A 40,753-nucleotide genomic window follows, 5' to 3' on the forward strand; every position below is an offset into this window, starting at 1 on the left:
GTTGTTCATGATGAAGATCTTGATCGGCGCATCGTGCTGGATCGCCGCCGACATTTCCTGGATGCACATCTGGATCGAGGCATCGCCGGCAATGTCGATGACGAGGCTGTCGGGATGGGCGATCTGCACACCAAGTGCGGCCGGCAGGCCGTAGCCCATCGTGCCGAGCCCGCCCGAGGTCATCCAGCGGTTCGGCTGCTCGAAACCGAAAAACTGTGCCGCCCACATCTGGTGCTGGCCGACCTCGGTGGTGATGTAGGTATCGCGGTCCTTGGTGTGGGCGAAGAGCCGCTCCAGCGCATATTGCGGCATGATGACGTCATTGCTCTTCGTATAGGCGAAGGAGTTGCGTGCCCGCCAGCGGGCGATATCGGTCCACCAGTCGTCCAGTCGGCTCTTTTCCGGCTTCTTCGGCAGCGCCCGCCACAGCCGGACCATGTCTTCGAGGACATGGCCGACATCGCCGCGGATGCCGATATCGACGCGGACATTCTTGTTGATCGAGGATGGATCGATATCGATATGGATCTTCTTCGAGTTCGGCGAAAAGGCATTGAGACGGCCGGTGATGCGGTCGTCAAAACGGGCGCCGATGCAGACCATGACGTCGCAGTCATGCATCGCCATGTTGGCCTCGTAGGAGCCGTGCATGCCGAGCATCTTCAGCCAGTTCTTGCCGGAAGCCGGATAGGCACCGAGGCCCATCAGCGTCGAGGTGATCGGGAAATCGGTGAGCTCGACCAGCTCACGCAGCAGCTTGGAAGCCTCGGGGCCGGAATTGACGACGCCGCCGCCGGAATAGATGACTGGACGGCGCGCATTCGCCATCAGCTCGATCGCCGCATGGATCTGGTTGAGGTCGCCCTGGATCTTCGGCTGGTAGCTCTTCTGGATCGTGTAGTCGGCGGGCGGCGTGTAGGTACCGGTCGCAAACTGCACGTCCTTCGGAATATCGACGACGACAGGTCCCGGACGGCCGGACTGGGCGATGCGGAAGGCCTCGTGAATGACGGCGGCGAGCTCGTTGACGTCCTTGACCAGCCAGTTGTGCTTGGTGCAGGGCCGGGTGATGCCGACCGTGTCACATTCCTGGAAAGCGTCGGAGCCAATCAGCGAGGTTGGAACCTGGCCGGTCAGGCAGACGAGCGGGATCGAATCCATCAGCGCATCCTGCAGCGGTGTGACGGCATTGGTGGCGCCCGGACCCGAGGTCACCAGCATGACGCCGACCTTGCCGGTGGAGCGGGCGTAACCTTCGGCCGCATGGCCTGCCCCCTGCTCGTGGCGGACGAGGATGTGCTTGACATCCTCCTGCTGGAAGATCTCGTCATAGATCGGCAGGACCGCGCCGCCGGGATAGCCGAAGATATGTTCGACGCCGTTGTCCTTCAGCGCCTTGAGAACGATCTCCGCTCCCGTCATCCGATTGCCTGCCGCCTGATTGTCCGTGCTCATCTGTCTGTTCCGTTTGATGCTGGGATTGCGTTTGTGGCCGGAAGCCCGAATTTCGGGCATAAAAAAAGGCCCCGGAGGAGCCTGTCATCTAGCGCATGGGTGGCTATCGCCGGATGGTTACACCATCCTGCCCATGCGCTTTCCCACCACGATAAGAGCCGTTGCGATTTTCATGGTCGGAAGTGATAGACAGAAAATTTCGCAGCGTCAACGCATGCCGCAATAAAAAACTCCCGGCTCCCCGCATCCCTAAAATCCATGGCCGGAAGGATTTGTTAAAGGAAGGGCTTTATTCTCGCTTCCCATTGCAGGAGTAGGCCCTTTGCTTAACAACGACTTGCACGCGCCTGGTAAGGCGGGTGAACAGGATCGCCGCGATGGCCATACACCGGGGAACCGCTTTCTCGGCCGCGTCGTTGCATGCAGCGGTTCGCGGGCGACCATCGCCGCCGTCGCCGAACAGGGCGGCACCGATCTGACGGAACTGTGGTCCGTGGGCCGGTTGATTTCGATCAGCGTCGGCCGCAACCGCGTCGTCGCCCTCGTCTATCAGATGAACACCGGCAGCCATGCCTGGGGCGAAGGCGAAGACAATACGTTCAGGATCGAGACGGAACTGCTCGGCGAAGTCCGTGTCGACGAGGACGGGCGCGAGGAATTCTCGACCGGCATCTCGCGTTATCCCTATCTCGGCGCCATCGCCCACCGCATCCGATCCGCCGACCTGATGCGCATCTACGACGCCGGCGAGGGTACGACCGCCGTTATCGGCAAGCTGACGCAGGACGAAAGCATCGATGCGGCGATCCACATCCCCTCAATGCTCTCCAAGCATTTCGCCGTCGTCGGTTCCACCGGCGTCGGCAAGTCGACGGCCGTGTCGCTGCTCCTGCACAAGGCGATCTCGGCGGATCCGAAGCTGCGCGTGCTGATCCTCGATCCGCATAATGAATTCGCTGCCGCCTTTCCCGAGCACGCCGTCACCATCGATACCGATACGCTCGACCTGCCCTTCTGGTTGATGCGGCTGGAGGAATTTGCCGAGGTCGTGTTTCGCGGCCGCCCGCCGGTGCCCGAAGAGCTCGACATGTTGCGCGACATCCTGCCGGAGGCCAAACGCGCCTTCCGCGGCAGCGACAACTCGCTGGTGCGCCGCACGACCGAAAAGAGTTCGATCACTGCCGATACGCCGGTCCCCTACCGTATGGCCGATTTGCTGGCGTTGATCGACGAGCGCATCGGCCGCCTGGAAGGCCGCTCGGAAAAGCCCTTCCTGCGGTCGCTGAAGATGCGCCTCATCGCTGCGATCAACGATCCGCGCTATCACTTCATGTTCTCCAACAACACGATCAGCGACACGATCACCGAAACCATCGCGCAGATCTTCCGCATCCCCGGCGAGAACCGGCCGATCTGCACCTTCCAGCTTGCCGGCATCCCCTCAGAAGTCGTCAATTCGGTCGCCTCCGTGCTCTGCCGCATGGCCTTCGAGGTGGCGCTGTGGAGCGAGGGCGCCATCCACATGCTCGTCGTCTGCGAGGAAGCGCACCGCTACATCCCCTCCGATCCGAGCCTCGGCTTCGTGCCGACGCGCCAGGCGATCGCCCGCATCGCCAAGGAAGGCCGCAAATACGGCGTCTCGCTCGGCATCATCACCCAGCGGCCGGGCGAACTCGACCAGACGATCCTGTCGCAGTGTTCGACGCTCTTTGCCATGCGCCTCGCCAACGACCGAGACCAGGAAATCATCCGCTCGGCCATTCCGAATTCGTCGATCTCGACGACGAGCTTTATCTCCTCGATCGGCAACGGCGAGGCGATCGCTTTCGGCGAAGCGATCAGCGTGCCGATGCGCATGCGCTTTTCCCGCGTCGACGAAAACCTCCTACCGAAGGCCAGCAGCGCCAACAGCAAGCAGAGCGAGGAAGATCCGGATACGGTCGATCTGCGCAAGATCGTCACCCGCATGCGGGCGGTGACGGTCGGACCCGACATTTCGAATTTTCAGCAGAGCTATGCCGCGTCCGTGGCAAGCTTGGACGAGGCTGATGCGGCCGACGAGGATCTCGACGCCAAGCCGTACGCGCCGCCCGCCTCCTCCGCTGCACCGCTCGAAACCTATCGGCGGGAACTGCTGCCGCAAACGCCGCGGCTGGACCCGGCTGCGGTGCCGGCGATCGATCCCCGGTTGGACGCGCTGCGTCGCGAAATGCGCCGCGAGGAGCCGGTCTTTCCCCGGCCGGCACCGGCGACGGATCAGCCTGCGATCTCCCGCCGCGAGCCCGGCACGTCGCTGCGCGAAAGCATTTTGAAAAAACCGCTGAGCAGCCTTTACAACAAGGAATAAGCCTTCCACTCGCTCTCCAGTGCGATCAGAGGCTCGACGGCCTCGAGTACACGCTGCCGATCCATCGGTCCGAGCGGCAAGAGAGGGCGTGGGAGCTCGGCCTTGGCGAGTGAGAGAAGGTCGATCAGCGTATAGATCACGCGAAGGCTTCCGAACGCCTTGAACGTTTGCCAGAGCGGCTGGAGAAGACCATCGAGCCGACGCACTTCGCCGTCCTCGCCTGCAATCGCGGCCTTGGTCAGGGCAAAAGCGATGCGCGGAAGCAAGCCGCCGATGACGCTGTACCAGGCGTCGGCACCTGAAAGCAGTGCTTCGCCAGCGCCCCAGTCGCCGCTATAGCCGATCGCAAGCTTGCTCCTCTCACGCAATGCCGCCAGTTCGCCTGCGAAATCGCCGTCAACTGGCAGAGGCATCTTCACCGCCCTGATCGTCTCGATGTCCGACAGGCGCTGCAGAAGATCCCGGCTGAAGGTGAAGTGGGTCGTGCCGGGATTGTTGTAAATACAAAGCGGCAGCTTCGCCGCCTCCGTGACGGCAAGGAAATGCTGATAGGCCTCCTCCTGAGTAAGCGGCGTGTAGGACACCGGCGCAAGCAGAAGCGCATCTGCACCAGCGGCCTCCGCATCCCTCGCCAGGGCCTGGGCGTGGTCTGTCCTCAGAGCACCGACACCGACGACGATCGGAACACGACCGCGCACGCACTCGACGGCGGCCTCGACGGCTCGCCGTCGCTCCTCGCGTGTGAGAAAGGCGTAGATCCCGGTGCTGCCAAGAAGGCCTATCGAAGCGACGCCGGCATCACACAAGCGTTCCAGCAGGCGGCAGAGGGCATCCGTGTCGACCCGGCCATCCCTATCGGCGGGCGTTGGCGGAAAGGCCGAAAGACCATGAAACGGAGAAGCGACAGACATGATGCGATCCTGAAAATCCGGTCAATGTGAGAACAGCAGGCGCGATCCGGCGCCCGCGAAGAAGACGGCGAGACTTCCCTCGATCCACCGCCGCGCACGGGCGTAGCCGCGCACCATCGGTGCCGTCGAGAAGAGCACGGCATAGCCGGTAAATATCGAGATCCCGAGCAGCACGCAGCCGCCGAAAGCTGTGACGGCCATCTCCGGTGAAGCGCCGGGCTTGAGGCCGAGAGACATGATCGCGACCCAGGCCAGAACCGCCTTCGGATTGCCGAGATGCATCAGAATACCACGACGATAGAGCGCGCCGAGTTGCGCGGCAGGTTGGACGGCCTCGCTTGCCGGCCTATCCGGGGTGGCTGCCGAGCGGGCCGCCCTCCAGGCGAGCCAGAGGAGGTAAAGCCCGCCTGCGACTTTGAGGAACAGCAGCGCATGGGCATAGCGGACCAGGAGTGTGGAAATGCCGGTGACAGCGACCAGCCCCCAGCATGTCGACATCGTTATAACCCCGGCAGCAAGGGCGAGCGCCGGTCGACGCCCTTGCCGCATCGCCACGTTCATGATGGCCATGTTGCTTGGTCCGGGACTGCCTGCAGCGATTGCGTAGGCGATGTAGACGACGAGAAGATCCTGCATTTGCGTTTTTCCAGAAGTTTGCGCCCGCGCACGGCACGACCGCGAAGACGAAGAATGCGCCATCGGGAAGCCGACGATCTGCTTCCTTTTCTTCGAAAATTGGTTCACCATGAAGCGCCATTTTTGAAGAATCTCTATGGACCATTTTGCGATGTCCAAACGGCGCAGCACTATCGAAATCCCATCGCTCAACGCAATCGACCGAACGGACAATGTCGGTCGCCAGCTTGCGCAGGCCCTGCGGAACGCAATCGCCTGCAGTGATCTGAGGCCAGGCGAACGCCTTCCTTCGACGCGTAGCCTTGCAGCTTCACTGAAGATCGCGCGCGGCACTGTCGTCGAGGTGTTCGATCAGTTGACCGCCGAAGGCTATCTCGAAGCGCGGGTCGGAGCCGGAACCCGTGTTGCCGCTGATCTGATTGACACCACGCCGGCGCCCCCGCCTGCACCGGCGGTGCCGTCTGCCGTGGATGCCGTCGATCTGCCTTCCCAGGCTGCTCGGCTGATCGCCATCGCCCGTGCGCTCACCCCGCACCCGCCCGTTCCCTTTGCCATCGCCGTCCCGGCTTCCGGCATTGCGCCCGACGACAACTGGCGCCGTCTCGGCAACCGCGTGCGCGCGTCGAGACAGGCCGCACCCTCGGGTTACCACGACCCGATGGGTCTGCTCGAACTCAGGCTTGCCATTGCCGACCACGTCCGCCGTGCGCGGGCCGTTCATTGCGAGCCGGAACAGGTCATCGTCACATCAGGCACTCAGCAAGGTCTCTATATGGCGGGGCGGGTCCTTCTCTCGCGTGACGATCCGGTATGGGCCGAGGACCCGGCCTATCCCGGCCTGACGGCAGTGCTCGACGATCTCGGCGTCCGGACGCACCGCCTGCCGGTCGATGCACAGGGAATGAACGTGGAACGCGGCCTCGAGCTATGTCCCCAGGCGCGCGCCGCATTCGTGACCCCTTCGCACCAATATCCGATCGGCATGCCGCTCAGCATGGCCCGACGCAATGCCCTGATAGCCTGGGCCGACCAAAATCGTGCCTGGATCGTCGAGGACGACTACGACAGCGAGCTGCGTTATGCCGGACACCCATTTCCCTCAATGCAGGGATTGCGTCCGTCACGCGTCATCTATCTCGGCACGTTTAGCAAGGTGCTCTTTCCCTCCCTGCGCCTCGGCTACGTCATCGCCCCTCCTCCACTCGCAGAAGCCTTTGCCGGCGCCCGTGCCATTCTCGACCGGCATTCGCCGATCGCCGAACAGCACGTTCTGGCGGCCTACATGCGGGAAGGCTATTTCGAAGCGCATATCCGGCGCATCCGTGGCCTCTATGCCGAACGCCGCGCTGTTCTGCTCTCGGCGCTCGAGCGGGCCTTGCCGGAGGGGTGCTGCGTCCAGCAGAGCGACCAGGGCATGCATATTCTTCTATGGCTGCCCGAGGAGGTCGATGACGTGCAACTCGCAGCCCGTGCCCTGTCGGCCGGCCTTGCCGTGCGCGCGATCTCCCCGATGTATTCCGCGCGGCCGGCACGCCCCGGCCTGATGCTGGGCTTCGGCGGATTTCTGGCGGACCAGCTACAGGCGGCGGTTGGCGAACTCGTCGAACTGTTGAGCCAGCAGATGTCTCAAGCGGGAGGCCCGCAACAAACTGAAACCTAAACTGTCAGCCGTTCCCAGCTATCGTCCATCTGGTTGCGGAACCATGTCATTTGCCGCTTGGCATATTGCCGCGTCGCCGCAGCCCCCTTCTCCAGCACCTCGTCGCGCGTCATCTCACCCCTGACCATCGCCGTAATCTGCGACACGCCGATTGCCTTCATCACAGGCGCCTCGGCCGGCAGGTCGAGCGCAAGCAGCGCCCTTACTTCGTCTTCCGCGCCTTGCTGCAGCATCTTTTCGAAACGCCCGTTGATGCGCTGATGCAGCACCGCCCTATCCGGCAGCACGACGACCTTGCGGGCCTCATCGGCGTCGATGATCACCGGTCCCGACTGGCCCTGGAAATCGGCGATCGACCGCCCCGTCGCCTTCATCACCTCCAGCGCCCGCACGATCCGCTGCCCATCCTGGCGGTTGAGGCTTGCCGCCATGGCGGGATCGGCCACCGCGAGTTCGGCATAGAGCCCGTCGGTGCCCTCCTCCAGCAGCCGCGACCTGAGTGCCTTCCGCAGGGCCTCCGGTATCTCGGGCATATCTGAGAGACCACCGGTCAACGCCTTGAAATAAAGCCCCGTGCCGCCGACGAAGACCGGCAGCCGCCCTGCGGCCCTGAGCGTCGGCAGCAATGCCGAGACATCCCGTAGCCAGCCGCCTGTGGAATAGGCCGCACCGGCCGGCACGTGGCCGTAGAGATGATGCGGCACGCCCTGCATCTCCTCTTCCGACGGGCGCGCGGTCAGCACCCGCAGCGTGTCGTAGACCTGCATGCTGTCGGCGTTGACGACCACGCCATCATGGCGCTTGGCCAATTCGACGGCGAGCGCGGACTTGCCGCTGGCGGTCGGCCCGGTTATCAGGATCGCGTTCACTGTGCTCAGAAGGTTTTCCATCATGGCCCTCGTTGCCACGCTTGTTGCCAATCCGTCAAATCCCGTGCTGACACCCGAAATCGCCGAGCAGGCGGCCGAGGCCGTGAACGCTTCCGGTCTCTACTGGCTGGCCGATGGCGTTGCCTGCGACATCGCGCTGCGCGACGGCACCGATGCGCAAGCGGCCGAGGCCAATATCCTTGCCGTCATATCAAACGCACCGATCGATCTCGTCATCCAGGAGCAGGAAACCCGCCGCAAGAAGCTGCTGATCGCCGACATGGATTCGACGATGATCGGCCAGGAATGCATCGATGAACTCGCCGCCGAAGTCGGCCTGAAAGAGAAGGTCGCGACCATTACCGCCCGCGCCATGAACGGCGAGATCGCCTTCGAGCCTGCCCTGCGTGAGCGTGTCGCGCTGCTGAAGGGCCTGCCGATATCGGTCGTCGACGAGGTGATCGCCAAGCGCATCACGCTCACCCCGGGCGGCCCGGAACTGCTTGCCACCATGAAGTCGAAAGGCCATTACACCGCGCTTGTCTCCGGCGGCTTCACCGTCTTCACCAGCCGCATCGCCGCCACTCTCGGCTTCGACGAGAACCGCGCCAACACACTGCTCGAAGACGGCGGCATTCTCTCCGGCTTCGTCGCCGAACCAATCCTCGGCAAGCAGGCGAAGGTCGATGCGCTGAACGAGATTTCGGCTCGCCTCGGCATTTCGCCGGAAGAAGCGATCGCCGTTGGTGACGGCGCCAACGATCTCGGCATGTTGCACCTTGCAGGCTCCGGCGTCGCCCTCCACGCCAAGCCGGCAGTCGCTGCCGAAGCGCAGATGCGCATCAACCACGGCGACCTGACCGCACTGCTCTACATCCAGGGCTACCGGAAGACGGATTTCGTGACGGTATGAGCGCGATACCAGCGACATTCCCAATCGGGGCTGATCGCTGGTGGCTCGTACGGAAGGCAACCTCCGTAAACCCGCCAAATAGCCTGTCACCTCCGGACCGTTAGGCCACCGATTCCGTTTCGAAAGGCCCCCCGGCACACCCTCTCCGCCCTCATTCCTGTGCTCGTCACAGGAAACCAGCCACCGCGCGTCTGCGCGGTGAGTGACTTACGTCAGGAGAGAAGAGTTTTCTGCGCCCAAGGACTTAGGCGCACTGGATTCCTATGACAAGCAGAGGAATGAGGGAGAGTTGGAGAGTACGGCGGCTAATTCACTACCGCCGTAGCTCCCTTATTCCATCGGCACCGCCACGAACCGCAGATCACCATTCGCCGATGCGATCATCAGCTGGGCGTTGCGGCGGCCCTCCTGTTTCAGCGCCTGCACCTTGGCGGCGACCGCATCCGGCGACTTCATGAACTCCTGCGCCACCTCGACGATCACGTCGCCGGGCTTCAACCCCTTTTCGGCGGAGGCGGAGCCGGGCGTCACCTCTGTGACGACGACGCCGTCGACGCTCTCGGCAATCCCGAAGGCCTTGCGCGTCTCGGCGCTCAACAGCGACAGCGACAGCCCGAGCACGTTCTTCGGCGTTGCAGCATCCGGCGACACCTGGCCCTTATGCTGGTCGGGTGTATCAGGTGCGGGTTGGGCCTGATCGCCGGTATCCGGCTGGTCCATGTCGTTGTTCTCGCCGGGGTCCGGGGTGATCACGCCGTCATCCTGCGAACCATCAGGCGCCGCATCATCGGATGCAGCCGCCTGATCGCTGTCCTCAAGCCGGCCAAGCTTCACCTTGACGGTCTGCTCCTTGCCGTCGCGCAGCACCACCACATCGACTTCCTTGCCGACTGTGCTTTCCGCCACGACACGCGGCAGGTCGCGCATTTCGCTGACGGTCTTGCCGTCGAATTTCAAAATGACGTCGCCCGCCTTGATCGAGCCGTCGTCGACTGGGCCACCCTTGATGACGCCGGCGACCAGCGCGCCCTTTGCAGTGTCGAGCCCGAGGCTGTCGGCGATATCGTCAGTCACCGGCTGGATGCGCACGCCGAGCCAGCCGCGCCGCGTCTCGCCATATTCGCGCAACTGGTCGACAACGCCGGAGGCAAGCTCCGACGGCACCGAGAAACCGATGCCGATCGAGCCACCGCTCGGCGAAATGATCGCCGTGTTGATGCCGATCACTTCACCCTTCATGTTGAAGAGCGGGCCGCCGGAATTGCCCTTGTTGATCGCCGCATCCGTCTGGATGAAGTTGTCGTAGGGGCCGGCATTGATGTTGCGGCCGCGCCCGGAAATGATGCCGACCGTCACCGAACCGCCGAAGCCGAACGGATTGCCGATCGCCATCACCCAGTCGCCGATGCGCATCTTGCTGGAATCGCCGAATTTCACGGACTTCAGCGGTGCCTTCGGCTCGACCTTCAGCACCGAAAGATCGGTCTTCGTGTCGGTGCCGATCAGCTTCGCCTTGAGCTTCGAACCGTTGGCGAAATTGATCTCGATGTCGTCGGCGCCCTCGATCACGTGGTTATTGGTGACGATATAGCCGGCCGGATCGATAACGAAGCCGGAGCCGAGCGAGCTGACATTGTGGTTGCCGCCCTTGTTGCCCTGCTGCTTGTTGAAGAAATCGTTGAAGAATTCCTGGAAAGGCGAGCCGTCGGGCGCGCGCGGCGCCGGGCCTGCGCCCTCGTCGTCCTTCACATTCTGCGAGGTCGAGATGTTGACCACCGCGTCGAGCAGCCCCTCGGCAAGATCGGCGACCGAAGCCGGGCCGTTATTCGGTACGACGGCCTGGCTCGGGGCGGCCTGCTGCGGTGCGGCGGGTACGGGAGGCGTAGGAGCGGGAGCAGCTGTTTCCGGTGCAGCCGCGGCCGGCGGTGTGGGTGCGGGAGCAGCCGGCTCAGGAGTAACCGGAGCGGGCGTCGCAACCCCGGGTGCTGTCGTCTCAGGCGCGGTTTGGGCGTAGGCGACCCCGTTCATGCCGGCATGCGCAAGAATTGCAGCGCTGGCCATAAGCGCGAGCGTTCGTCTGAAGGGCGAGCGAATCGTGGGGGCCATCAAGCTTCCTCATAAGGGGTACATGCGCACATTGAGCACCAGCATAAGGCGGAATGATGGAGGGCGAAATCACCTTTTCGCRAAATCCCCGTGCAATGTGACGTGGCCTCGCAAAAGCCCAATTATAGCGACCATTCCACGAAAAAAGGGCCGGCACTCGGGCCGGCCCTTCCAGGATTATCGGGGTATCCCCTGCTTCAATTCGTCGGCTGGGCAGGAGCCCCAGGCGCTGCCGGAGCCGGCACTGCCGGGCTTGCTGGCGACGGCTGCAGAGTGCCGGCGGCATTGTCGAAATAGCGGAAGAATTCCGAATTCGGCGACAGCACCAGCGTCGTGTCCTGCGACGAGAGAGCGGAGGAATAGGCCGCCATCGAGCGATAGAACTCGAAGAAGGCTGGATCCTTGCTGAAGACTTCGGCGAAGACGCGGTTGCGTTCCGCATCGCCCTGGCCTCGAAGGATTTCCGCATCACGCTGGGCGCCCGCGGTGAGCTCGACAACCTGACGGTCGGCGATGGCGCGCCGCCTTTGGCCTTCCTCATTGCCCTCAGCACGGATGCGCTCCGCCTCGGCAAGGCGTTCCGAACGCATGGCATTATAGGTGTTCGGCGCAACCTCCGGCGAAAGGTCGGTGCGGCGGATGCGAACGTCGTCTATATGCAGGCCGAGATTTTCGGCATCCGTGCGCAGATCGTCGCGAATCTCCAGCATCATTGCGACACGCTCTTCCGAGAGCGCGGCATTGTAGTCACGCAGACCGTAGACGCGGCGAAGCGATGAATCGAGCTGCGCCCTCAACCGCGCTTCCGCAGCCTCGCGATCACCCGACACCGTTTCGCGGAAACGGCGAACATCCGAGATGTTATAGATCACGAAGGCATCGACGTCGAAGGTCTGGCCGTCCTGGACCTGAACGCGGATATTGTCGAGATCGAGCCTCAGCGCCTGCTTTTCGACCAGCTGAACGCGGTCGGCATCCATGAAGCCGAAAGGCAGCTTGAAATAAATCCCAGGCTCGGTCTTGACCGACTGGATCTGGCCGAAGCGGACGACGATGGCCTGCTCACGTGCATTCACCACGAAGATGGACGAATAAAGCCCGACCAGCACAATGGCGAGGATGAGGAGAATGATGGGAAGTCTGTTCGATGTCATGACTCAACCTCCCTGTTGCGCCGGTTTGCCGAGCTCATTGAGCGGCAGATAGGGCAGGACGCCCTGCTTCTCGTCGATGATGACCTTCCGGGAGTTCTTCAGCACCTGCTCCATCGTTTCGAGGTACAACCGCTTGCGGGTCACATCGGGCGCCTTGGAATATTCGTCGTTGATCGCCGTGAACCGCTGCGCCTCACCTTCCGCCTCCTTCACCACACGGTCCTTGTACGCGGCTGAATCTTCGCGGATTCTGGCCGCATCGCCTCGCGCCTGGCCGAGCTTTTGGTTCGTGTAGCGATTGGCCTCTTCGATCGTGCTATCGCGGTCACGGCCGGCACGCTGGACTTCTTCGAAAGCATCGGCGACTTCCCGCGGCGGCGCCACGTTCTGGATCGTCACGCCGGTCACGGTCACGCCCGCGCCATAGCGGTTCATCGTGTCCTGCAGGATATTGAGCACATCCACTTCGATCGGCTGGCGATTACTGCGGAAGGCGTCCTGCGCCGGACGCCGGCCAACGATTTCACGCATGGCACTGTCGGAAACCTGCTGCAGCGTCTCTGCCGGATTTTCGACGTTGAAGAGATAGGCCTTGGGATCGCTGACGGTGTAGAAGACAGCGAACTGCACGTTGATGACGCTCTTGTCGCTGGACAGCATCAGGCCGTTCGAAGACGATGCCGAAGTCGCCCCGATGTTCAATTGCTGCACGGTCACCTTGACCGTCTCCACGGTCTCCATCGGCCACAGGTGGAAATGCAGGCCCGGCATGGAAATCTCGGCCTTCGGCTTGCCGAACCGCAGTTCGACGCCGCGTTCGTCCGGCTGCACGACATAGATGCACTGGATCAGCCAGAAGACGGCGACGATCGCCGCGACGATCACCGCCACGCCGCCGTTGAAGCCGCCGGGAATGATGTTGCGCAGTTGGTCCTGGCCGCGCCGGATGATATCTTCCAGATCAGGCGGTCCGCCCTTGCCGCCGCCACCGCGCGGCCGGTTCGGCCCCTGTCCCCATGGTCCCTGATTATTACCGCCGCCGCCGCCCCAAGGGCCGCCGCCGCCATTCTGATTGCTCCAGGGCATCAAAACCTCGTTGTTCGTTAAGTCTCCACGCATCCGAAACCGTGGGGGCTGACCGGCGGACGCGTTGGTGACCGTTATAGGTATCGCCGCATCGCCTTTCAACGCAGCGTGAGAAACTTGGTCAATTTAATTGGAAAATAGTTCATTTTCAGGCGTGACGGCGTTCGTAGACGATGAAACGCGTGGGATAGCTGTCCTTTTCGCCGGCCGGAACCGCGATCGCCTCCCCCGCCTGCCAGGTGTCGGGATCGATCACGGGAAACGACGCGTCTCCATCGAGATCAGCCTCGACATGCGTGATGCACATCCGGTCGGCAAGGCCGATCGCCTGGGCATAGACCTGCCCGCCGCCCAGAATGCAGATTTCGTCGACGCCGGTTTCGAGCGCCAGCCTTTCGGCCGCCGTCATCGCCTCCGGCAGCGTATGGGCCATGGAGACATCAGGATGGTCTATCGCCGCCTGCCGCGAGATGACGACGTTCGGCCGTCCCGGCAGCGGCCTGCCGATCGAATCGTAGGTCTTGCGGCCCATCACCACAGGCTTGCCCAATGTCAGCGCCTTGAAGCGCTTGAGGTCGCTCGAAAGCCGCCACGGCATGTCGCCGTCGCGGCCGATAATGCCGTTGCGGGCAACGGCGGCGATAATGGTCCTGCGGATGTCGGCCATGGAATATCCTGGATCAGACGGCGATCGGCGCCTTGATGCTGGCATCGGCCTCGTAGCCGATCAGCTCGAAATCGTCGAAGGTGAAGCCGAAAATGTCCTTCACCTCAGGATTGATGCGCATGAACGGCAGCGGCTTCGGCCGGCGTGCAAGCTGCAGTTTCGCCTGGTCGAAATGGTTGTGATAGAGATGGGTGTCGCCGAGCGTGTGGACGAAATCGCCAGGCTTCAGTCCGGTCACCTGAGCCACCATCATCGTCAGCAGCGCATAGGAAGCGATATTGAACGGCACGCCGAGGAAGATATCGGCCGAGCGCTGGTAGAGCTGGCAGGAAAGCTTGCCATCAGCCACATAGAACTGGAACAGGCAATGGCAGGGCGGCAGCGCCATTTCGTCCACTTCGGCCGGATTCCAGGCCGAGACGATGTGGCGGCGCGAATTCGGATTGTTGACGATGCCTTTGACGAGATTGGCGATCTGGTCGATATGGCCGCCGTCGGGCGCTGGCCAGGAGCGCCACTGGGCGCCGTAAACAGGCCCGAGATCGCCGTTTTCATCGGCCCATTCGTCCCAGATCGAAACGCCGTTCTCCTTGAGATAGCGGATATTCGTCTCGCCCTTCAGGAACCAGAGAAGCTCGTGGATGATCGAGCGCAGATGCAGCTTCTTCGTGGTGAGGACGGGGAAGCCCTCTTCCAGATCGAAGCGCATCTGGTAGCCGAAGACTGAGCGTGTGCCGGTGCCGGTGCGGTCGCCCCGGTCGGAGCCCTTTTCCATCACATGATTCAAGAGATCGAGATATTGCTTCATGTCGCGCTGATTCCGTTTCGGCTAATTTAAGCCTTCAGAACCGGGAAACCAATCACCGCCGGGCATTTTCCCAATGTTTCTGATGGGTCGCATAACGCTTTTATGACGTTTGCCCTTTCCTTGGGCTGAGGAAACCACTATATCACCCATGCTGGCTTTCGGGCCGGCTATGGCGATAAACGAGCGGTGTAATAAACCTATTGGACCCGGGGGCGGTACCCGGCGCCTCCACCAAAAACCGGCGGTCTCGAAGGCCGGCTTTTGATGGGGGCGAAACAGGATCGACAAGGGTGTAAAGATCGTCTTTTTGCTCGGCATTGTACCGCCGTTATCGGGCTAAAATTGTAGTTGCAAACGACAACTATGCGGAAGCTCGTCTCGCTGCTTAATCGCGGTGTGACACTTCAATCAAAGTCCTAGTGGTTCGCACCTCTAGGCGGGGTCCGAAGGCACCTGGCAACAGAAGCCTTCACCTTCTCCCTGCCGCCGAAATCATGTATGCTGCTTAAAAACGTGACTCGGCTCCGGTCTTTCCCAAGGCGCCCGGACGTGGCATACAACCTTGTGAAAAGACTCCGAACCGACGAAAGACAGGAAAAGCATGGGGCAGGATCATATCCGCTACGACATTCTGGCACAGGATGCACTTCGCGGCGTCATCCGCAAGGTATTGGCGGAAGTCGCAGCCACGGGCCGCCTGCCCGGTGATCATCACTTCTTCATCACCTTCCTCACGGGCGCGACCGGGGTGCGCATCTCCCAGCATCTGAAGTCGAAATACCCCGAGCAGATGACCATCGTCATCCAGCACCAGTTCTGGGACATGAAGATCACCGAAACGCATTTTGAGATCGGCCTTTCCTTCTCCGACGTTCCGGAAAAGCTGGTCATCCCATTCAATGCGATCCGCGGCTTCTACGATCCCTCCGTCAACTTCGAGCTCGAATTCGACGTGCCTCTCGCCGATGGCGAGGAATTGCCGTCCGGTGAAATCACCGCCTATCCGGTGGATGCGGCTGGAAAGTCGGATGACGCTGCGGGCGCAAAACCCGTCGATGGCGAAGAGAAGAAACCGGGCTCCGTCGTCTCACTCGACTCCTTCCGCAAGAAACAGTGATTTGAAGGGAGGCCAAGCCTCCCTTTTTCATAGGGAATTCAGGCAAACGCATGAGCGCCGAAATCATCAATCTGCGCCAGTTCCGCAAGAAGCAGGCTCGCTCCGAAAAGGAGAAGCAGGCCGAACAGAACCGTATTTCCTTCGGCCGCGCCAAGGCCGAAAAGCAACTGACCCGCAGCCTGAACGACAAGGCCGACAAGATCCATCGCGACGGCCGGATCGAGACTGATGACGACGGCGCGTGAGGGTTTCACGCAAAGCTTGAAAAGCTGGAATGGATTCTGCGATCAGCCACTTGCGCGGTTTCCTTGAATCGATCTGCCAACCCACGCATGATTTGACAAAACGTCCTGAGCGCGTCCTCGCGGACGCTCGGCGCTATAACCGGGATGTGAAGGCGCTCCATGATCCGCAAGCATTCGGCGACATTGCACGGCCATCGCACCAGTTTTTCGCTTGAAGATGAGTTCTGGGCCGAGCTGAAGATGATTGCCGCGGGCCGTTCGATACCGCTCGCCGCCCTGATCTCCGAAATCGACGACCACCGCCCGCCGGACAGCAACCTGTCCTCGGCGCTGCGCTTGCATGTGCTTTCCTGGCTGAAGGCTGGGGGCGACCGCCAGCCGTGACCCGGGCCTGATGCATGCTGCACAAAACCGTGGGGCGATTTGGGGAGAAAAATCAATGAAAACAAAGATCTGATACGCCCTGCATGAATCAAATTCTACGCAATCTCACTGCGCCTGAACGCCCGGCAACTGGTCAAAATTGAGCGGACCCGGCTGTGCTTGCCCGCTGCGCCGTGCCGCTTCCGCCTCGGCGGCAGCCCTCGCTTGCGCATCCGCCTTCGCTTTGGCTTCCGCCGCGCGTGCAGCCTCTGCCTCGGCAGCAGCCTTCACAGCGGCTGCTTGCTGCGCCAGTGCACGCAGCCGCTCTTCCTCCGCCTGCCGTTGTTGCTCGATCTCGGCCGCCTTGATGCGCTCGGCGTCGTTGAACCGATAGAGCGCCACCTCGCGGCGCAGCCGTTGTTTTTCGAGCACGATCGCCTGCAGCCGTTCGACCCGCCGGCGCTCGCGCTCGAAAGCGCGCAGCGACAGATAGCTGGTGATATCGGTCACATCCATCGTCTTGCCGGGTGATGGCAGCATGCCGGAAAAATTCAGCCTGAGCGCCGGCTCCGCACCAGAAAGCGCTTCGGTGCCCGGATTGAACCCGACACCCAGCGTCGCGCTGACCCGCTCTTCCGGCAGCGCGATCTGCGCATCGGCGGTGATGCGGGCGAGATCGTTGGCGACGGTGACATTCTGCACCCTCAGCGTCCCGTCGGTGATGTTGAAGGGGACGCCGAGCGGCGGCAGCTTCGCCTCGCCGTTGCTGAGCAGCGTTTCGATGATCGGATGCACCTTGCCGGCATTGATCTGCTCCTGCATCGTATCGGTCGCGGCAAGCAGCGGCGGAAGGATGGCAAGATTCAGCCCGCGTATGCTGGTATCGCCAAGCCTCAGTTCGCCCGAACCATTGAGCGAGCTGGCAATTTCGCCGATCGTCTTGCCCGAGGCCTCCATCGACAGCGACAATCCGAACTTGCCGTTGGCGATCGGCGCGCCGTCGCGCAGCCAGACGACGCCGGAAAGATCGGAATCGGCAAGCGCAAGCTTCGTCTGCAGGAAGCCGGTGCCGTTGGCATTGGTGAAGAGCAGGTTGCCGGAAAGCTTTCCACCGTCCCAGTTGCCGGCCATGTCGTTGAGCTGCAACTCGTCGCCCTTGTAGGCGACGTTGCTGGTGAAGTCCGACACCGCCGTATCCGGCAGGCCCGGCCAGAACTGCTTGGCCATCAGCTTCACGTTGACGTCGAGATCCTTGAAGATGGGCAGCCCCAGCGGCGCCGTCGTCAGCTGACCGTTGGCGGGATCGACGATCTGGCCGAACACCGCCTCGCCGAGCCAGCCGGCATCGGCCTTGGTGAGTGTCAGCCCACCGCTCGCGGTCGTCTTCGCAGCCTTCCGGTCGAAGGTCAGCGCACCTGAAAATTCGTTATCGGCCGCATGCCCCTTGAGATCCGAAAAGACGATCTTGTCGCTGTCGACGGCGGCATTGACCTGCAGGCCGAGCGGCAACCCGGTTCCGGTCTGCGGCAGGGCGATGCCGTTCATGATGAGATAGGGGTCAATATCGGCACTGTCCAGCGAAAGCCCGATCTGGCCGTTCATGAAGGTCTCCGGCCGAACATCGACCTTGCCGTTGGCGGTGAACGAGGTCCGGTCGGTCGCAAAGCTCAGGGCCGCATCGGCGGGATCATTGCCCGATGCCTTCACCTTCAGCGTCAGGCGGCCATTGGCCCCGACATCGACCGGCAGCGGGTCGAGCCCGGCCTGGCCGAACAGGATGGACGGCACGGCGTTTTCGAGCGTTGCCTCAAGGCTCGTCGTGCCATTGCCGGTCAGCGCCAAGAGGTCGGACATGCGGTAGTCGAGATTGACGCGGCTGCCGTTCGAGACACCGGCAAGTGTCACCGTCAGCGCGTTGCCCTCGTCGCCGCCGAGCGTCAGCGCGCCGCGAAGCGCCGTATTGCCGTACCACCCGGCATTGCGCACCAGCCGGTCGAGCACCGGGTGATGCGGCAGGTGCTCGCGCAGCATGGTAAAGAAGCCGCCGGGATCGGCCGATTTGAAGGTGATTTCACCCGCGCCTTTGTAGTCGAGCAATGAGCCTTCCGCTCTGCCCGTCGCCGTCAGCTCGGCGCCTGCGATATCCTTGATCGACAGCCGGTCGACGGCAAGCGCGCCATCGGCGATCGTAAAGGTGGTCTCGACATTGTCGGCACTGACGCCGAAGGCGGTGAACTTGTCGGCCTTAAGCTGGGCGGCGATCTTGTGGTCGAGCACGTTGTCGCCGGCATCCTGGCCGGTCATGAGCCCGCTCAGCGCCTGCAGCGCGTCGAGATCGAGCGTATCGCCGTTTAGCGCCACCGACAGCGTCGGCGTCTGGCCGGAAATCGCCTGGCGCTCCAGCCGGCCCTTCAGCGTCGCCGGTCCGATGGCAATCTCGAGATTTTCGAAACGCTGCAATTCATGCGTCAGGCTGACATTGGCGGAAAAGCCCGCCTGCCGCAGTTGCCGGATGGCCGGATCGACCGCGCCGGCAAGCCAGGAGGCAAGCCCGGTCGGCTGGCTGGAAGCCACCACGATCTGGCCGTTGAACGAGGCCTCACCCTGAAGCAGGAGCTTGCCCTTGCCTTCCACCTGCGTGCGCCCCGGCAGCGTGCCGGTGGCGCTGTCGATCATCCAGCCGGTGCCGGCCGGCTCGAGCTCCAACTGCACGTCACGCAACGTCGTATCACCGGCGACGATCGCCGGCAGCTTGACGCTCGCCTTGCCCGGCACCTGCGGGATCGGCACCTGCCCGACGATATCGATCAGCGAATTCAGCCGTTGGCGCGCCGAAACAGCCGCATCGCGCGTCGTCTTGCCGGCAGTGCCCTGATTGCCGATACGGTTGACGTCGATCTGTTGCCCGTCGGCGGTCAGCAGGAATTCCGGTGCATTGCCGGTATCGAGCGTCGCCTCGCCGGTTATAACATAGGGATCGTCGGTCGGGCCGATCTCCATCCGGTATTCGGGAATGCGGATGCGTTCATTGGTGAGCTCGAAGCGGCCCTTGACGCGCGGCGGCTGCTCTTTTTTGTTGGCGGGCTTGGCGCTGTTGCGGATCTCGATCGCCGCCGAAAGCTGGCCCTGATAATTCGGCTTGCTGTCGACGAGCTTCAGCTCGCCGTCGAGATCGACGCTGACAGGGTGCTTGTCCGGCGAAAGCCTCGTGCGCATGCGCAGCACGCCCTTGTCGTCCGGCTGGCTGCTCGAGATCGAGAAGCCGCCGTGCTCGCCGTCAAGCGCAGCGTCGCCCTCGATGCGCCAGGGGCCGGCCAGCGACTTTGCCGACATTTCCGCATTGAGGCCGGTGATGCGACGCGAGCGGCCCGACTGGTCGTCGATGAATTCGACCTCGCCGCCGCTGACATGCACGTTTTCGAGAACGACGGTCCTTGCCGGTATTTCCGCGCGGCTGCCGCGCATCCAGTCGAGCGTGCCGTCCTTGAGCAGTCTCAAGCGTACCTTCGGATTGACGATGCGCATGTCGAAGATCAGCGCTTCGCCGGACAGGAAAGGTGCGAGCTCCGCATCCATGGAAAACTGCTCGACCTTGACGATCGGCGTGCCGTCCGCTTCCTGGCCGACGCGCACATCATGCAGCGTCACCGATGGAAACGGCAGCAGGCGCGCATCTACCGTGCCGTAGACGGTGACTTTCTTACCGATAATGCGGCTTGCCTGATCCTCGAAATTCTTGCGGAAATCCGTCCAGTCGATGAACAGCGGCGCAAGCAGCGCCACAAACAGCACTACGACGATCACTCCCCCCAGAAAGACGAGGAACCGGCCTACCAATGCAAAGCGTCTCCATTCGGGATTCTGTTGCCGACACTAGAGCATGATGCCGAAAAGTGTGAGCGGTTTTCGGACGACATCATGCTCTAACTCTTTATTTGAGAACAGGATTCAGATTTCAGGTTGAGCTGGCCCAACATCATTCTGTTCTAGCGCTATTCATGCCGGGGGCAAGGCCCAAGTTCATGAGAATATTCCGTTTTCAGCCATGGTGGAAAATCTTGCCGGGATTGAAGATATCGTCTGGATCGAGCGCCTGTTTCACCTGTCGCATCAGATCCACCGCGCCGCCGAGCTCCTGTTCCAGAAACGCCATCTTGCCTTGCCCGATCCCGTGTTCGCCGGTGCATGTCCCGTCCAGGTCGAGCGCTCGCTGGTTGAGCCGCTGCACGAAGCTCTCAGCCCTGGCGATGTCTTCGGCACTTTTGTCGTCGAACAACAGCAGCACATGGAAGTTCCCGTCGCCGGCATGGCCGACAATCGGCCCCAACAGCCCGTGCTCCTCGATATCCGCCTGCGTTTCGGAAACACAATCGGCGAGCCTCGATATCGGAACACAAACATCGGTCGAAAGTGCGGCAAGCCCAGGCGCCAGCGCCCTTGCGGCCCAATAGGCGTCGTGGCGCGCCTTCCAGAGCTTCGTCCGTTCCTCGGCATTGGCCGTCCACAGGAATTCGCCGCCGCCGCATTCCGCCGCGATCTCGGCAAAGGCTGCCGATTGCAACGGCACCGTCTCGTCGGTGCCGTGAAATTCGAGGAACAGTGTCGGGCTTTCGGCATAGGAGAGCTTGGAATAGGCGTTGCAGGCCCGCATCTGTACCGTGTCGAGCAGCTCGATGCGCGCCACCGGAATGCCCATCTGGATCGTCATGATGACGGCATCACAAGCGGCCTTGATGCTCGGAAAGGCACAGGCCCCTCCGGCGATCTTCTGCGGAATCGCCTGCAAGCGCAGCGTTACCGAGGTCAGGATGCCGAGCGTGCCCTCGGCGCCGACGAAAAGCCGCGTCAGGTCGTAGCCCGCCGAGGATTTGCGGGCGCGCCGGGCCGTGCGGATCTCCTCGCCATTGGCGGTGACCGCGGTGACGGCAAGCACATTGTCCTTCATCGTTCCGTAGCGCACGGCATTGGTGCCGGAGGCCCGCGTCGAGGCCATGCCGCCGATCGAGGCGTTGGCGCCGGGATCGATCGGGAAGAACAGGCCGGTATCGCGCAGGTGGATGTTCAGCGCCTCGCGTGTCACACCCGGCTCGACGGTACAGTCGAGATCTTCCGGATTGACCTCGAGCACCCGGTTCATGCGGCTGAAATCGATCGAAATACCGCCATTGGCGGCATTGACCTGGCCCTCCAGCGAGGTGCCGACACCGAAGCCGATCACCGGCACCTTGTGAGTCGCACACGCCCTGACCGCCACCTTCACGTCCTCGGCGCTCTCGGCGAAGAGCACACCGTCCGGCAGCTGCGGCGGGATGTAAGTGGTCGTATGGGCATGTTGTTCGCGGAAGGACTGGCCGGTCTGAAAACGCTCACCGAAGCTCTGCTTGAGAATACCAAGCACCGCGGCAATTCCGGCCTCGTTGCGTGTGCCCGCCTTCGCGTCCTTCAGCGCCATCCCTTTGATCTCCCTGCCATTCCGCAGAAACCATATCGTGTTCCGCAGGTCAGGCTGGGTATGCGGCAAGTCTAAGCGGCTGTCCAGTTAAGATTGGCAGAAGATTTCATTCCTACTTTGTTATAGGCCGGTTGTTATAGCCAGGTCCGCAGTCCCCGCACCTCAGACAATCGGCGGATTGAGCCGCCCAAAACCCGCCTGCCTGCGATAGGGAAAATAGGGATAGGGCGCCGTGACAGTGCTTATGGCGTCGAGCCTTTCGATCTGCTCCCTCGACAGGCTCCAGCCGACCGCGTCGAGGTTCTGCCGGAGCTGTTCCTCGTTGCGGGCGCCAATGATGACGCTCGATACCGTCGGCCGGTTAAGCAGCCAGTTGATGGCGATCTGCGGCACCGTCCGGCCGGTTTCTAATGCGATCGCGTCCAGCACCTCGACGATGTCGAATAGCTTCTCGTCGTCGACAGGCGGGCCGTATTGCGCCGTCTCGTGCAGCCGGCTTGCCTTGGGCAGCGGCTGGCCGCGGCGGATCTTGCCGGTCAACCGTCCCCAGGCAAGCGGGCTCCAGACGAGGGCTCCCACACCCTGGTCGGCGCCAAGCGGCATCAGCTCCCATTCGTAATCGCGCCCTGCCAGCGAATAATAGACCTGATGGGCGACATAACGCGGATAGCCGTGGCGCTCGGCGGCGGCGAGCGACTTCATCAGTTCCCAGCCGGCAAAATTGGAAACGCCGACATAGCGGATCTTGCCTGCGGCGACGAGCCCGTCGAGCGTCGACAGCACCTCCTCGACCGGCGTCGAGGCATCGAAGGCGTGAAGCTGCAAGAGGTCGATATAGTCGGTCCCGAGCCGGCGCAGCGCATCCTCGGTCGCGCGGATCAGCCGCGCCCGCGACGTTCCCCAGTCCTGCGGCCCCTCGCCCATCGGCAGTGCCGTCTTCGTCGAAATCAGCACAGCGTCGCGCCGGCCGCGGATCGCCTGGCCGAGCACCTCTTCGGAGGCGCCGGCCGAATAGACGTCGGCTGTGTCGAAGAGATTGACACCCGCTTCAAGGCAGATGTCGACGAGCCGCCGCGCCTCTTCCGCATCGGTATTGCCCCAAGCGCCGAACAGGGGACCACTGCCGCCGAATGTGCCCGCGCCGAAGCTCAAGACCGGCACTCTGAGGCCGGAGGCGCCAAGATTTCTGTAGTCCATGGATCTGTCTCCTGTATTTCCTATGAGATAGACCTTGGTCTCTCGATGATATAGATTGCCTAAAAGCAAATCATTTGTGACTTAAATTCATCATGAGTCGTCAGGACATCAATCGCTCCGGCGAAATGGAAGTCTTCGTCAGCGTCGTCGAACGTGGCGGTTTTTCCGCCGCCGCTACCGCCCGGCGCATGACGCCGTCGGCTGTGAGCAAGCTCGTCGCCCGACTGGAGACACGCCTCGGCGCCCGCCTCGTCAACCGTTCGACCCGCAGGCTGCAACTGACGCCGGAAGGCTGCGCCTTCTACGAGCGCAGCATCGCCATCCTTGCCGATATCGCCGAAGCCGAACGTCAGGCCTCGACAGGCGAACAGGCCTCGGGCCGCATCCGCATCAACACCAGCGGCTCCTTCGGCAACCATGTGCTGGCGCCGCTCGTGCCTGCCTTCATGGCGCTTCATCCGGCCGTGACGCTGGATATTTCCCATACCGACAGGATAGTCGACTTGATGGAAGAACGCGCCGATGTCGCGATCCGCGCCGGCCCGTTGAAGAATTCCAGCCTGATCGCCCGCAAGCTTGGCGCCACCAGCAAGATCGTCGTCGCATCGCCGGATTATCTATCGCGCCACGGCGAACCGCGCTCGGCTGCCGATCTCCGCCGCCATTGCCGCATCGGCTTTTCCTACGCCCGCGCCGTAGAGGGCTGGCCGCTGCGCGAGGACGGCGAAACGCTGATGATCCCGATCACCCCCGGCGTGCAGGTGGGAGACGGCGAAGCCATGCGCCACCTCGCTTTATCAGGCGCCGGCCTTGCCCGCCTTGCCGCCTTCACCGTGCGCGCCGATATCGATGCCGGGCGCCTGGTGCCGGTGCTCGAAGAGGCCAATCCCGGCGATCTCGAGGAGTTCTACGCCCTCTATATGGGCCAGGGCGGGCTATTGCCGGCGCGTGTACGCGCCCTGCTTGATTTTCTCGCCGGCCATGTGCGTTTGTGACGGTACCCCGCCCAAAACCGCGCAGCGGCTCAAGAGGGAGACATACATAAAAACAATGACTTAGCGCGGCAACATGAATCAAATTCGCATCTTAAGGCGCCGAGTAGCCAAATTTCGCAATTGACCGCTCGTCTTCCACCCGCCTATACCGGACCCGCGCCAGCCGGCTCTCGTAGCCGGCCTTTTTTCGTCATGCCGGAGCCCCTCCCATATTCAGCCTCAGGGCTTGGCGCCGGCCAGGAAAGACACGGGGATCATGTCACTCAGCGACGCAAGCCGCCTGCTGCGGGATGCCGGCCTGCCGAAATGGGCGCTGCTGCTCGCGCTTTCCTCAGCTCTTGTCGTCTTCCTCGAGCTCTTCGCCCTGCCGGCCTCGCTGCTGATCGGACCGATGGTCGCGGCAATCGCACTGGCGCTGACCGTCGGCAAGGGAAAGCTTCGCGTGCCCTTCTGGCCGCTGCAGTTCGGCCAGGTCCTCGTCGGCCTGATGATGGCGCGCACCATCACCCCTGACATTCTCGGCACCATGGCGAAGGACGCGCCGCTCTTCCTGCTGTTCATCTTCTCGGTCATCGCCATCGCCACCGGCCTCGGCTGGCTGCTGACGCGCTGGCAGGTGCTGCCGGGAACGACGGCGGTATGGGGCTCCTCGCCGGGCGGCGCCTCCGCCATGGTCATCATGTCGGAAGCCTATGGCGCCGATGGCCGTCTCGTCGCCTTCATGCAGTATCTGCGCGTCGTCTTCGTCGCCGTCGGCGCCTCGGTGATCTCGCGCCTGTGGGTGGCAGCCGACGGCGCCGAGCCGCCGCCGCTTGTCCTCTTTCCCGAGATCGACTGGCCGGACTTTGCAGCGACGATGGCTTTTGCGGCCTTTTGTGCCTATGGCGTTTGGCGCCTGCGCCTCCAGGGCGGCACGATCATCGTCCCGCTCTTTCTCGGCGCCTTGCTGCAGGGCACGGGCCTCCTGAAGATCGAGCTGCCGATGTGGCTGCTCGCCATCGCCTATGCGCTCGTCGGTTGGAGCATCGGCCTGCGTTTCACCCGCTCGATCCTCAAGCACGTGGCGCGCGCCCTGCCGAGGGTATCGGCCTGCATCGTGCTGCTGATGGCGCTCTGCGGCTGCATGGCGGTGGCGCTTCACGTCTTCGCCGGCATAGACCCGCTGACCGCCTATCTCGCCACCAGCCCCGGCGGCGCCGATTCCGTCGCTATCATCGCCGCCTCCAGCGATGTCGACGTGCCCTTCGTCATGGCGATGCAGACCGGTCGCTTCCTGGTGATCCTGATGATCGGCCCGATGCTCGCCCGTTTCATCGCGCGCCGCTCCGGCCTTGCGGAAAATCCCGCTTGATGCATATCGCACCAAAAGCGCGCAGCGGTTTTGGGATAACGACATGCATAAATCAAAGACTTAAAGCGCGTCGCATGAATCCGGATTGACGCGACGCGCTTTAGAGCGCGGCGCGGAGTTATGCGCGAGCGCTGCCCACTGGCCGGGCGTCATGCCGTATGCCTTCTTGAAATGGCGATTGAGATGGCTCTGATCGGCAAAGCCGGTCGCCGCCGCCACATCGGAAATCCCTTCGCCCGCGCCGATCATCGCCCGCGCCCGCTGCAGCCGCCGCATCAAAAGGTAGCGATGCGGGCTGGTGGCGAAGACCGCCCGGAAATGCCGCGACAGCGCGAAACGGTCGAGCCCCGTCACCGCTTCCAGCTCTAGGGAATGCACTGCCCGGGTCGCATGCGCCTCAAGATAATCTCGCGCCGCCTGCGCCTGCCGCCAGGCGACATCGCCGAGCGGCCGGCGCGGCATGCGCGCATGCCGTGACAGCTCGCCGGTCACCCGCGATACGAAATCGTCGACGAAAAGCTCGTCCAGTTCGCGGTCGAGTTCGCCGAGTGCTGCCAGCAGCACGCCCGCCAGCGCGGGATCGCCGATAACGGGTTCATCGACAAAAGGCAGGCCGACGCCATCGGCTTCCAGGCATTCAAGAAGCAGCGACGGCTCCAGATAGAGCATGCGGTACTGCAGCCCGTCCTCGGTCCCCGCCCCGCCGTCATGCTCCTCATCGGGATGCAGCACGATCACCTGTCCCGGCATGCTGAAGCGCCGCTCGCCGCGATAACGAAAGGTCTGAACCCCCTTCAGGGTCACGCCGAGCGCATAGGTATCGTGTCGGTGCGGCTCGAAGGCATTGCCTGAGAACTGCGCCGCGATGCGCTCGATGCCGGGAAAGGCCGGCGCAGCCAGGATGGCGTTGCCGGATGGTCCCGCGCACAAACGTTCAAGACCTTCGAAGACCTGCGGATGTAAATCCTGGTTCAACGCGCCCGATACTCCATAACCCGTAGTTAGGTGAAAGACCGTCCGATGTTTGATACCAAAATTGCCGTCGTCCTGCGAAACAATCTTGCCGGCTGGCAGAAGCTGAACGTCACCGCCTTCCTGATGACAGGCATCGCCGGCCGGCATCCGGAGATCATCGGCGAAGACTATAGGGACCGCGCTGGCAATCTCTACAATCCGCTATCGATCCAGCCGATCATCGTGCTCTCTGCCGACGAGGCGACGATGTCAGCCGTTCACCGCCGCGCGCTGGAGCGCGATATTGCCAGCTCGCTGTTCATCGAGGAGATGTTTGCGACCGGCCACGACGCAGCCAATCGCGCCGTCTTCGCCGAATTTGCTCCCGAAGACGCGAAGGTGGTCGGCATCGCGCTGYGCGCCGAAAAGAAGATCGTCGACAAGATCACCAAGGGTGCGACGATGCAGCATTAACAAAAACGGCCGGGCTAGGCCCGGCCGCTTCAAAGGTAGAAAATCCGCTTCAGCCCTGCGTGATCGGAGCGATCTGGATCTCGACGCGGCGGTTCTGCGCCCGGCCGGCCTCACTCGCATTGGAGGCGACCGGCTGGGACGGGCCGAAACCGACGGCGGAGACGCGGCGCTGGTCGATGCCCTGGCCGCCGAGATAATCGGCAACCGACAGCGCACGGCGCTGCGACAGGTCCTGATTGTGCTGCAGGCTGCCGGTCGAATCCGTATGGCCATTGACGTCGATCAGCGTGCGGTTGAACTTGCGCAGCACGATCGCCACCGAATTCAGCGTCGGATAGAAGCCCGGCTTCACCGCGTCCTGGTCGACGTCGAAGGTGATGTTCGAGGGCATGTTGAGGATGATGTTGTCGCCGTTGCGTGTCACCGAAATGCCGGTGCCTTCGAGCTGCGCGCGAAGCTCGGATTCCTGCTGGTCCATGTAATTGCCGATCGCGCCGCCGGCGAGAGCGCCGACGCCTGCGCCGATCAACGCCGCATTGCGCTTGCCGTGGCCGCCGCCGCCGACAGCCACGCCGACGAGAGCGCCGCCGAGGGCGCCAAGCGCGGCGCCGCCCGCCGTATTGGAAACCTTCTGTTCACCGGTATAGGGGTCGGTCGTCGTGCAGGCACTGAGATAGCTTGCGGCAATAGCGAGAAGTACGAATTTTTTGATCATGGACAGGACGGTCTCCGTTCGACTGATCCGAGCAAATGGCAAGGATTGCGGCAAGAAAATGAAGATGTTCCCCTGATAGGGGAATTTCAGGCGCCGAAACAGAAGCGATGTTGCGGGAATGCGCAGATATCACCAGTTTTAGCGAGTAGTGCGCCTGCGCGACGGTATGGCCGAACGATAGCCTCTGCGGCCAGCGCGACAATCAGCCCTCATGGTCATGAGGCCGAAAGGCCGTCTCGAACCACGAGGGCGGATGGCTGGGTGACCGCACTCTTAGAAATTCTGGAACAACTGCCTGACCGTATCGTAGGTCGCGTTGGCGATATTCAGCGATTGCAGGCCGAGCTGTTGCTGCGTCTGCAGCGCCCTGAGCTTGCTGGACTCTTCCTCCATGTCCGCATCGACAAGCCGTCCGATGCCGGCGGTGATGTTGTCGTGGAGTTTCGTGGCGAAGTCGTTTTGCAGGTTGATGCGCTTCTCCAACGCGCCGAAGGCTGAACCGACTGTCGTCAGCTGCGTCAGTGCCGCATCGACGACACTGATCATTTCGCTGACCTGTCCTTTCGTCGTGACGTCCGAGAGCGAAATCACCACCTGCCCCGTGGTCGTGCCGTTCTTGCTCTCCATCAGCACATAATTCTGCGAGGCGCCGAGCTCGGTGGCGAAATAGGCCGATGTCAGCACGCCGTATTCGCCCGAACCGGTGGCGCGATCGTCGATCAGGTAGCGCGCGTCCTTGGAGGAGGTGCTCCCGGTCGGCGTCGTGTCGATATGGTAGCTCAGCATGCCGACCGAGATCGTGCCGTCGGCATTGCGGATGAAGGAGGCCGGGATCTGGCGCGGCTGGGTCGGCGTCGCGTTGTTGTCGAGAACCACCCAGTTGTCGCTGTTGAAAGTCGCCGCCTCGGAGACGCTGCGCAACTGCTCCTGCAACTGCTTGATCTCTTCGTTGACCTTGTTCTTGTCGATGCCATCTTCGGTCGCGGCAACCAGCTTGGCCTTGATCTCCGAGACGACATCGATGACGTTCTGAACGCCGGTATAGGCCGTTCCCATCGTCGCCGCCGCCATACCGAGCGCATCCTGGATTGCTGAAATCGCCTTGTTGTCGGTTCGCGCAGTGGTCGCGACAGACCAGTAGACGGAATTGTCTCTGGCCTCCGCGACGCGCTTGCCGGTGGTGATGTGGTTTTGCGTGACCGCCATATTGCGGTTGATATCGCGCAGCACATGAAGCGCCGCATCCACCGAGACGCGCTGGTAAATACTCACGGAACTAAACTCCAAAAACACAACAGGACGCAAACTGCACAAGAAATGAACCGTCCGCGCGGACTCTCATGTCCGGGGTCGCTGGAATTCCAGCGCGTTGCGGCCTCCAAGAAACGAAGAAGACCAGTCGGTTACTGATAACAATCATTGCCGTTTATGCTTAACAAACGACTAAACTTCAGAAGTAATTTATCTTATTTCGCAAGGTTTCATACACCATGAGGAGCGCCGCCCGATTACAGCGCCCCGCGTCTTTTCAGACCCGCAAAGGACGGTGTAGCACCTTGAATTGCTGCAAAATTTATCCTTAAATCCATTCCGATTTAAGGGGTTGTGCGGCAGTCCGGCGGCCTTCGAAATCGGATGAACGCCTTATTCGGCGGCCTGCAGCTGCTCGTCGTCGGGCGCAGCGCGCGGCCGCGTGGCGACCGACATCTCTTCGTGCAGGCGCGCCTCCTCATGGGCGTGCGGCTTGGCGAAGCGGGCAAGCAGCAGATAGGCGACCGGCGTGATGAACAGCGTCACCAGCGTCGCGAAACCGAGACCGCCGACGATCACCCAGCCGAGCGCAACGCGCGCTTCGGCGCCCGCGCCATGGGCAAAGACCAGCGGCACGCCGCCGAGGATGGTGGCGATCATCGTCATCATCACAGGGCGAAGGCGTAGCGCGCAGGCCTTCTCGATCGAGGACCGCACATCCTCGCCCCGGTCGCGGAGCTGATTGGCGAATTCGACGATCAGGATGCCGTTCTTCGCCATGACGCCGACCAACAGCACCAGGCCGATCTGGCTGTAGATGTTGAGGCTGGAGCCGGTGATAACAAGCGCGAAGACGGCGCAGGCAAGACCGAGCGGCACCGTCGACATGATGATCAGCGAGGACAGCACGCTTTCGAACTGCGCAGCCAGCACCAGGAAGATGATGACGATGGCGAAGCCGAAGGTCAGCGCCATGCCGCTCGAATTCTCTTCGAGCGTCGCCGCCTCGGCAAGCGGCAGCAGGCGGGAGCCTGGTGGCAGCAGCGGCTCGGCAAGAGCCGTCACTTGGCTGACGGCATCGCCGAGCGACATGCCGTTCCTGAGTCCGGCGGTGATCGCGACGGAGGCGAGCTGCTGCTCGCGATTGAGCTGCGGCGCGACCGACCCTTCCTTCATCGTGGCAATGACCGACATCGGCACGATCTTTCCATCGCCGGTCTTCAGGAACACGTTCTCGAGGTCGGTCGGATCGTCGATCGGCCGCGTCGTCGAGGTCAGAAGCACGGGATAGGATTCGCCGTCGACGAAGACGTCGACCACCGAGCGCCCTTCGAGCAGCGATTGGATTGCCGTCGAAAGCCCGGTTATGTCGATGCCGAGATCCGAGGCGCGCTCGCGGTCGATTGTCACCGACACCTGCGCCTGGCTGGGCTCGTTAGTCAGGCGCGGCGTCTCGTATTGGCCAGTGGCCTCGAGCGCCTGCACCAGCTTGGCGGCCGCCGCCGTCAGCGCCTCGTGATCATTGCCGATCAGCGCCATCTGCACGCCGCTGCCTGCGCCGCGGATGCGCAGGCTGTTCGATGAGATAGCATTGCCGCGCAGAGCCGGCACCCTGGAGGCCGCTTGGTTGATATCGCCGACGATCTCCGCCTGCGTCCTCTGGCGCTCTCCCCAGGGGGCAAGCGTCAGCACCATGAAGCCGCTGTTCAGCGAACCGCCCTGGCCGGAAATCGAGAAGACGTTGCGAATGTCGCCGCTGTCGACCAGCGGCTGCAGATATTCCTCGACGAGCTGCATCTTGTCGCGGGTATATTCGAGGCTCGATCCCTGCGGCGTCGTCAGCCGCATCATCACCATCGACCGGTCCTCTTCGGGCGTCAGCTCACTCTTGACCGTCGAGAAGGCGACGAGTGCCGCACCGGCAAAGATCACCGAGAACAGGATGACCACGAAGGGCGCGTTGAGACAGCCGTGCAGAGCCCATTTGTAGAGATTGGCAAGCGCCCCGCCGAAGCGGCCGAGCACGCCGTGATCTTCGAGCATCGGCTTCGTCAGCATGCGCGAGGCAAGCATTGGACACAGCGTCAGCGCCACGATCGACGACAGCCCGACCGAGAAAGCGAGCACGAAGCCGAATTCGCGGAAGAGTCCACCGACCTGTCCCGGCAGGAAGGAGAGCGGAATGAACACCGCCGCCAACGTCGCCGTCGTGGCGATCACGGCGAAGAACACCTCACGCGTGCCGAGCACCGCGGCCGCGCGCGGTCCCATGCCTTCGGCGCGCCGGCGCACGATATTTTCGAGCACGACGATCGCATCGTCGACAACGAGGCCGGTCGCCAGCACGATCGCGAGCAGCGTCAGAATGTTGATCGAGAAGCCGACCATATAGATCGCCGCCAGCGTGCCGATCAGCGCCACCGGCATGCTGACCGCCGGAATCAGCGTCGCCCGCCAATCGCGCAGGAAGAGATAGATGACGGCGGTGACGATGACGGCGGCGAGCACCAGCGCCAGCACCACCTCGTGGATCGCGCCCTGGATGAAGACGGCGTCGTCGCTGGTGATGGCAATCGTCGTGCCCTCGGGCAGCGTCTTCGACAGTTGGTCGACAGCCGCCTTGATGCCGGTCGAGATGTTCAGCGTATTCGACTGCGCCTGGCGGATGATGCCGAGGCCGATGCCCGGCTTGCCGTTGGAGCGCAGCGCCGTTTCGCCGTCGCGCGGCCCGAGCATCACCGTCGCGACGTCGCCGAGCCGGACGCGGTCCTGTAGGATCACGTTGGAAAAATCCGCCGGCGTCTGCAGGTTGGCGGTGGCGCGCACCACGATATCCTGCGTATTGCTCTTCAGCGATCCGGCCGGCACGTCGAGTGCGGCATTGTCGAGCGCCTTCGTCAGGTCGCCGATGGTCAGCCCGCGGCTGGCGAGCGCGCCCTGGTCGACGTCGACGCGGAAGACCTTCTCCTGGTCGCCATACTCCTCGACGTCGGCAACGCCGTCGACGGAGGCGAGGCGATCGATCACCTCGTTTTCGACGAGCTGCGTCAGGTCGTCCATGTTGAGCTTGGTGGAGGTGACGGCAAGTCGCAAGATCGCCGAGGAATCCGAATCCGCCTTGACGATCTGCGGCGCGTCCGCTTCGTCGGGCAGGTTCTGGGTGATGCGGCCGATCGCGTCGCGCACGTCGTTGGCGGCGACCGCGAGATCGATCGCATCCGAGAATTCCAGAGTGACCCGGCTCTGGCCGAAGGAAGAGGTCGACGAAATCGACTTCAGGCCGCTGACGCGCGCGACCGCCCCCTCGATCACCTTGGTCAACTCCTGGTCGATCGTCTGCGGCGAAGCGCCGTCGAAGGTGGTGCGCACGGTGACGACGGGACGGTCAACATCCGGCAGTTCGCGCACCTCGACGCCGACATAGGCGGCAAGGCCGGCGACGACCATCAGCGTGTTGAACACCAGCGCCAGGATCGGCCGGCGAACGAAAAGTGCGGTGAAGCTCTGCTTGCCCGAGGCCCTGTCCTGATGAATCTCGGTCACGCTCATTGGGTGGCGACCTCCGCAGTCGCGGCGACATCGGCGCTCACACGCACAGCCCCGCCCTCACGCACACGCTGCAGGCCCTGCGTCACGATCTTGTCGCCGTCCTTGAGGTCAGCTTTGACGAGCACGAAATCCGGGTTGCGCTGCACGATGCTGACCCGCACCTTGCGCGACTTGTCGTCATTGACCTGCCAGACGAATGACCCTTGTGAATCCCACTGCACGGAGACCGGATCGACCGCCGGATATTTGTCGCCGGCAAATTTCATGCTGACGCTGAAGGACATGCCGGCGCGCAACTCATCCGAACTATTGTCGATCTTGGCGCGCAGGCGAAGTGTGCGACTTGCCGCGTCGATGCGGTTGTCGACGGCTTCGACCACGCCGGAAAAGACCTGTCCCGGCCGCGCCACCGACATCGCCTCGACCGGTTGACCGACCAACACAGTATTGGCGAAACGCTCCGGCACCCAATAATCGACGAGGATTTCCGAACGGTCGTCGAGCGTGACGATCGGGATGCTCGTCGTGACGTTGTCGCCGATATTAACCGGCACGATGCCGACGATACCGTCGATCGGCGCGGTGATGTTGCGCCGTGCGAGATTGAGCTCGGCGGCCTGCAGTTGCAGCCGCGCGCCCTGCTCGGCAATCTCGGAATCGAAGACGTCCATGCGCGACACGCTGGACTTGATATTGTGATAGAGATTGGACTTCTCGACGGCGGCTTTGACCGCCACGTCAGCCTGGCCGCGGGCGATCACCTGCTCCTCGCTGTCGAGCTTGGCGAGCACCTGCCCGGCCTTCACCCTGTCACCAGACTTGATGAGGATTTCGCGGATCGTGCCCGATGCCTGCGGCGTGACCGCCACCGAGCGGATCGCGTCCCCCGTGCCGATGGCGTTCAGCCGGTCGTTGACGACGCCCTGGACGACAGCCTGCGTCGCGACGAGAATGGCGCTGTTGCGCCCGCCGCCGTTGCGGCGGTTTTGTCCCTGCCCTTGTCCGTCGCCGCGCTGCTGCCCTTGCGCCCGGGCGGGAGCATCGGCATCCGCAGTCTCCTCAGCCTTCGGCGCGATCTTGGAAACGATGCTGTCTGGAATACCTGCATCGCGCATCGTATCGCCGGCGCCGGGCACAAAGAAAACCCACGCGGCAAAGCCGGCAACAATGACGATGAGCGACAGTATAAACTGCTTCCAAAAGGCCATTCACGTCTCCAGAGGGACTCGAGGTTGGACCAGGGTCGGTCGAAAGAGGCGCTGCGGGATCAAGATTCCCGTCTGATGCGACAATATCGCGCGTTTACAGCTCACCGGCAAGCATAAGCAGCCGGCATTACCGATTTGTAATATCAGCAAAGAATGGAAATAACCCGACCGCTCACTTTTGCTTGAACGAACACTCGCCGCTGTCTTTGACACCGCCGATTGTCGGGCGAAATATTGCACAAAATCTCTGACGATGCGGGTTGGATGTCTATCGGCGCATCGACCATCGCACGCCCATGACGGCCGCAATCCCCAGTATCGGCCACATCGCCCAGAACTGCCCCGTCCAGGTGAAGAGGTTGATGCCGGCAATGCCGAGCGCCACGATCGCCAGCGAGGTGATCTTGCGGTTGAACAGCGTCTGGTCGCGGTTCCAGGCGAGCGCCGCGACGACGGCCAGCGCCAGCACAGGAAAGCGCGCCCAGAAAACGCCCTGCCATGACAGCAGATTGATGCAGATCAGGACAGCGGCGATGACGGCGAGCACGCCGTAGAGCCTACGTTCGCGCGGTGCCGGCCTTGCCTCGGAGATTGCCGCCGCCATAACCGCCGGCTGCGGCTGCGGACGCGCGGGGCCGGATCGTTCGGCAGGCGGCGTCTCGTCCCTGGCATCGCCGATCTTCACCGCGTAGCTCGGCACGCCTTCATCGACATTCTTCACCATCAACGGTCCGAGAAACTCGAAACCAACAGCCACCTTGTTGCGCACCTGATCGTAGACTGTGCTTGAAATGACGATGCCGCCGGCCGCAGCCGAAGCCTGCAGCCGCGCCGCAATATTGACGCCGTCACCATAGATGTCTTCGCCTTCGACGATCACGTCGCCGAGATTGATGCCGATGCGAAAGAGCATGCGCCCGTCGGCCGGACGGCGGGCGTTGAAGCCCGCGAGTTCGTTCTGGGTGTCGACGGCCGCGCGCACCGCTTCGACCACGCTCGGGAAATCGGCGATCAGCCCATCGCCCCAGGTATTGATGACGCGGCCGCCATGGCTTTCGATGAGGCGCCCCATCGCTTCTCGGCAGCGCTTCAGGCTCGCAAGCGTCCCCTCCTCGTCAGCCCCCATCAGCCGCGTATAGTCCTGCACGTCAGCACAGAAGATCGTCGTCAGCTTGCGCCGCGTTTCACTCATGGTCTCTCGTCTCCGCGCCATCCGCCCCGGGAAAGATCGCTGCAAAGGCTGAAACTGGTCGAGATCAAGTGGGCGATTGCAACGGCGGTAAACTACTAAGGCTTTGTGTTTGTTGCCACCGATAATTGTTCACGTTATCGCCCGTCAGCACAACGGGTGATTATTGAACGATCTTGCGCGGGCTCGCCGTGTGTTCTCTCGCCACCGCGCTGGAACTGTCGATTTCCTGAAGCAATACGTCATAGCCCCAGAGATCGGCGAGATGCTGCAGGACGAGCTTCGTGTCATTTTCCTGAAGATAGCAGCCATTCATCATGATGTGTTGCAGCAACAGCCGGCGGTCGCCGGCGAGATCGACATCGACGATATCGATTGCCGGATCTGTCCAGCCGATATCATATTCGCGGGAGAGCTGGCGGCGGATGCGCAAGTATCCACGCTCATTATGGATCGCCGAAACCAGCACTCCCTCGGTCTGTTCAGGATCGTCGTAGAGATGGAACAGCCGCAACTGCCGGATCAGGTTCGGGCTCAGAAACTGGCTGATAAAGCTCTCGTCCCGGTAATTGGCCCAGATGTCGCGCAGGACCGCCATCGCATCGCCTCGTCCAGCGATATCGGAAAACCATGTGCGGTCCTCTTCCGTCGGCTTCGTGACGATCCGCTCGATATCCTGCATCATCGCAAAACCAAGCGCATAGGGGTTGAAGCCCGAGAACCGCCGGTCGTCGTAGCTCGGCTGGAACACGACGTTGGCGTGCGACTTCAGGAATTCGAGGAAGTTTCCGTCGCTGATCTGCCCCCGCTCGTGAAGCCGGTTCATGATCTGGTAGTGGACGAAAGTGGCGGTTCCCTCGTTCATCACCTTGGTCTGCCGCTGGGGATGGAAATATTGCGCGACGTGGCGGACGATGCGGAGGATCTCGCGCTGCCACGGCTGCAGCCGCGGCGCCGATTTTTCAAGGAAGTAAAGGATGTTGTCCTGCGGAAGACCGAGGGCGGCGCGGCGCTTTTCCAGGCCGATGTCACCCGCCTTCCGGGCCTTGCCGACCGGAACCGTGCGCCATAGGTCGTTGAACATCTGCTCCTCGTGGGCGCGGCGCTCCTGCTGCCGCTTCTCCTCCTGGCGAAGATCGATGGTGGTCTTGCCCGCGTATCGATGTACGCCGTGCGACATCAGCGCATGGGCTGCGTCGAGCGTACGCTCGACCGCCGTCTCGCCGTAACGCTCCTCACAGCGGGTGATATAACCCTTGGCGAAATCGAGGTAATCGAGGATACCCTCCGCATCGGTCCAGAGCTTGAAGAGATAGTTGTTCTTGAAGAAGTGGTTGTGGCCGAAGGCCGCATGCGCGGTGACGAGCGTCTGCATCGTCGCCGTGTTCTCTTCCATCAGGTAGGAGATGCATGGAGAGCTGTTGATGACGATCTCATAGGCAAGGTCGCGCATCCCGCGGCGGTAGAAGGTTTCGTGATGCGCGAAGTGCTTGCCGAAAGACCAATGGCGGTAAAAGAGCGGCATGCCGGTGGAGGAATAGGCATCGAGCATCTGCTCCGAGGTGATGACTTCGATCTGGTTCGGATAGACATCGAGGCCGAGTTCGTTAAGCGCGATCTCCTCGCAGGCGTCGTGGATGCGCTGGAGCGTTGCGAAATCCCAGTCGGCTCCCTGGAACAAAAGCCGCTCTCTTGGTCTCATCGTCGTGGTCATGGCGTCACCCTCGACTGTGCGTCACGTTTCTGGAAGAGATCGTGGAAAACAGGGAATATTTCGCTCCGCCGGCAGACCTTGCGCATCGAAAGCGATAGCTCGGAACGGATCCCGTCATAGAGCATCCAAAGCGGTGAACGGGATATTGAGGAGTCGCCGCCCTCTTCGCCGACCTCGATATAGGCGAAATACTGGCACAGCGGCAAAATCTCGCGCAGCAGTTGCCCGGTCAGGTTTCCGTCCGAATGGGCGTTGTCACCGTCCGAAGCCTGGGCGCCGTAGATATTCCACTCTGCCGGATCGAAACGCGCCGCGATGATCCCGCGCATTGCCGCAAGGGCGCTGGATACCAGCGTCCCGCCCGTCGCCGGACCATAGAAGAAGGTTTCCTCGTCGACCTCCTCGGCCTTGTCGGTATGACGGATGAAGACGATCTCCACTTTCTTGTATCGCTTCGACAGGAAAAGGTAGAGCAGCAGGTAGAACCGCTTCGCAAGGTCCTTCATGTGTTCCGACATGGAGCCTGAGACGTCCATCAGGCAGAACATCACGGCCTTCGCCACAGGCTTCGGCTCGTTTTCGAAGCGGCGATACCGCACGTCGAGCGGATCGATATAGGGAATGCGCCGGCTTTTTTCCGTCAGGGATTTGAGTTTTGCCTCAAGCGTCAGGCGGCTTTCGTCGTCCTCGCATTCCTCGATCTGTCGCTGCAGGGCTTCGATCTCTTCGCGACGCGGACGGTGAAGCGCGACGCGGCGCATCATCGCGAGCCTCGTCGTGCGACCGACGGCGATGTTGGACGGCGATCCCGATACGGAATAGCCGGCCCGCGACGGAGTTTCCTCCTCGGTTTCGGTCAGACGCCGCTTGGCAAGGTCGGGCAGTTCCAGGTCATCCAGAAACACATCGAGGAATTCCTCGCGCGTCAGCACGAAACGGAAGCCGTCCTCGCCATCGCCTTCGCCTGCATCTTTTGGTTTTCCACCCTTCCTACCCGGCGGCCGTGGAATGATATCGCCTTCGACGAATGCCCTGTTTCCCGGCAGGATGTGATCGGCGACGCCGCCGTCGCCCCTTCGAAGGCTCGGTTCGGCCATTCCATCGATCGGCAGGCTGATCTCACCGCCGTCGAGCACATCGCGAATGTTCCGGTTTTGCAGAGAACGCTTTACCGCCTGCTGCACGGCGCCTTTCATGCGCCGAAGAAACCGTTGCCGATTTTCCAGACTTTTACCGCGCGGATTTAGCCGACGGTCGACAATGTGCATATTGGCTCCACATTAACTTGCCTGTTTGACGCGCATGTACCATTCGACGAGGCGCCGAACCTGCCTCTCCGTGTAGCCCCGCGCAGCCATGCGCGAGACGAACTCGCTGTGTTTCTTTTCTGTTTCCGAATCCTTCTTCGAACCGAAGGAAATGACCGGCAAAAGATCCTCGACCTGCGAGAACATTCGCTTCTCGATGACTTCCCGGATCTTCTCGTAGCTCGTCCATGACGGATTCTTTCCGCCGTTGGCTGCCCGCGATCTCAAGCAGAACTTGACGATTTCGTTGCGGAAATCCTTCGGATTGGCGATTCCCGCCGGCTTTTCGATTTTCGTCAGTTCCTGGTTGAGGAGCTCGCGATCGAGAAGCTGGCCGGTATCGGGATCCTTGAAGTCCACGTCTTCGATCCAGGCATCGGCATAATCCACGTAGCGGTCGAACAGATTCTGCCCGTAATCCGCATAGGACTCAAGATAGGCCTTCTGAATCTCATTGCCAATGAACTCTGCGTAACGTGGTGCAAGATCGGCCTTGATGAACTCCAGATAGCGCTTCTCGACATCGTCGGAAAACTGCTCGCGGCGGATCGACTGCTCCAGCACATACATCAGATGAACCGGATCGGCGCCAATATCCGTGGTGTCGTGATTGAAGGTGGAGGCGAGCACCTTGAAGGCGAAGCGGGTCGATATGCCGTCCATGCCTTCGTCGATGCCGGCGGCATCCCGATATTCCTGGACACTGCGGGCGCGCGGATCCGTCTCCTTCAGGCTCTCGCCGTCATAGGTACGCATCTTCGAGAAGTACGTCGAATTCTCATGTTTACGCAGACGCGAAAGCACGGAGAAGCGGGCCAGCATTTCGAGCGTCGCGGGGGCGCATGGCGCATCGGCCAGTTCCGATCCCTCGATCAGCTTTTCGTAGATCTTCTGCTCTTCCGTGACGCGCAGGCAATAGGGCACCTTGATCACGCAAATACGGTCGATGAAGGCCTCGTTGTTCTTGTTGGCCTTGAAGGTTTGCCATTCCGCTTCGTTCGAATGCGCAAGGACGATGCCGGAGAAGGGTATGGCGCCGATATTCTCGGAGCCGATATAGTTCCCCTCCTGCGTCGCCGTCAGCAGCGGATGCAGCATCTTGATCGGCGCCTTGAACATCTCGACGAATTCGAGCACGCCCTGATTGGCGCGGTTGAGGCCGCCCGAATAGCTGTAGGCATCGGGATCGTTCTGGGAATAGGTCTCCAGCTTGCGGATATCGACCTTGCCGACCAGTGACGAGATATCCTGATTGTTCTCGTCTCCAGGCTCGGTCTTGGCGATAGCGATCTGGCGCAGCCGCGAAGGCTGTACCCTGACGACACGGAAGCGGGAAATATCACCCCCAAAATCATCGAGCCGCTTCAGGCACCACGGGCTCATCAGTCCGCTCAGGCGTCGCAGCGGAATGCCGTATTGCTCCTGCAGGAGCGATCCCATCGTGTCCGGGTCGAACAGGTTGAGCGGACTTTCGAAAACGGGGCTGATCTCGTCACCCGCCTTCAGCACGTAGATCGGATGAAGCTCCATCAGCAGCTTCAGCCGCTCGGCCAGCGATGACTTGCCGCCGCCGACCGGGCCGAGCAGATAAAGGATCTGCTTGCGCTCCTCGAGCCCCTGCGCCGCGTGCCGGAAGAAGGAAACGATGCGTTCGATTGTCTCTTCCATGCCGTGGAAGCCGACAAAGGCCGGATAGATCCGGATGGTCCGGTTCATGAATATCCGACCGAGGCGCGTGTCCCTGGCGGTGTCGACCATCTGCGGTTCGCCTATCGCGGCGAGCAGGCGCTCGGTCGCATTGGCATAGGCAAGCGGTTCCTTTTTGCAAAGGTCGAGATACTCCGCGATCGACATATCGGTTTCGCGACGCGCATCATAGGTGCGGGTGAACGCATCAAATACGGATTCACTCAGCATGGGCCCTCCATTCAAGGTTAATGCCACAGGCTCTAGGTCGTCATACCAAGGAGATGGACACGACATTCCTAAGAATCAATAGTTTCGCAGGTATATTCCACGCTCACCGGCTGTTTCTGGCAATGCACAAAAACGTGCATGCACCGGTTATTTTTTTACTCTACGAAACTGTTCCTTATTGTAGTGGAGAAGGGTGCCATCGCGGTATCAGCACATTTCGCGACGTGACAGAAAGATGAAAAAGGTGTGCAATGTCGCCCGTGATTCGAGCACTGGAGAAATCGACGGTTGGCAGCCAATCTGCGCAAAGTCGATGCAGGACAGCGTGTGCCGATCCGCTTCAGACATGATGGAAACGGACGCATCGCGACTATGCGCCCATCATCGTGATCATACGCTAACCGCGCGACTCAGCCGTTGAATGCCTTCTCCAGCGCGGCGACATCGATCTTGACCATGCCGAGCATCACTTCGGTTACGCGCCTGGCCCGCTCGCGGTTGCTGTCGGCGATCATTTCGGACAGCATGCGCGGCACGATCTGCCAGGAAAGACCCCAGCGGTCCTTCAGCCATCCGCAGGCCTCCGGCGTGCCGCCATTGGCGAGAAATGCCTCCCATATCCGATCGATCTCGGCCTGGCTTTCCACAAGAATCGCGATCGAGAAGGAATGATTGAAGCTATCGAGCGGGCCGGCCTTCATCGCCAGGAAGGCCTGGTCGGCGAGCGTGAACTCGATCAGTTCGACACTGCCGGGAGGCCCGCTCGGCGTTTCCGCCGGCAAAATGGTGGTGCGGCCGATCCTGGAATCCGGGATAACAGACACATAGAATTCGACGGCTTCGCGTGCTTCCTCGGCGAACCAGAGATTTGAAACGACCTTCGGCATGAAACGACCTCCTTGTTGACGGTATCGATCCGGACTGCTGTCCGATGACCTAAGGACGCCCCACCGGCGCCGGTTCCGACAGGCCGCGAACCGTTTTTTGGCCCCGCTCGCCCGCGTGACCACCATGGCCGCGCTCTGCGGCGGCATTGCTGCCCGCAACCTACCGCCCGGAATAGCGGCGGCTCGGGAATGAAAGCAGAACATCTTTTCTGGTCTTTCCTTCCCGAATCACTACATTACGCGCCATGAGCAATAG

31 protein-coding genes and 1 other RNA gene (1 of these 32 running past the window's edge) are annotated in these 40,753 nt (G+C 62.0%); 10 read left to right on the plus strand and 22 right to left on the minus strand.

The window, feature by feature from the left end; genetic code table 11:
* On the minus strand, positions 1–1,455 hold the 5' portion of the coding sequence (locus tag AC1D1Z_RS11540) for an acetolactate synthase 3 large subunit (protein ID WP_130652746.1). 336 nt of this gene lie to the left of the window's left edge; only the first 1,455 of its 1,791 coding nucleotides appear in the window; its start codon is at positions 1,453–1,455; its stop codon lies beyond the left edge, outside the window.
* A 322-nt stretch (positions 1,456–1,777) separates the two neighbouring features.
* Between AC1D1Z_RS11540 and AC1D1Z_RS11545 the strand changes: the two genes are divergently transcribed.
* The gene (locus tag AC1D1Z_RS11545) at positions 1,778–3,802 is read left to right on the plus strand and encodes an ATP-binding protein (protein ID WP_130652747.1); all 2,025 of its coding nucleotides are present in this window, start codon (positions 1,778–1,780) and stop codon (positions 3,800–3,802) included.
* On the opposite strand, the gene AC1D1Z_RS11550 is transcribed toward AC1D1Z_RS11545, so the two are convergent.
* Positions 3,787–4,713, minus strand: coding sequence for a dihydrodipicolinate synthase family protein (locus AC1D1Z_RS11550; RefSeq protein ID WP_130652748.1), 927 nt, complete (start codon positions 4,711–4,713; stop codon positions 3,787–3,789). The two genes, AC1D1Z_RS11545 and AC1D1Z_RS11550, sit on opposite strands and share 16 nt — an antisense overlap.
* 21 nt (positions 4,714–4,734) lie before the next feature.
* The gene (locus AC1D1Z_RS11555) at positions 4,735–5,349 is read right to left on the minus strand and encodes a LysE family translocator (RefSeq protein WP_130652749.1); all 615 of its coding nucleotides are present in this window, start codon (positions 5,347–5,349) and stop codon (positions 4,735–4,737) included.
* Positions 5,350–5,500: 151 nt separating this feature from the next.
* Between AC1D1Z_RS11555 and pdxR the strand changes: the two genes are divergently transcribed.
* Positions 5,501–7,009 carry a MocR-like pyridoxine biosynthesis transcription factor PdxR gene (pdxR, locus tag AC1D1Z_RS11560; RefSeq protein WP_182563543.1) on the plus strand — a complete coding sequence of 503 codons (1,509 nt, stop codon included), beginning with the start codon at positions 5,501–5,503 and terminating at the stop codon, positions 7,007–7,009.
* Here pdxR and miaA read toward each other — a convergent pair.
* Positions 7,006–7,902 carry a tRNA (adenosine(37)-N6)-dimethylallyltransferase MiaA gene (gene miaA, locus AC1D1Z_RS11565; RefSeq protein ID WP_130723522.1) on the minus strand — a complete coding sequence of 299 codons (897 nt, stop codon included), beginning with the start codon at positions 7,900–7,902 and terminating at the stop codon, positions 7,006–7,008. The genes pdxR and miaA overlap by 4 nt on opposite strands.
* On the opposite strand from miaA, the gene serB reads away from it, so the two are divergent.
* Positions 7,901–8,791, plus strand: coding sequence for a phosphoserine phosphatase SerB (gene serB, locus AC1D1Z_RS11570; RefSeq protein WP_018242810.1), 891 nt, complete (start codon positions 7,901–7,903; stop codon positions 8,789–8,791). The two genes, miaA and serB, sit on opposite strands and share 2 nt — an antisense overlap.
* A 330-nt stretch (positions 8,792–9,121) precedes the next feature.
* On the opposite strand, the gene AC1D1Z_RS11575 is transcribed toward serB, so the two are convergent.
* The 5 genes from AC1D1Z_RS11575 to AC1D1Z_RS11595 form a co-directional block, all read right to left on the minus strand.
* Positions 9,122–10,897 carry a Do family serine endopeptidase gene (locus AC1D1Z_RS11575; protein WP_047623386.1) on the minus strand — a complete coding sequence of 592 codons (1,776 nt, stop codon included), beginning with the start codon at positions 10,895–10,897 and terminating at the stop codon, positions 9,122–9,124.
* A 197-nt stretch (positions 10,898–11,094) separates the two neighbouring features.
* Positions 11,095–12,051 (minus strand): protease modulator HflC, encoded by a 957-nt coding sequence (gene hflC, locus AC1D1Z_RS11580; protein ID WP_018242812.1) that lies wholly within the window; start codon positions 12,049–12,051, stop codon positions 11,095–11,097.
* A gap of 3 nt (positions 12,052–12,054) precedes the next feature.
* Positions 12,055–13,137 (minus strand): FtsH protease activity modulator HflK, encoded by a 1,083-nt coding sequence (hflK, locus tag AC1D1Z_RS11585; protein ID WP_018446516.1) that lies wholly within the window; start codon positions 13,135–13,137, stop codon positions 12,055–12,057.
* Between the two features lie 148 nt (positions 13,138–13,285).
* Entirely contained in the window at positions 13,286–13,804 is a 519-nt protein-coding gene (locus tag AC1D1Z_RS11590) for a dihydrofolate reductase (RefSeq protein WP_047623387.1), read from the minus strand.
* A 13-nt stretch (positions 13,805–13,817) separates the two neighbouring features.
* A complete protein-coding gene (locus AC1D1Z_RS11595) occupies positions 13,818–14,612 on the minus strand; it encodes a thymidylate synthase (protein ID WP_018242815.1) in 795 nt (264 codons plus the stop codon).
* A 111-nt stretch (positions 14,613–14,723) separates the two neighbouring features.
* On the opposite strand from AC1D1Z_RS11595, the gene ssrA reads away from it, so the two are divergent.
* The 4 genes from ssrA (at position 14,724) to AC1D1Z_RS11615 (ending at position 16,358) form a co-directional block, all read left to right on the plus strand.
* Positions 14,724–15,086, plus strand: a transfer-messenger RNA (tmRNA) gene (gene ssrA / locus AC1D1Z_RS11600).
* 127 nt (positions 15,087–15,213) lie between these two features.
* Positions 15,214–15,729 carry an SspB family protein gene (locus AC1D1Z_RS11605; protein ID WP_018446518.1) on the plus strand — a complete coding sequence of 172 codons (516 nt, stop codon included), beginning with the start codon at positions 15,214–15,216 and terminating at the stop codon, positions 15,727–15,729.
* A 50-nt stretch (positions 15,730–15,779) separates the two neighbouring features.
* Positions 15,780–15,974, plus strand: coding sequence for a DUF4169 family protein (locus AC1D1Z_RS11610; RefSeq protein WP_018242817.1), 195 nt, complete (start codon positions 15,780–15,782; stop codon positions 15,972–15,974).
* A 159-nt stretch (positions 15,975–16,133) separates the two neighbouring features.
* Positions 16,134–16,358, plus strand: coding sequence for a ribbon-helix-helix domain-containing protein (locus AC1D1Z_RS11615; RefSeq protein ID WP_018242818.1), 225 nt, complete (start codon positions 16,134–16,136; stop codon positions 16,356–16,358).
* 105 nt (positions 16,359–16,463) lie between these two features.
* Here AC1D1Z_RS11615 and AC1D1Z_RS11620 read toward each other — a convergent pair whose 3' ends face one another.
* From AC1D1Z_RS11620 to AC1D1Z_RS11630, 3 genes are all read right to left on the minus strand, one after another.
* Positions 16,464–20,174: an AsmA family protein gene (locus AC1D1Z_RS11620; RefSeq protein WP_130652751.1), complete on the minus strand. Its 3,711-nt coding sequence runs from the start codon at positions 20,172–20,174 to the stop codon at positions 16,464–16,466.
* Positions 20,175–20,376: 202 nt separating this feature from the next.
* Positions 20,377–21,789, minus strand: a complete 1,413-nt coding sequence (locus AC1D1Z_RS11625; protein WP_018242820.1) for an FAD-binding oxidoreductase — start codon at positions 21,787–21,789, stop codon at positions 20,377–20,379.
* 162 nt (positions 21,790–21,951) lie between these two features.
* The gene (locus AC1D1Z_RS11630) at positions 21,952–22,986 is read right to left on the minus strand and encodes an aldo/keto reductase (protein WP_130652752.1); all 1,035 of its coding nucleotides are present in this window, start codon (positions 22,984–22,986) and stop codon (positions 21,952–21,954) included.
* Positions 22,987–23,078: 92 nt separating this feature from the next.
* On the opposite strand from AC1D1Z_RS11630, the gene AC1D1Z_RS11635 reads away from it, so the two are divergent.
* Positions 23,079–23,981, plus strand: coding sequence for a LysR family transcriptional regulator (locus tag AC1D1Z_RS11635; protein ID WP_130652753.1), 903 nt, complete (start codon positions 23,079–23,081; stop codon positions 23,979–23,981).
* A gap of 256 nt (positions 23,982–24,237) precedes the next feature.
* Positions 24,238–25,332 (plus strand): AbrB family transcriptional regulator, encoded by a 1,095-nt coding sequence (locus AC1D1Z_RS11640; RefSeq protein WP_018242823.1) that lies wholly within the window; start codon positions 24,238–24,240, stop codon positions 25,330–25,332.
* 60 nt (positions 25,333–25,392) lie between these two features.
* On the opposite strand, the gene AC1D1Z_RS11645 is transcribed toward AC1D1Z_RS11640, so the two are convergent.
* Entirely contained in the window at positions 25,393–26,307 is a 915-nt protein-coding gene (locus AC1D1Z_RS11645) for an AraC family transcriptional regulator (RefSeq protein WP_018446523.1), read from the minus strand.
* Positions 26,308–26,352: 45 nt separating this feature from the next.
* Between AC1D1Z_RS11645 and AC1D1Z_RS11650 the strand changes: the two genes are divergently transcribed.
* The gene (locus AC1D1Z_RS11650; protein ID WP_477850571.1) at positions 26,353–26,760 is read left to right on the plus strand and encodes a DUF2000 family protein; all 408 of its coding nucleotides are present in this window, start codon (positions 26,353–26,355) and stop codon (positions 26,758–26,760) included.
* Positions 26,761–26,809: 49 nt separating this feature from the next.
* Here the strand turns inward: AC1D1Z_RS11650 and AC1D1Z_RS11655 are convergent, their stop codons facing one another.
* The 9 genes from AC1D1Z_RS11655 to AC1D1Z_RS11695 all read right to left on the minus strand — a co-directional run bounded on the left by AC1D1Z_RS11655 (position 26,810) and on the right by AC1D1Z_RS11695 (position 40,497).
* Positions 26,810–27,475, minus strand: coding sequence for a YiaD family glycine zipper/OmpA-like lipoprotein (locus AC1D1Z_RS11655; protein ID WP_012758248.1), 666 nt, complete (start codon positions 27,473–27,475; stop codon positions 26,810–26,812).
* Between the two features lie 273 nt (positions 27,476–27,748).
* Positions 27,749–28,747 carry a flagellin N-terminal helical domain-containing protein gene (locus AC1D1Z_RS11660; RefSeq protein WP_018242826.1) on the minus strand — a complete coding sequence of 333 codons (999 nt, stop codon included), beginning with the start codon at positions 28,745–28,747 and terminating at the stop codon, positions 27,749–27,751.
* A gap of 372 nt (positions 28,748–29,119) precedes the next feature.
* Positions 29,120–32,275 carry an efflux RND transporter permease subunit gene (locus AC1D1Z_RS11665; protein ID WP_112904112.1) on the minus strand — a complete coding sequence of 1,052 codons (3,156 nt, stop codon included), beginning with the start codon at positions 32,273–32,275 and terminating at the stop codon, positions 29,120–29,122.
* A complete protein-coding gene (locus AC1D1Z_RS11670; RefSeq protein WP_112904114.1) occupies positions 32,272–33,483 on the minus strand; it encodes an efflux RND transporter periplasmic adaptor subunit in 1,212 nt (403 codons plus the stop codon). The genes AC1D1Z_RS11665 and AC1D1Z_RS11670 overlap by 4 nt, the downstream gene beginning before the upstream one ends.
* A gap of 268 nt (positions 33,484–33,751) precedes the next feature.
* Positions 33,752–34,675, minus strand: coding sequence for an adenylate/guanylate cyclase domain-containing protein (locus tag AC1D1Z_RS11675; protein ID WP_112904116.1), 924 nt, complete (start codon positions 34,673–34,675; stop codon positions 33,752–33,754).
* Positions 34,676–34,835: 160 nt separating this feature from the next.
* Positions 34,836–36,386, minus strand: a complete 1,551-nt coding sequence (locus tag AC1D1Z_RS11680; protein ID WP_112904118.1) for a SpoVR family protein — start codon at positions 36,384–36,386, stop codon at positions 34,836–34,838.
* The gene (locus AC1D1Z_RS11685; RefSeq protein WP_018242830.1) at positions 36,383–37,654 is read right to left on the minus strand and encodes a YeaH/YhbH family protein; all 1,272 of its coding nucleotides are present in this window, start codon (positions 37,652–37,654) and stop codon (positions 36,383–36,385) included. Before AC1D1Z_RS11685 ends, AC1D1Z_RS11680 begins: the two co-directional genes overlap by 4 nt.
* A gap of 12 nt (positions 37,655–37,666) precedes the next feature.
* Positions 37,667–39,610 carry a PrkA family serine protein kinase gene (locus AC1D1Z_RS11690; protein ID WP_018242831.1) on the minus strand — a complete coding sequence of 648 codons (1,944 nt, stop codon included), beginning with the start codon at positions 39,608–39,610 and terminating at the stop codon, positions 37,667–37,669.
* 410 nt (positions 39,611–40,020) lie between these two features.
* Complete coding sequence (locus AC1D1Z_RS11695; protein ID WP_018242832.1) at positions 40,021–40,497, minus strand: VOC family protein; 477 nt, start codon at positions 40,495–40,497, stop codon at positions 40,021–40,023.
* Positions 40,498–40,753: the final 256 nt, after the last annotated feature.

This window comes from Rhizobium sp. P1_E1 (assembly GCF_056406015.1).

Bases quoted from the DNA above. Each gene is read 5' to 3' on its own strand.
- AC1D1Z_RS11550 (WP_130652748.1), bottom strand. From the start codon at position 4,713: ATGTCTGTCGCTTCTCCGTTTCATGGTCTTTCGGCCTTTCCGCCAACG.
- AC1D1Z_RS11555 (WP_130652749.1), bottom strand. From the start codon at position 5,349: ATGCAGGATCTTCTCGTCGTCTACATCGCCTACGCAATCGCTGCAGGC.
- pdxR (WP_182563543.1), top strand. From the start codon at position 5,501: ATGTCCAAACGGCGCAGCACTATCGAAATCCCATCGCTCAACGCAATC.
- serB (WP_018242810.1), top strand. From the start codon at position 7,901: ATGGCCCTCGTTGCCACGCTTGTTGCCAATCCGTCAAATCCCGTGCTG.
- miaA (WP_130723522.1), bottom strand. From the start codon at position 7,902: ATGATGGAAAACCTTCTGAGCACAGTGAACGCGATCCTGATAACCGGG.
- AC1D1Z_RS11575 (WP_047623386.1), bottom strand. From the start codon at position 10,897: ATGGCCCCCACGATTCGCTCGCCCTTCAGACGAACGCTCGCGCTTATG.
- hflC (WP_018242812.1), bottom strand. From the start codon at position 12,051: ATGACATCGAACAGACTTCCCATCATTCTCCTCATCCTCGCCATTGTG.
- hflK (WP_018446516.1), bottom strand. From the start codon at position 13,137: ATGCCCTGGAGCAATCAGAATGGCGGCGGCGGCCCTTGGGGCGGCGGC.
- AC1D1Z_RS11590 (WP_047623387.1), bottom strand. From the start codon at position 13,804: ATGGCCGACATCCGCAGGACCATTATCGCCGCCGTTGCCCGCAACGGC.
- AC1D1Z_RS11595 (WP_018242815.1), bottom strand. From the start codon at position 14,612: ATGAAGCAATATCTCGATCTCTTGAATCATGTGATGGAAAAGGGCTCC.
- AC1D1Z_RS11605 (WP_018446518.1), top strand. From the start codon at position 15,214: ATGGGGCAGGATCATATCCGCTACGACATTCTGGCACAGGATGCACTT.
- AC1D1Z_RS11610 (WP_018242817.1), top strand. From the start codon at position 15,780: ATGAGCGCCGAAATCATCAATCTGCGCCAGTTCCGCAAGAAGCAGGCT.
- AC1D1Z_RS11615 (WP_018242818.1), top strand. From the start codon at position 16,134: ATGATCCGCAAGCATTCGGCGACATTGCACGGCCATCGCACCAGTTTT.
- AC1D1Z_RS11625 (WP_018242820.1), bottom strand. From the start codon at position 21,789: ATGGCGCTGAAGGACGCGAAGGCGGGCACACGCAACGAGGCCGGAATT.
- AC1D1Z_RS11630 (WP_130652752.1), bottom strand. From the start codon at position 22,986: ATGGACTACAGAAATCTTGGCGCCTCCGGCCTCAGAGTGCCGGTCTTG.
- AC1D1Z_RS11635 (WP_130652753.1), top strand. From the start codon at position 23,079: ATGAGTCGTCAGGACATCAATCGCTCCGGCGAAATGGAAGTCTTCGTC.
- AC1D1Z_RS11640 (WP_018242823.1), top strand. From the start codon at position 24,238: ATGTCACTCAGCGACGCAAGCCGCCTGCTGCGGGATGCCGGCCTGCCG.
- AC1D1Z_RS11655 (WP_012758248.1), bottom strand. From the start codon at position 27,475: ATGATCAAAAAATTCGTACTTCTCGCTATTGCCGCAAGCTATCTCAGT.
- AC1D1Z_RS11665 (WP_112904112.1), bottom strand. From the start codon at position 32,275: ATGAGCGTGACCGAGATTCATCAGGACAGGGCCTCGGGCAAGCAGAGC.
- AC1D1Z_RS11670 (WP_112904114.1), bottom strand. From the start codon at position 33,483: ATGGCCTTTTGGAAGCAGTTTATACTGTCGCTCATCGTCATTGTTGCC.
- AC1D1Z_RS11675 (WP_112904116.1), bottom strand. From the start codon at position 34,675: ATGAGTGAAACGCGGCGCAAGCTGACGACGATCTTCTGTGCTGACGTG.
- AC1D1Z_RS11680 (WP_112904118.1), bottom strand. From the start codon at position 36,386: ATGACCACGACGATGAGACCAAGAGAGCGGCTTTTGTTCCAGGGAGCC.
- AC1D1Z_RS11685 (WP_018242830.1), bottom strand. From the start codon at position 37,654: ATGCACATTGTCGACCGTCGGCTAAATCCGCGCGGTAAAAGTCTGGAA.
- AC1D1Z_RS11690 (WP_018242831.1), bottom strand. From the start codon at position 39,610: ATGCTGAGTGAATCCGTATTTGATGCGTTCACCCGCACCTATGATGCG.
- AC1D1Z_RS11695 (WP_018242832.1), bottom strand. From the start codon at position 40,497: ATGCCGAAGGTCGTTTCAAATCTCTGGTTCGCCGAGGAAGCACGCGAA.